Here is a 57,671-nt window from a genome sequence, read left to right as displayed (position 1 = left end):
AACATGCGTAAGCAGATCCCGAATCCGCCATTTGTCTGATGACGATCGGGTAAAGATGTGAACATCATATCCATCCACAATCAGCCGTCGTGCCAAACACGACCCGACAAAGCCGGTAGCTCCAGTCACCAGAATCCGCACTCCGAACATCCTCCTTCAAGCCATGTATGCCTCAATCTGCTTCAAGCAGGTACTGCGTGTATCCAACTGTTCCTGGTAGGCATGTACCCATTCTGTAATGCGATCTAGTGTCGTATCGAGTGACCATTTCGGACGCCAGTTCAAGGCACTAGCAGATTTGGAACAATCGAGCTTAAGTACGTTCGCTTCATGTGGATGTTTGACTTGATCAGATCCTCGTTCTATTTCATAGAAGTCATGAGTACCTAGCTTGCTACCCAGCCGTTGAACCACCCATTCCACATTCTGCACATCCGCATCATGAGGACCGAAGTTCCATCCATCCCCATATTTCCCCGTATCTAGCACCATGTGTTCAGCCAAAAGTAAATAGCCGCCAAGCGGTTCTAATACATGCTGCCAAGGTCTGATTGCCGCAGGATTGCGAATGTTCATCACAGTGTTCGACAGATAGGCGCGGATACTATCCGGAATTAATCGATCTTCCGCCCAATCCCCGCCGCCAATGACATTGCCCGCTCGTGCAGTTGCTATACTTATCCCATTATCGGGGTGAAAAAAAGAACTACGAAATGCCGAGGTGACGAGCTCTGAGCAAGCTTTACTGTTCGAATAAGGATCGAAGCCGCCTAGCCTGTCAATCTCTCGGTATCCCCACGACCATTCGCGGTTTTCGTAACATTTGTCCGTAGTCACATTAATGACTGCCCGAATAGAGCTCTTACCACTCGCTGCAGCAGATCGAACAGCTTCCAGCAGGTTTACGGTTCCCATCACATTGACCTCATAGGTGTCTACGGGGTTCTTGTAGGAATTCCTTACAATTGGTTGTGCGGCCATGTGAAAAATAATCGTCGGATCTGTGTCAGCCACCACTTGCCGTAATCGCTCACGATCACGAATATCCGCAAAGAACGATTGCATATCCTTATCCAATCCAGATAAATGAAATAAATTAGGCTCAGTCGGAGGTTGAAGCGCATACCCAATGACATCGGCGCCAAGAGATTGCAGCCACAGGCATAGCCAAGCTCCCTTAAACCCTGAATGTCCAGTAATTAAAACTCTCTTTCCATGCCAAAAAGCTGAATTGACCATACGCCTCCCCTTTCTCCCGTCGTTTATTTTTTCCAAGGGGCCTTGTTCGATTTCCATAAATCTTCCAAATAATTTTTGTCGCGCAAAGTATCCATCGGATGCCAAAATCCTTCATGCTTAAATGCCATTAATTGGCCATCCTCCGATAAATTTTCCAACGGTTCTTTTTCCAGTACCGTACTGTCGGCATCTATCTTGTCGAAAACCTCCGGCTCCATGACGAAAAATCCGGCATTAATCCAGCCGCCATCCCCCGCTGGTTTTTCCTGAAAACCGAGTACTTGATCATCCGTAGTCAAACGGAGGGAGCCAAAGCGACCAGAGGGCTGAACCGCAGTCACCGTAGCCAGTTTCCCATGCGCCTTGTGGTATTCAACGAGCTTTCCAATATCGATATCTGATAAGCCATCCCCATACGTCAGCAGGAACGTCTCATCGCCGACATAGTTCTGAATTCGTTTGACTCGACCACCAGTCATCGTATCCTTACCAGTATCCACCAAGGTGACTTTCCAAGGAGGGGCACTGTGTTGATGAACAACGGTTTCATTTTGATTACCGAAATCGAACGTAATATCCGCTTCATGTAAATAATAGTGAGCGAAATATTCTTTAATAAAGAATCCTTTGTAGCCCAAACAAATAATAAATTCGTTAAAGCCATGTGAAGAATAGGACTTCATGATGTGCCAAAGAATCGGCTTATCACCGATTTCGATCATCGGTTTCGGCTTAACATGCGTTTCTTCACTGATGCGAGTGCCGAATCCACCGGCAAGTATAACGACCTTCATTAGCTAACCCCTTTTCTTCAAGGTATCACTTAGCGTTTGCACGGTGAAATCAAGCATCTCACGCGTAAGTCCTGGGTGAACACCGATCCAGAAAGTCCGATTCATAATGACATCCGTATTCGTCAGGTCTCCGACAATTCGGTGCGTAATATGCTTATAAGCAGGTTGACGCAACAAATTCCCTGCGAACAGGAGTCTCGTACCAATGCGATTCCGCTCAAGGGCTGCTGTCAGCTGTTCACGCGATACAGGCGAATCATCCCGTACCGTTATCGGGAAACCGAACCAGCTTGGAACACTCTCCGGCGTCGGCTCTGGCAGAATTAGGATCTCTCCCAACGGCTGGAGTGCTTCCTTCAGTATGTTGAAATTGGCTTTTCGCTTCATGATAAAATCCGGTAACTTCTGCATCTGAGCTACGCCTACCGCCGCCTGCATATCCGTTACCTTCAGATTGTATCCGATATGGCTATACGTATATTTATGATCATAGCCAAACGGCAGATCACCAAGCTGCCAGCCGAACCTACGGCTGCACGTATTGTCTTTCCCTGGTTCACACCAGCAGTCCCGTCCCCAATCACGGAAAGACTCGACTACTTTTTTGAGCAAAGGAGAATTCATGAGAACAGCGCCGCCTTCGCCCATAGTAATATGGTGTGCAGGATAGAAACTGACGGTTGCTAGATCCCCGAAAGTCCCTGCTTTACGCCCCTTATATTCCGACCCGACCGCATCACAGCAATCCTCGATCAGCCACAGCCCATATTTGTCCGCCACTCGCTTGACTTCATCTAGATCAAACAAATTACCTAACGTATGGGCAATCATAATCGCTTTCGTACGTGTACTGACTGCTGCTTCTAATAACGTTGTATCGATATTGTACGTAGGAAGTTTTACGTCTAGAAAAACCGGTACAAGTCCGTTCTGAATAATAGGATTAACCGTTGTCGGAAAGCCTGCAGCGACGGTAATAACTTCGTCACCAGGCTGCAACCGTCGATCTTTCAACAGCGGAGAGGTCAAAGCAGATAAAGCGAGAAGATTCGCACTGGAACCTGAATTGGTTAGTAATGCGAAACGCGTTCCGATAAAGGAAGCGAACTTTTGCTCAAACTCACTTGCATATCGTCCAGTCGTCAGCCAGAAATCAAGCGATGCGTCGATTAAATGGCTCATCTCTTCACCGTCGAACGTTTTACCACTTACAGGAACAGGGGTAACTCCCGGCTCGAACACCGTTTTGGGCCAATTCGCTTCGTAATAGCTTTTCGTCAAAGCAAGAATTTGTTCGCGAAGCTCGCTGCTGGAATGTTGCATACGGAAATTGCCTCCGTTTCAATTAAAATTCAACCAATACTATCCTATGAACTTAAGGTTTGGTTGGTATGGGGCAATAGCTGATAGGGATTAACAATTCCTCCTAGATATATCCATTTTTATATATAAAATAGGCATGATTTCTTCGAACTAGAAGAGTAGTATCACGAAACCCTTGATCGTTAATTGAATATAGTGAGTAATGGTGGACAAAATGTTCGAAGCATTTGAAGGGAGAGTGAATAGCATGTCAGTACCCAATCTGCATCCGGATTTCACAGCAAGGTTTCACCATTTCGGAGAAAACTCTAATATCCAGGATGGCGGCCAAATCTATTGCCCTGAAGGCGTATATATAGGAAAAAACGTATCCATCCGCGCCCATTACTATTTCAACATTGTAACGGAAGATATTGAAACATACCCCAAAATTATTATTGGAGATGGCTGTACGTCTAATCCGGGTTTCATTATTTCGGCAACGAATTATGTTGAGCTTGGACCCCATGTCGAAATAGACTCTAACGTATTCATCTCCGATACCGGACACCATTTCCGTCCTGTAGACAATCTAGCATTATCCCAAGGAATAGGAGCGAATAGGAATCGTGTCTACATTGGTGAAGGAACCTCGATAGGTGAAGGCGCAGTCATCATCGGTAATCTTCGTATTGGTAAAGGAAGCATAGTCCGTCCTCACAGTTTCGTCGAGTGTGATATACCTGATTACTGTATCGTTGCTGGAACCCCAGCACGTATCATGCAAGTTTATGATCCAGAAAGCGGGAACTGGATCGATGTGAAGAATGAAGAAGAAGCGAACAAAAGAATATCCATTCGCCGACTACAACCTCTTATGTCGATCTGTCTTCCTACTTACAACCGTGCAGCAAATTTGGATCATTGCCTGCATGCTATCTTGACACAAGTCGGAAACAACGAATTGGTCGAGGTCATTGTGTCAGATAACGCTTCAACCGACGCGACCCCACAAGTTGTCGCTAAATATCGTGAACAGTACAGGAATTTGATGTATTTCCGAAATGAAGAGAATATTGGAGCCGATCGGAATATTTTTCAAGTCATGTTCAAGGGGGCAGGCAAATTCATCAAGCTCCAAGGGGACGATGATTATCAAATTGAAGGAACGTTGCTTCCTCTTCTTAACGTTCTCCAGAAGCATGGTGACTGCGGTGTGGTACACGTTAACGTGCATAACAATGATGGTCAGGTCTATCTGAACGAGGGTCTTCCTCACTTTTTAGCCGCAACGTCTATCATGTCAACATTTATTACTGGAACCATCTTACGCCGAGAAGATTTGCTTAGGGTCGATACCCCCGAACACTTCCTCGACTCTTCATTTAACCAAATGTATATTCAATACGCCATACTGCAACACAATCCCCGCTTCTGCATCATAAATCGAAGCATGTATCGATTCGCAGCCAATGATCCTAGTGGCTACAATTTCGGTAACGTGGTCTTCCGTAGTTATCAATCGATTTTGAACTATTTTCTAGGCAATGGGCTATCCGAACAAGATATTCGCATAGACAAGCACCTAGTGCTATATAACAAGATCATTCCTTGGTTTCATGACATTATCCAGAATAGAAAGAAAACGAACACCGACGGATTTGAAGACATATTTAGTCAATTCTACAAGGATGAGCCTTACTTCGAGCAAGCACTGCAATGGATTCGTTCGATTCGTGCAAGTGTAAGTGCAAGTTAGAGCAACTCATACTTGAGCACCTTATGGAAGACGCTGCCCTGATGGGGTGCGTCTTTTTCTATTTTAGCAATTCGAGATACAACAAAAGGCTCTTCTAACTTATTCACATTCAATCGAAATACGAATGAACGAGGATAAGTAAAGAAGAGCCAAAAAGTCCTAACCATTTAATCTGCGATTTTTATAACATGATTAGTTAATGGATAAACCAGCACTTGCATAACCAGCAACTACTGTTGCAAGGTCTAATCCAGATGAATCAGCAGTAAAGACGATTAATATCCGAGTTCCAGCAGTAACAGGAATATTTGGTAATGCTGTTATTACGGAGCTTATCGTTCCTAAGTTTATTAATCCTGTTAAAGTTGGAGCCAATGGCGCACTCGCTACTTGGTTGAAAATATTATTTGGTGTTGGAGACGTATAAATTCTAGCTGTGATTGTAACTGTGCCCAATAAAGTTACAGATGCCGTTGTACTAAAGTAAGCTGATAACGAAGTTAGAGTACCAGCCCTTGGCACTGAAAATGCTAAGTTTTGTAGCAACCCTGGTCCACCAGCGATATTGATTGGTCCTCCTAGAATTGTTGCAACTACTCCATTGTCCCCAAATCCAATTAGCCCTTGCGTTCCTGCTGCACCAAATAAAGCTGATGTTAAAGCTACCGGTAGGCCAGATGCAAATGGAATAATAGCTGATGCTCCTGGTATTCCTGTTGCTCCCGTTGCCCCGTCTAACCCGTTTGTTCCTTCTATTCCGGGTGCTCCTGTTGCTCCTGTTGCTCCCGTTGCTCCGGTTGCTCCTGTCGATCCAGTTGCTCCTGTGGATCCAGTTGCTCCTGTGGATCCAGTTGCTCCTGTTGCTCCTGCTCCTGTTGCTCCTGTTGCTCCTGTTACTCCCGTTGCTCCTGTCGATCCAGTTGCTCCGGTTGCTCCTGCTCCTGTTGCTCCTGTTGCCCCGGTTGCTCCAGTTGAACCTGTTACCCCTGTTGCACCCGTAGCTCCGGTTGCTCCTGCTCCAGTTGCTCCGGTTGCTCCAGTTGAACCCGTTGCTCCGGTTGCTCCGGTTGCTCCAGTTGCACCCGTATCACCTACACCTGGTCCTGGTATCCCCTGTGGACCAGTTACTCCTGTGGCCCCAGTTGCACCGGTTGCTCCTGTAGCTCCTGTGCTCCCAATTCCGTATGGTCCAGTTACTCCTGTCGCTCCTGTTGGTCCTGTGCGACCTCTTGGTCCCCGATCGCCTTCTTCTCCACGTCTCCCTCTAGCTCCTGTTGCTCCAGTTGCTCCGGTTGCACCTGCTGCACCTGCTGCTCCTGTTGCTCCGGCTACTCCTGTTGCTCCGGCTGCTCCGGTTGCTCCAGTTGCACCATTGGCACCTGCTGCTCCTGTTGCTCCCATCGCTCCTGCAGCTCCGTTAATACCTCTGAAACCGCGAGGACCACGATCTCCTTTTGGACCTTTTTTACAACATCTGCGCTTCACAATAACAATCTTGTGGCAATGTTTTTTCATTTTTTTCTTACGTTTGTGACATCCACATCCACATACATTGTGGAGCTTTGCCCCACTTTTTTTAATCATCAAACGTTTTTTCACTGTCATGGTACTTTTCTTTTTGCCAACTAAGAGACTCAATTACAACACCTCCTGTGATGCTTCATCATACGAGTAATCCCAAGGGTTTGTCTGTACTTTTTGGCAATAGATGGTTGTCCACTCCAAAATATGCATATGACTATACATAAGGAATTGTATAATTCTTCAAATATTGCTAGAGTCAATGCTTCTACGGCAACTGTCGACATGAAGACATAGCTACTAACCAGCACGAATTAATTATGACGAACAGCTCACCTATTAAAGTAGGCAAAAAAAACTCTATTTCCTCGAGTTTCATTCCCATCAAACATAATAGGGTAATGAAAACTGAGAAAATAGAGTCAATTTTTAACACAATCATTAACTGAAATCAACACCAGCACTCGCGTAGCCTGCAATTACGGTAGCAAGATCAATACCGGCTGTTACAGATGCAGAAAATACCATCAGAAGTCGCGTACCTGTGCTAACGGGTATTGATAAACCTGTGGTTACCCCACTACTGATCGCTCCAATTGAAAGTGGCCCTGTTAATGCTGGAGATAGCGTCACAGTCGCTCCTGGAACTGCAGTAAATGTATTATTAGGCGTTGTTGATTGGAACAAATGAGCTGTTATTGTGACTGTTGATCCTACAAGAGACAACGCTGCTGTAGTACTAAAGTACGCCGAGATTGAATCAATCGTTCTAGGCCGTGAGACGGAGAATGCCATATTAAGGAGTAAACCTGCTGACCCAGTGAGATCAATGACTCCGCCAGCGATAGTTACCCCAGTAGCCGAATTACCAAATCCGACAAGACTACTTGTATTCAATACGCCTCCTAAAACTGTAGTCAACGCAGCTGGAAGACCCGATGCAAATGGAATCATAGCGCCTAGCCCTGGTGTCCCAGTGGCTCCTGTTGCACCTGTTGCACCTGTTGCACCTGTAGCTCCTGTAACCCCTGTTGCTCCGGTTGCCCCTGTAGCTCCTGTTGCTCCTGTTTCACCAGTTACCCCTGTTGCTCCTGTTGCTCCTGTAACCCCTGTTGCACCTGTTACCCCTGTTGCCCCTGTAGCTCCTGTTGCTCCTGTTGCTCCTGTTTCACCAGTTACCCCAGTTGCTCCTACTAACCCAGTCGCTCCTGTTGCTCCGGTTGCTCCTGTTGCTCCTGTTGCTCCGGTTGCTCCGGTTGCACCTGTTACCCCTGTTGCCCCTGTAGCTCCTGTTGCTCCTGTTGCTCCTGTTTCACCAGTTACCCCTGTTGCTCCTACTAACCCAGTCGCTCCTGTTGCTCCTGTTGCCCCTGTTGCTCCTGTTTCACCTGTTACCCCTGTCGCTCCTGTAACCCCTGTTGCTCCTGTTGCTCCGGTTGCTCCTGTTGCTCCTGTTTCTCCTGTTGCTCCTGTTGCTCCTGCTACCCCAGTTGCTCCAGTTGCACCGGTTGCCCCTGTGGCTCCTGTTTCACCTGTTGCTCCTGCTACTCCTGCTACTCCTGTTGCTCCTGTTGCTCCTGTCGCTCCTACTACACCTGCTTCTCCTGCTACCCCTGTTGCACCTGTTGCTCCTGTTGCTCCTGCTACCCCTGTTGCACCGGTGGCTCCTGTTTCACCTGTTGCTCCTGCTACTCCTGTCGCTCCTGTTGCACCTGTTGCACCTGTTGCTCCTGTTGCTCCTGTTGCTCCTGTTGCTCCTGTCGCTCCTACTACACCTGCTTCTCCTGCTTCTCCTGCTTCTCCTGCTACCCCTGTTGCTCCGGTTGCTCCTGCTGAACCTGTTGCTCCGGTTACTCCGGTTGCTCCGGTTGCTCCGGTTGCTCCTGGTGCACCAGTTACTCCTGTTGATCCTCCAGCTGGACCTGTTTCACCCACTGGGCCTGTTGCACCTGTAACTCCCGTTGCTCCTGTGGCTCCTGTCGCTCCTGTTGCTCCTGTCACTCCTGTTGCTCCCGTAGCACCTGTTGCTCCTGTGACTCCTGTCGCTCCTGTTGCTCCTGTCGCTCCTGTCGCTCCTGTTGCTCCTGTGGCTCCCGTTGCTCCTGTTGCTCCTGTTGCGCCCCCAGCAGGACCTGTTGCTCCTGTCGCACCTGTCGCACCCGTTGCACCTGTTGCTCCTGTTGCTCCAGTTACCCCTGTTGCTCCTGTCACTCCTGTCGCACCCGTCGCACCTGTTACTCCTGTTGCCCCTGTTGCACCTGTTACTCCTGTCGCTCCTGTTGCTCCAGTTACACCTGTTACTCCTGTTGCTCCTGTTGCTCCTGTTGCTCCTGTTGCCCCTGTTGCCCCTGTTGCTCCAGTTGCACCTGTTGCTCCTGTTGCTCCAGTAGGACCACCTACATAAGGAAACTCGATCTTCATTTCTCCACCATTGTACATTTCAATTTCAATTTCCGCGACTTCATACCACTCTATGTCATCTAGAAAATCCTCAAGTTCGGACATTCTTTGAATGGGGCCATCGCCTTTCTCAAATTTCAATTTGAATTCAGTTTCATTGAAATACTCGATTTCAATTTTCTTGATATTCATAATTCCTACCATTGCAATTAAATCCATTAATTGAGCAAGTTTAGTCAAAACCTTACACCTCCTATTATTTTTGAAAACTATTTACTGAAAACCGAGATAGAATTACTTAAAATAGTCCCGCCTCCTTACTTAAAATGAAACTACTCTAGTTTCCTCGTATATTATATGTGTACAAACTTTCCGTGCATGGACGAATGAGAGAGGGCAAATGACGAAAAAAACATTTTTTGTAAATATTGATTGAATTCAGCCAGAAAGTTCGGGACTAGCGCCTACCATCCCGCTTATATCCATATTTTGGAATAGAAATGGTTGAGAGATTACAAGTCACTTAATAGGCAAAAAAAACAGCGGCTGCGCCCGAATTAATGGGGTACAGCCGTTGCTTTTTATAAACCTGAGGTATCCAAAATATATCGCATCACTGTATCTACTTGTTTGTCGCTAGGAACAAGAATTCCTAATCCATTATTGGTGCTGCAACGATGGAAGCTGAGGGTGAAGGCTGTTACCTTTAGGAAATCTTCAATAGCTGTCAGAACACCGTTTCCTTCTCCATATTCATGCATTGCATTGTGCTGAGTTTCATTGATACCCCCTTCAACTAGCTCACTCGAGCCAGCTTTCATCCCTTTCTGGGCATGAGGTTGTCTGTATTGGTCAGGAATCGTCTCTGGAGAATAGTAAGAATCACGTCTTCCATATGGCCATTCCGTATCATGAAGAATGACAATTGGAAATTTACCTGATCTTGTTGCAATTTGCTCAATGGCCATTAATTCATGATACACGGTGTACCAATTATGATCCCCGTCTACGAGAACCACATCAGCTGTTTCGATCTCCGATAATACCTCTAGGCTTTGCTTGTTATGAATGTCCAGTTCCGCTGAAAAAACTGCTTCATAAGCATAAGTATTAAATCTTGGTGCAGGATCAATGAGTGTAAGCTTGCTGTTCATCATTTTACAGTACTCAAGTAGTTTAATTGTTGTGCGACCTGTTAAGAAGAAGCCAATTTCTACAATGTGAGAGGCTTCATATTTGATAAGAATGGGTTTAATTATTTTTTCAAAAAACCGTTCCATACCACAACTCCTTTTTGATCACCATATTCTGCCAAAGGAATTTTGGTTCCCTATAACCTTCCTTCATATGCCGTGCCCGCTTATTAAATCTATGAATAGTTTAGAATGACCACGTTGGATTACATCCTTATATAAGAAAGTGAGTGAACACATTGATTACCATAAGTCTTTGTCTTATCGTTAAAAATGAGGAGAAAACACTTCAGCCATGTTTAGCTTCCGTTGCCAAAGCGGTCGATGAGATCATCATTGTAGATACCGGTTCAACCGACCTCACGAAATCGATTGCACAGACCTTCACGGACCGCATCTACGATTTTAAATGGATAGATGACTTCTCGGCTGCGCGTAACTTTGCATTCCGCCAAGCAACCAAGGAATACATTTTATGGTTGGATGCAGATGACATTCTGAAGGAAGAGGATTGCGACAAACTCTTAGCTTTAAAAGATGAACTGGAGCCTTCCGTCGACTCGGTAACGATGTTCTATAATTATGCGTTTGATGAATTTGGCAACCCGATTTCCAGATTCAAGCGCAATCGCTTGGTGAAACGAGAGAATCAGTTCAAATGGATTGGAGCGATTCACGAATATTTGGAGGTCAGAGGAAATATTATGGATGCTGACATTACTGTTACGCATTGCAGAATCCATACGAAGAGCGACAGGAATCTCAAGATATTCCAGAATAGACTAATGCGAGGGGAGCCATTCACGCCTAGGGATCTCTATTATTACGCAAATGAATTAAAAGATCATAACAAGTTTAGCAAAGCAATTATTTATTATAATAAATTTCTTGCGACTGGAAATGGCTGGATCGAAGACGAAATCTCCTCCTGCAGCAGGCTAGCCGATTGTTATCATGAGCTAGGCAACAGTGACATGGAATTACAGTCTGTATTCCGATCTTTTCAATATGACAGCCCCCGCGCTGAGTTCTGTTGTCGTCTTGGGTATTATTTTCTAACTCGCAAGCAATATGAAGCGGCTGTGTTTTGGTACAAATTAGCGACAGAATTACACGTACCTACTCACAATTGGGGATTTTCTAATCCTAAATTCTCAACATGGCTGCCACATTTACAACTCTGTGTCTGTTATGACCATCTAGGCCAACACGCAAACGCCTATAAGCACAATGAAATTGCCCGCAGTTACAGACCGAAAGACAAGAGTATAAGCCATAATAAAAAATATCTGGAGTCCGTCCTGCATATCTCGGAAAGCTCCGAATCCACTGAATAAACGACAAACAGCGGCTGCGCCTTATGATACGAGGCACAGCCGCTGTTTATCGTTCACATCAACTTTCTTCATCAATTATGGTACGGTAAATATCAAGATATTTATCGGTCATCCCACGTGTTGTAAAATGCTCGAGTACGTATTCGCGAAGCTCATAAGGGTCAGGAAGTGTCTCATGGATCAATTTATTCGTCATCTCTTCGACAGAGCGGCATATTAATTGTGGAAACCCGCTCATTACCTCAGGAACAGACCCATTTGGCAAGGCCAAGACAGGTGTTCCACAGGCCATAGCTTCCGTCATGACGAGCCCAAATGGCTCCTCAACCAGTGTCGGAAATAACATGCATCTGGCATGCTTCAATAAATCTTGTCGAGCTTGCCCTCCGACTTCACCAACATATTGAATAGAGGGGTTCGATATCGTCTTGGAGAGAATCTCTTTATGGAAATAGTCATGATCATAGACGGGTCCAGCTATAATTAACCTTTGGCCCGCTCGCTCTGCCGCTTCAATCGCATGATGAACGCCTTTATAAGGAATAATAGCTCCAATGAACAGCAGATAATCTCCTTTTTGATCAGAGAATTGAAATTCATCCAGGTTTAATCCGTTATAAACGACGTGATCATGAGGAGTGCCGAACAAGTCCCGATGTCTTTTGCTTAAATAGACGGCATGTTTAACCGGATTGGTTAATGGATTATGAATCGTACAAACCGTCGGTACCGCGAGTTTCTTTTGACCGACAACGGAAAGCTGCGTGTGGTCATGTATGATATCGACCCCTGGCGGCAATGTTAGCTTCACAAAACCAGGAATACGCCACATGTCATGTCCCTCATGTAAATAAGGCATAAGCTTTCCTCGAATCTGACTTCCAAAGGGAGCATATAGTATGACTTCATGCCCCCGTTCAACAAGCTCCTCTGCCAGCGTATAAACAACTCGCTCTATGCCGCCGTATTTGACGGGTGGGACAGGAAGATAATCGGGACTAATCAGTGCAATCCTCATTCCTTTTCCTCCTACAAGATACCCAATGAGATACTACTTCTTACTAATAGGTATATAATGCCGTTCTATTCGGAAAGGCTTCTCGCGCTCTACAAGCTCTGACGGATTGTATCCGAATTGATCCAGCTCTAAACCCGTTATGCCCAACGACCACTTTCTGGAAAAACGTTCAGCATTCGAGTAGGCGCTTGCTGAATAATTCGTTTTGTTCGATTGGAACGTACTTCCTCCATAGTGATGAATGTAAACGTCATTCGCTACCCACAGAATTTGACCGCTGACACGGGCTCGTAAACAGAAATCGTCATCTTCATAATTGCCTGGAAAAAACCTTTCGTCCAGCCCACCTATTGTGCGAATAAGATCTTTATGAAAAAGCATGCAATGCCCAATTAATTTATGTGGAAAGAAGCCTTGATCTTTATGCATCAGGGACCAATGGGCCGCAAAAACCTCCATCTCCGCAGAGGACTTATAAGGAACATTGTAAACGAGCTGCGACCAAGCGACATTATTAGAACGGGGCCCAACGATGGCGATGTTCGGATTTTTTTGAAGGCATCCCAGTAAACGAATCAACCAACCTTCGGTAACAACGGTATCGTTATTCAGCAAACAAATGTATTCACCGTCAGCTTCTGCGATCCCTTGGTTGTTTCCAGCCGCAAACCCTTTATTATCCTGATTACATATGAGCTTAGAGGAAGGAATTGTTTGTAAGTACTCCACAGTACCATCCGTCGATCCATTGTCTACAAACACGAGTTGAATCTTTATGTTGTCATCGGCATGTCGCAAAATACTTTCTACGCATTCTTTCGTAAATTTCAATCCATTCCATGTCAGCATGACTATTGAAATAAGTGAAGGCATCCCGTTTCCCCCTTTCAACTCACCCCTTATAAAATGACCATAATATAAGTATTCATTTGATTTTCATATGGTGCAGGCTCGTTGGAACATGCAAAAAAGCCCCCTTTCCTACTATCGGAAAGAGGACTCACTTATCCTAGCATTCAGCGCCGCTCATCTCATTGGTAAAAAATCGTTTATACTCTTTTGGTGTAAGTTTAATGGCTGATTCGCCTACATAATGGAACTGCAATGCGCGACGTTTCTTCGTAGACAGATTATAAGGCGTACCGTGCTTGAGTAACCCGTGGAACAATAGGATGCCTCCAGGTAATAAAGGCACAGCAACATCCCTCTCTACTTGTACATGGGCATCACATAGTTGCCAGTCACGAATGGCATAATGTGGTGTTGCCCCATCGGCATGCGAACCAGGGATAACATGCATACAACCATTATCAAGCGCTGCTTCATCTAGTGCGATCCACACACCAACCACAGGTTTCTCGTATGCCAAATTCCCATAGGCCATATCTTGATGCCACGGCTTCTCCCCTCCACCATGCGGAGGCTTAAGCAATGCCATATCCTGAACAAGCAGCGGTGTTTCACCTAGAATATCTTGCACGATGGCAAGAATCGCTGGATGCTCCGCAATCCCTCGGAAGCGTTCGTCCACCTTAACGAATTCGTGTACCTTCCTTACCGCTAGTTCCTTCTCTTCGTCCGTTTTCAATTCGCTTTTCGGCTTCGAGAATTGGATGATCGCCCCTTTGTTATCTTTAAAAATAAGATCATACAAAGCTTCTTTCGAATTCTGAATATCTTCTTCATCTAATACATGTTCGACTGCCGCGAAGCCATTTCTCCAATAATCGGAGAGATGTTTCTCATTCCAATTTGTAGCACCTTCAATTTTATCTGCAATACGGTCGTACCGGTAAAGCTTTGCCGAAATTTCTTCAGGAGATTGATCGGTTGGTTCAGTTCTAGGCATAACGGTAACCCCTCCGTTTAAATAATTTAACGATTCATAGCTTTATTATATGAATCGGACATAGTAAAATAAATGCATTCAAGCACCATACAATTTGCACTATTTTACATAGAGGGGCAGTGATCTTGCATGTCAGTTTTCTCATCCCAGGCGCTAGAGCTCAATCGCTATTTCGGTAAGACCATTTGTGAGGTGAATTGGAAATGGAGCAGCCGTGAGAATGACCCTTTTCAAGACTTCGATTTCTGGTATGTATGGGATGGTGAAGGTGAGGTCACCTTAAATAGCAAGCGTTACCACGTGAGTCGCGGCGATTGTTTCCTATTTAAGCCAGGGGACTTGTCCAGTGCGAAGCATAATCCCGAACGTCCTCTGACCGTTACGTATATCCATTTCTCTGCCGAAGGAGATCATTCGTACCCAATGACTCTGCCATCTTTCGTCCATTTCGATCCCGCCGAGTTCCACGAGAGCTATCTAGATCGTTTCGTACAAGTACGACATACCGAAGCGTACGGGCATGAAGAAGAAGCGAAATCACTGCTTAAGCTGATTCTTTTGCTTTTCGAACGTCAAGCACCTGACCATCAACCTCAGGGTGATCCCGCGTCGCGCTCAATGAATCGAGTCATGATGGATATCGCGGCTCACATTCGGCAAGATCCCGGGCGGCAGCATAGCATTCAAGATTTAGCCAAAGAAGCTCATCTATCTCCACGATATTTCTCCCTAAAATTCAAAGAAATCATGGGTCAGACGATTGAATCGTATCTCATTCAGTCGAGAATTGAACGTGCCTCCTATTTACTTAAGCTTGGGATGAATGTCAGTGAAGTCGCTGAGGCGCTTGGTTATCGAAGCATTTATTTCTTTAGCCGCCAATTCAAAAAAGTAACAGGAACGAACCCCTCTCAGCTTCGCTCCTGATAAATATTTTTTGCAACTTTAGCTGAGCGTGATAAAATGTACATTCACGACAGCATCGTGCTAGTACATCAAGGAAGGTTAGGTCATCATGCATTCATCCAATTTATTGCGCTCGTTTAACTTTATGTATTTCGCATTACTTGCCCTCTTCGTCTCTTTTCTACCCGTCTATTTGGACGCGCAGGGACTTTCCACATCACGAATTGGTCTCATCATCGGAACTGGTGGTTTCATCGCCATCTTTTCACAGCCTTTATGGGGCATGATCAGCGATCGTACGAAAACGATCAAAAAAATCATGTTACTTCTTCTCTTCTGTTCCACCATCATCGGGTACTTGCTGTACGATTCCAAGAGCTTTATCGTGCTGCTTCTATTTACGATGCTGCTTTACTTTTTCTTAATGCCGCTGGATCCATTGACAGAAAGCCTTAACTTCCAGACCGCGGAACGCCTTGGCACGAGTTATGGTTCCATCCGTACATTCGGTGCTGTCGGCTACGCTGTGATGTCGTTAATTGTAGGCTATGCGGCGCAATATTTCGGTATTCATAGCTTGGCCTACCTTTTTGGCGGCATTGGTATTTTGAGCTTGATCATATGCTTCGCGCTGCCTGATGCGCCTGTGACTGGGAAACCCATCTCACTGCGCAGTCTGCGAAATTTTCTAAGTAATAAAGAAACCATTTGGTTTATGGTTTTAATCTTCATTTGTGCAGTCCCGCAGCGGATTAACGATACGTTTCTTGGTGTCTATATCCGTGAATTAGGCGGCAGCAATCATTTGGTTGGCATTGCCTTCTTCTTAGCAGCTGGGAGTGAAATTCTAGTATTCGCTATAAGCTTCTGGTGGCTTCGAAAAGGCAAGGAATTAGCGCTTATCTCATTCGCTGCCTTCTTCTACTTCTTGCGCTTCTTCATCAGCGCTTGGGTAACGGATCCACATGTACTTGTTGCGATTCAGCTTCTCCAAACGTTCACATTCCCTATTTTTTACTCAGCTGCGATTCAGTACTTGTATCAGATCGTCCCTGAGGAGTGGCGTGCAACGGGACAAACCGTGCTGGCAATCATCTTCTTCGGGGTCTCGGGTATCGTCGCTTCTTATCTTGGTGGATGGTTCTATCAGACCTTTGGTGTACACACGTTATTTATCTGGGTGTCGGTCTTGTCATTCTCTGGATTCTTGTTAAGTCTGGTGCTGCGTGCGGTCTATCGTAAACAGAAGCTGGCAACCTAAGCTTTTTCTGCTAAAATGATAGGATAGGAAGAAACGGGGGCACATCATGGATTACATTATATTAGATATCGAATTTAACGGCCGCAAGTTTGCCAGTGATTTACCTATGGAAGTAATTGAGATCGGCGCAGTTCGTTTAGATGCTTCTCTTCAGCAAGTAGATGAATTCTCAGCCTTGATTAAGCCAGTATACTTCTCTAAATTGAATGCATTTATTAAGAAGAAAACCGGGATTCCCCAAGAAGATATTGACGAAGCGGCTGGTTTCCGCAAAGTGATTGCCGACTTCTTAGCTTGGCTCGGACGGAGTGAAGAATTGTTGCTTGTCACTTGGGGCGGCGAAGATCTCAAGCGAATCGTGTTTGACACGCGGATGCACAAATTAGATGATACGTATTGGATGGCAGCTCACTATTTCGACTTATTGAAAGGGTTCACCCGCTTCAAAAAAGTAACGAATGACGTCAGCGTCGAAGCCGCGCTGATCGATTTGAACATCGTCGCTGAGGGCACAGCTCACAGAGCGTTAGACGATGCGAAGATGACAGCGGAAGTATTCCGCTCGATCTTCACCGAGCTGGACTTCGATCGTAAGCAGCAGTACGTGGACATGTACACGAATGCCAAGGAACGTAGGCTGATCAAAACAGCCGTAAAAACCATCCACATGCAAAAGGTCGTTCCGACCTGGGAGCTTTTCGTGGAGAAATACTTCGCGGATAAAATAGAAGCAGCCGACGCTAAAAAAGTCGACGAAATGCAGACGCTATTCGCAGCCGAAGTTGCGAAAGGTGTGCCCGCCGCGAAGTCCGCGGTCAATACGGCCGCTAAGGAGAACACAGCTTCGCAGTAGTGCACTGTGTTGTCTCAAACCCATCCCTACTGGGAGGGAATGAGGGTTCACTATTTGTGAAAAAATCGGTTAAATTGTCATCGAAGGGGAACTACAGTGCCTTATTTCTCCGAAAAGCATTATTAATCTCAAAAATTAGCTAGATAGTGCATCTACGTTCCCCTTGGATCCCATATCGACCGATTTCCGTAAAATAGCACACCTACGTTCCCCTTCATCGGTTCATTTTCATGGTCACAAATAAGGAGCTAAGCGCAAATAGCAGCTTAGCTCCTTTCATTTACATATTGAGCTTTCTCCAACGATCACAGCTGATCCACACCTAAACGGTTCGCATAGAAACCGGTGATCACATTGTCTTGGGTCGTCTTGTATCCATTAGACTGTAAGGAAAGTAAAGTATCGGTTAGCTCCATAAACCACATCTCATCCTTGATGCCTAGAGCAATGTCAATCATGCTGCGTACGCCATCTTCTGAATCAAGTCCGCTTATTGGAAGTGTCTTCACACTGGAGAGTTTCACTTCAATTTGATGTCCAATAATGTCATCTTGATCCGAAGCAATGACATGAACGAAGGCGACACCATGCTGCCAAGCGATCGCTCCCACATACCCATGAACCATTTCATCTTCACTTGTTGTTGCGACTACCCAATCACCAATTGCAACATTCAACATACGCCTCGCCACCTTCACTCGAAATGTTAATTCATACTGTAATTATAATAATTACAGTATGAATTGTCAAGTGAAGGTTAACTAAATAAAAGGCATCCACATCACATGGATACCTCCCCTATTTATAACTTATTTCAAGCCAGTTGTTGCAATCCCATCAATAAATTTCTTCTGCGCGAAGAAGAATACAAGTAAGAGTGGAACGGTAGCCATTACAGATGCAGCCATTAATAAGTGCCAATCTGTACCTGCTGTATCGGTGAATAACTTCAAAGCAATCGGTAGTGTAAACAACTTCGACGAGGAGATGTAAATTAACGGATCGAGGAAATCCTCCCAGCTGTGCAAGAAGGTGAAAATCGATAAAGTCGCGAATGCTGGTGTTGCCATTGGCACCATGATGCGCCAGAATGTCTGCCAAGGCGTACTGCCATCCATTTCAGCTGCTTCATCCAAGTCCTTAGGAATCGTAATAAAAAATTGCCGAAGTAAGAACACTCCGAAGATACCGCCTGCCCCTAGCATAGGTGGGATAATTAGCGGGAAGTGATTATTCACGAGCCCTAGCTTAGAGAACCAGATAAAGTTCGGAATAATCGTAACCTCATTTGGGATCATCATTCCGCTTAGAAGAATAAGGAAGAAAACATTTTTGTATGGAAAATTAATCTTAGCAAAAGCAAATCCAGCTAACGCTCCAAAAATACACGTTCCTACCGTTACTACAACCGCGATGTACACACTATTCGAATAATGCGTTATAAATAAGGACTGTACCTTAAACACTTGCGAATAATTGGACCATACAATCGGACTCGGAATCCATTGGGGAGGAAACGAAAATATTTTCGTTTGATCCTTAAGTGATGTGGTCAGCATCCAGACAAACGGCATCAAAATTACGGCGGAGACAATTGTTAGAAACACATACGTTAAGGCATTACCCAACAATCGGATGGATTTATTGCTCATGATGCACCCACCTTTTTCTGAAGTTCCACTGCACCATGGTAAGTACGAGTACTAAGAAGAAGAGGATAAACGCAACAGCAGATGCGTAACCAAATTCATACGTTTTGAAGGCTAACTTGTAGATGTAGTATACAAGCACACTTGTACTACTCCCAGGACCGCCATCGGTCATAACACTGATCTGCGAGAATACTTTCAGTGAACCGATTAAGGTAATAATTAATGTTAGGAATAACGAAGGTGAAATCATCGGTAATGTAATTTTCGTGAACTGTTTCCATTTTGATGCACCATCAATCGTAGCAGCTTCATAGTACATTTTCGGTACATCCTGCAAGGCCGCGAGGAAGATAACCATGTTCATGCCCACTTTTTTCAAAACACTGACGAGAATAACAACTGGCATCACAAGCGTCGTATTGTACATCCAAGCAGGACCCGTAATGCCGAAGAAATGCAGTATCTGATTTACCAATCCAGCATCTGTAGCGAATACATATTTCCACACAATTGCCCAAACAATAATAGATGTGACGACAGGCGTGAAGATAGCAGTTCGGAAGATGCCAACACCGGGAAGTTTAGTCGACAACAATAAAGCAAGTCCTAAAGCGAGCGAGAGATTAAGCGGAATCAGTCCTGCCGAGAAATACAAGGTATGACCCACGGACGACCAGAACAACTCATCATTCGTTAATACGTTCACATAATTATCTACACCAACAATTTTCGTAGCATGCAGGAGCGAATAACTGGTGAAACTAAGTCCAAAGGCACTAATGATCGGTCCAGCCATAAAAATTAAGAACCCAAGCATCATCGGTGCAATAAATAAATAGCCATAGATCGCATTTCTGCGTTTAATTCGACTGAAGTCGTTTCGCTTTTTCGTAACTACTGTTGCAGCTTGCACCTCAGTAGGTGCTGTTCTATACGTATCCATGGTGTTCGCTCCACTCCTTTGTGAGACAATGGCCAAGCTGTTAGGGCTTGGCCACAGTTTCTAATCCAATCCGATTATTCCGCTAGAATAGCATTAACATCCGTTTCCAACTTTTTAAAGATTTCTGGAATTGTCCCTGCTTGCGAATAGATCGCATCGAAGTGCAGCTTCATTTTGTCATCAATTTTCTGGAAGTTGACGAATCCTTGACGTACACGACCACCAGCTATTTGATCTATAACCGCCATTTTCATACTCTCAGGAGAAGGTCCTTGCTTCAAAAAACCTTCTGAATTCAGAACGGTTTTACGGCTTGGCACGAAGTATTGGGACGCGATCGTCGTGTTTTCTTTATTACTTAAAAACTTAAGAAGTTCAATCGCTTCGGCTGTGTTGGCGTTTCCTTTGGGAACCATGTAAGCGGCGTAACCAAGCGTTGTTCCTTGACCGCCTGCTGCTTTCGGCATTGGCGCAATATCCCATTCGAAATCCTTGACTGCTTTAGCTTTACCCATATAGCTTAGCAAATCTTGTTGCATACCAATTTTACCGGATTCGAACCCTGTTTGGTCACCTGGCTTCGGATGAACCTTCGTTTTGAACATAGAATCACTGAAGAATTGAAGAGCTTGCTGGCCTTGTGGTGTATTCAAAGCAACTTTTTTGCCATCTCTGGTGAAGAAGTCAGAACCGTATGCCCATACCAACGTTTGTAGAGACTCAAGCCAGCTTCTTCCCCATCCACCTGGACGAATCAAGTTCATCCCGTAGATCCCTTTATCGGGTTGAGTAATCGCGATCGCCGCTTTGTTCATTTCATCATAAGTCCAGTTGCCTTCTTTGTAGAGTTCAGTAGGTGTTTTTAAGTTTTTCGCTTTGAATAAATTTTTGTTGTAATAAATCATGTTCGGAGGTGTTGAGAAAGCCACACCGTACAGTTTGTCATTTTTAGTCACTAATTCTAATGAGGATGGAATGATATCGCTCATATCAAATGCCGCATCTGATTTGATGGCAGAAATATCTTCCATCTGCCCTGCTTCAAGAAATTGTGGAATGCCTCTTTCCAGCATCCAGATCAAGTCTGGCGCTGTTTTGGAAGCGAACATAACGGACATTTTCTGTAAGTAATCTGCGGATGGAATAATCATAATTTCGACACTTACGTTTGGCTTTGTCTTCCTATAATTTGCGATCATGTCCTCATACATTTTCTTTTGCTCTTCAGTTCCCCAAATGCTCATTGTTAGCTTAACGTCTTTCGCTGGCGCTTTCGTTGTAGCTGCCGTGGAGCTTGATGGTGATTTGGATACTGTAGCAGCCGTATCTTTCGTTGAACTGCAGCCTGCAATGAAACTACTAACTAACATAACGGTTGTCGTTAAGAGTAGAGCTCTCTTCATTGTGTTTAGTCCCCTTTTCATTTATATGGTGTGAAGCGCTTTCATAAACTTATTATAAACCCAGCCCAATTGTAAGATAACGACACAAAATCTATAAAAGGTTCAAAATAGCAAGGCCTTTTGCTTCTTAGAACAAACCAACTACTGATCTCGGAACTCGGACGGTGTACACCCCGTATGCTGCTTAAACAGTGAAGCAAAATATTTATGATTGGCAATGCCACACATCATCGCGACCTCAGAGACCTTCAGTGTCGTTTCTTTCAACAGTTTTCTCGCCTTCTCCATACGGCGTTCTGTTACGAAATCAGACAAATTCTGCCCCGTTTCCCGTTTGAACATATTAGACAAATATTTCGGGTTGAGATAGACGCGCTCCGCAAGAAACTGTAAGGAAATATCCTGATTGAGATATTCATTCACGAGCTCTCTTACTCTTCGAATCAATAAGCGATCCGTATCATCAGGCACATCAGCCACTGTAGCTTTGGAATTGGGCTGCTTGGTTATATGAAGCTGTAAACTAATTTTCTGAAGAACCTGGGCTAACTCAACACGTTCGATGGGCTTCAATAAATAATCACTTACCCCATATCGCAAAGCTTCTCTTGCATATGTAAACTCATCATACCCACTAATGACAACGAAAAGGAGATTGGGATGCGACTCCTTCGCTCTTTTGATCAAATCGATCCCGTTCATTTCACTCATACGAATATCCGTAATGATCAAATCGACCTGATCCTGCGTTTTCAACCAATCCAACGCCTCACGGCCATTACTTGCTTCTGTAATTCGAAGTTTCGAGGTAATGACATCTTCAATGATTTTCTTAAGCCCTTGCCTGATTTTCAACTCATCTTCGACTAACAAAATATGCATGTAATCTATTCCTCCCACTGAAATGGTATACGAATGCAAAAGGAAGTGCCTTCGGGACCCGTGTGTGCAATGGACAAACCGTATGTCTCGCCATATAAAATCACTAGACGTTGATGAATGTTACGCAGGGCAAAGCCTTTTGACTTCTTATCTGATAGTAAACCTGATTGTTGACGTTCTGGCTCAATTAAGCGTTGCTCAACGAGTTTCCTGCGCTCTGGATTAATGCCCTTGCCGTTATCTGTGACATATACATAGAGATCCTGACCCTCGGCTTTGGAGGTAATCTGTATCGTAATCGGCTCCTTGCCAAGACCGTGTTCGATCGCATTTTCCACTAAAGGCTGAAGAATAAGCTTCGGTACCATCGCATACTCGTGTGAGAAATCCACAAGGATTTCTGCGCTCAGCCGATCTTCTAGTCGGAAGCTTTGGATATTCAAATAGTTTTGGACAAACGCCAACTCATCCTTCAAATACACGAATCTTTCTTGTTTATCCACCGTATACCGTAGCAGCTTTCCTAAACTCGTGATAACTTGAGATAACTCATTATTCTGTTCTTTCACCGCGACCATATTGATGGATTCCAATGTATTATACAGAAAATGTGGATTGATCTGACTTTGAAGCGCATTCAATTCCGAGTCCTTCTCCCGTAACCTGAGCTCATACATCTCTTTAATCATGATATCTAGCTGAGTAACCATGCTGTTAAAGCCTTCTGTCAAGGAACCAATCTCATCATTCGAGTAAACCGTAGCTCGTTCTTGAAAATCACCACCTTGAACACGCCGCATTTTGCGTTGTAAATGATGGACTGGCTTAACCAATCTATCCGAAGTAAACAGTGCGGCCGCAAAAGCAAATATGAGCGAAACGACTGAAATCCATAAGGTGAAGCTGGTCAGCTTGCGCGCATCCGTCAGGAGATCCTCCTTTGGAATCGTACCGATAATCTGCAGGCCACCGTACCCCGTGGTACGCAAGGATGTGATGATATCTGAAGAATTAGTACCGATAATATCATCAAAGGAAGGAAGCGTACCTGCTTGTGTAAATGGGTAAATCGGCTGCAAGCTTTCATTGAATACATACAATTTACTGTGTGTTGACACTTTAACCGTGGACAAAATTTTCTCAAAGCCTTTACTCGTCAAATCAACTTTCACATAGCCTAGCTCGCGATTCGTAAGCGGATCCTTAATCAATCGTGCAAAAGACAATGCTTCCTTCGGTTTATTCCGATAGTAATTCCACTCCACAGGAGGAAGAATGACTAATCCACCGTCCTTCTGCTTGACTTGCTCCATCCAATTCGAGGAATTAGGCTCCCAGTTTCCATTGATCGTTTCCGTCAGATTGCTGAACAACGTCCCATCCAAGGCAAAAATGAATACACCTTCTAACTCCGTCCGATCAATAATAATCGAAGCAATAAGTTTACTCATTTTGACCTCCTCTTCAATGCTTTTGTAACTGCCACTAGCTGTAGTGATTTTATGTTTTTCCAAAATTTCCAATAAATTCGTATCATAATACATCGCAATCGTGATTCGCTCGATATCCTTCACATAGCGTTCTAAATTAATCGACAACTGCTCTACAATTTGATCCGAGTATGTTTTAGCCTCTCGCTCGACATTGGCCGAATACTTCTGATAGGTTAAATAACCACTAAATAAGAATGGTAGCGTTATCATAAAGCAAAATAAGACCAGAAATTTCGTCCGTAAGGACACGAACGGCGATTTATTTATCTTCACAAGCTTCCCCCGCTTCAAATGTGTGCTAGTATTGTAGGAAAGTATAAATTGTCCCTGTTAAATTTACAAGACAGTTCTGACATTTTAGCGTCATAGGAATTAGAACGAAAAGCTATCCAACTGTAGACTCTTCTACGTTTGGATAGCTTTATTTACATCTTTTAGAACTTAACTTACTCAAACCTATACGGTAAACAGCTTTTTTTCCGATACTGGTCTTTTTAAAGTAGGCAGGTGTAGAGATTCCAGTGAAAGAACCTCATCCATTTCAGAGATTTGCATTAGAGCCGCAATAAGCTTTTCCTGCTTATGAATTTTCAGTTTGAACAGCATTTGCACGGCTAGCTCCAAACCATTCTCCTCTTCCGTCCCCGATGCTCTCCTATCCGTATGAGGTATCATGTGTAAATTAACAATTTGTAGCTCATATTTGCCTAATATCGTTGCTACCCTGCCCAGAGCTCCGGGAAAATCGATAATTTCAATAACCACTTCATCGTATCGTCGATTTCTAAGTAAATGCTTCTCCCATTTATTCAGTACAAATAAGCTGATTAATACAAGAAATGTGCAGAGCAAGGCACCCATGTAGAAGCCGGCACCTACGCTCAAGCCAATGGCAGCTACAACCCAGACTGAGGCCGCTGTTGTTAAGCCTTTAATCAGATTGCCGTTGCGCAGGATGGCACCCGCTCCAAGAAAGCCAATACCGCTGATGACCTGTGCTGCTAAACGTGCAGGATCCATGCGGACATTGGCTTCATTAACAAATTGCGAGAAGCCATAGATGGACAGCAGCATGATCATAGCTGAACCGAGGCATACCAGAATATGAGTACGGAAGCCTGCCGCATGATTGCTCCATTCCCGTTCAATTCCGATGATGCCTCCAAGCACAACTGCCAGTATCATTCGAATGGCCAGTTCCAAATGCGTGATTTCCCATACGCTTACCGTAGTAAACGCCATGCAGGCCGCCTCCATTTTGTTGAAATATCTCCTGCATCGCAGACAGCGAGTTTAAACGAACGTTAAGTGCTTAACGTGGGCCCAAAATTCACCAATGTCCACCATATCGCATAGGACCTCTCCAGGCGAATGGATTGGCGACAGTGAGCTCCGTCTCTATATAGCTCGATTCTGTCCGTTTTAGCTGGCATAGACCTTCAATACCTTCTTCCCTCAATTCAGGAAACCGTCCTGCCAGAGCTTCCCTCATTTCCAAAAGCTGAGTCCTGCAATACTCAGCGCTGCTGGAAAGATCCTGCTGCTCATAGGGATCTATTTCCAGATGGAACAATTGTTCTCGTCCGTCGCATACATAATATAAATATTTCCAGTCTTTATTAACTACCATGTACAATCCGTCTCGATCATTCATGTAACCGAATATCCAATTACGCTCCGTACGAATGCTTTCTATATCCAACAAGGAACGGCCATCACGATTTCGATCCTCATCCTTCAGGCAGCCTGCATACTCAAGCACCGTCGGATATAAATCTGCAAGCGTTATCGGAGTATCAACTACTTCCGATGGGCTTAACTGACCACCATAACCTTTAGGTGGCTTAAGCAAAAAAGGTACCCGCGTTGATGGTTCATAGAAACAGGTTTTGTGAAACAACCCATGATCCCCAAGCATCTCTCCATGATCCGAGGTGAAAATAACAAGAGTATTATCCCAAAGGTTCTGGCCTTTCATTTCACCGAACAGGCGTCCCAATTCATAGTCAATATGCGTAATCTGGGCATAGTAATGCTTTCTTGCCATGCTAATAATGTGTGGCGGAAGCACGTCCAACTTATGGCTTCTTTTCCTTGCCCGAACCCATTCAGGGGATGCTTCCCCTTCACTCCAGTCGGATTGAACAGGCACCGAAATGGGGATGCCGTCATAAAGACGAACGAAGGACTCCGCAGGATCAAAGGGTGGATGCGGATCTTCAAAGCTGGTCCACATAAAGAAAGGGGTATCCTCGTCCCGCTGCCGCAGGAAGTCAATAGATTCTTCAACGGTCCAATGTGTGGACGTATACGGGATGGGTACCGAGTTGAATACGGGGTATACCTCGTTTCCACCTATGCCATGCCCTCGGTACGTACCTCGAAATTCCGTAGTTTCCAGGAAGTTAACATAATCTTCAGGCACTAACCGCATCCGTTCAAAGCCATTACGGTTACGTGGAGGGGTAAATTGCATTTTACCCGCTGCATGGGTCTGATATCCTGACGCCAGCAATCTCCCGGGCAACGTATCCTCAGGTCTCTCGGGAATACGGTGGTGACCATTAGAGGCCACTCCATGGCTGTATGCCGACCTGCCTGTCATGATCGTCGTTCTCGATGGTATACATAGTGGACAATCCACATAAGTCCGGCTGAACTGGATACCCTCATTGGCCAACTGATCCAGATGAGGGGTCATAACCGGATGAGAGGATTGGGCAATACCTAGACAATCGGCGCGTTGCTGGTCTGTTGTTATTAGCAGAATGTTCGGCCGTGGTTTCATATGTGATGTCTCCTTTCTCAATTAAAAATCCGTGATGGTTGATCCAACTTATCTCATCGATACCCAGCGCAATGCTGCTTTACCCCTCTCGATTTGTATTAAGCGCTTACAAGTCAATTATATAGCTTTCAACTACTCCGCTGTAATGACACGATTTCCATAATTGGTTCAAAATCGCAAGATGTTTATTGCTCCCTATACACTGTGGACGTACAACCGTCGTCTTTAAGTTCAAATCTCAATATAGTAAAAGTACCTCAATAGTTTTTGGTTACTTACTGACGTCATTTCTGACATTTCCGTTTAAAAAGCTACGTACATTGTCCACAGCCGTTTCTATGAGCCTTGCTCGCGCTTCTCTGGTGGCCCACGCGATGTGCGGGGTAATGATACAATTTCTAGCCTGCAACAGCGGATTGTCAGATTTCGGCGGCTCAACGGCCAATACATCCAGTGCGGCGCCCGCAATGAGACCTTCATTGAGCGCATCGGCCAAATCTGCTTCCTGAATGAGGCCGCCACGCGACGTGTTGATGAGCAGCGCCGTCCGCTTCATATACTGCAGCCACTCTCTCCGGATGAGTCCGTCGGTCTGAGGTGTCAGTGGACAGTGCAAGCTAATGACGTCCGCTTCTGTAAACAACGTGGACATATCCACCCATTGGACGCCATCCATAGGATCTGGTTGCTTTTTACCACTGCCCACAGCGATGACGTTCATGCCGAACGCCATCGCAATTCGGGCTGTCTGCTGACCGATACGTCCGACGCCAATGAGACCTAGCGTTTTACCCGACAGTTCCATGAGCGGATGCCGAACGAAGCAAAAGTCAGGACTGGACACCCAATCCCCGGAGTGGACTGCATCGCTGTGCACCTGAACTCGGTGGCACATCTCCAGCAGAAGTGCGAAAACGTATTGTGCCACCGAGGGGGTGCCATATGTTGGCACATTGGTCACATGAATGCCCCGCTCGCGGGCAGCCGTTGTGTCGACGATGTTGTAGCCAGTTGCGAGCACGCCGATATAAGCCAGATTATCCAGCTTGCGGATTGTATCCGCGCTGATCAGTGTTTTGTTCGTAAGCACGATGTCGGCTTCCTCTATGCGTTCTACAATGTCTTCAGGAGCCGTGCGGTCGTATACCGTAACATTCCCTAATTGATGTAATGCTGCCCAGGAGAGATCGCCGGGATTCAGGGTGTAACCATCTAAGACAATGATGCGCTTCATAGAAATTGGCCTCCTTTGTAAAGGTCATTGGTTGTAACGGAGGGAATAGGTTTGGTGCGACGGATGAGCCTCATGACACTCCGTGTGACGCAGCTTAAATTCCGCGTCGCATCGCGTATGCATACTTCCAGACTTGCCGGTGCTTGCAGCGTCGCAAAACAGCCCGTAAAATGCTCGTGGAGAGCCTCGCTCCCCGGCCCCAGGCTGCCCGAAATAAGCACAACCGGCTTCCCTGCCGCCGCAGCTTGCTGCGACACATACATAGGCAGCTTGCCCAGTAGTGTCTGTCCATCACTTTGCCCCTCGCCCGTCAGCACCCAGTCGGCTGCTGCAATCTTGGCCGGGAGTCCGGCGAGCTGCCCGATCACCCTCGCGCCGGAGCACAGTCTGCCGCCGAGCATAATCAGCGCGAAACCGAGACCGCCTGCTGCGCCTGCTCCAGGGGCGTTTGAAGCCGAAGGTGCATCTTGCTCTCCGCTTCCTCTGTACCGCAGTGAGGCTTCTACGATCTGTGCATAGCTTCGCAGGCTGCTGTCGAGCTGCGACACCTGCTCAGGCGTGGCTCCCTTCTGCGGTCCGAATACGTGCGAAGCGCCATGCGGCCCTAGCAAGGGATTGGTAACATCACTTGCGATCGTGATATCGCAGTCTGCCAATCTGGCGTCAAGCCCAGTAAAATCAACCGAGACAACTCGCGGCAAGTCACGCCCGAAACCCTCCAGCCGCTGCCCATCAGAATCATAAAATGCTCCCCCTAAAGCAGTTAGCATCCCCATCCCGCCGTCGTTCGTCGCACTGCCGCCAAGGCCGATGACGAAGCGGCGGTAGCCCAGATCTAACGCCGCCAGCACAGCTTCCCCCAAGCCGCGGGTTGTCGTCAGGAGCGGGTTGCGATCTGTGACAGGGATCAAGGTCAACCCGCACATAGCAGCCGTTTCTAGAACAGCCACAACCTCGTCTCCTTGTGGGACAACTCCTATCATCGCTTCTATTCTATTGCCTAGCGGACCAGATACATTTACTTGAATCAGTCGCCCACCGGCAGCGGCAACAATGGCGTCTACCGTTCCTTCGCCACCGTCCGCCATCGGTACGTTTACAATGGTAACACCTTCCATTTCTCCTTCGATTGACTGCTGCATAATACGGCATACCTCGAACGAAGTCAGACTTCCCTTAAAGGAGTCCGGTGCAATCACAATGTTCATGGATTACACCCTCGTCATGTCATAACTTAATTCTTCCTGCGGCAAATAGGCGTCATTATCTCTCAGCGTACAGATTAGTGTCTCTGTATTTAGCTCGCAAGCGGCTTGACCTGTTTTAATTGCTTGTACCGCAGCCGTTCCTGCCGCTTGCCCCATCATTGAGGCAGCAGGTTGCACCCGTATCGAACCATGCACTTGCACATCGCTGGAAACGCAGCGGCCTGCTACCCATAAGTTGCGCCAACCCTTTGGCACAAGGATGCCATATGGAATTCCGAAGCACTCCCCGACGCCTAGACGCCCCATTTTTTCAAACTCTTCATAGTATCGATTATATTCCTCTTCTGAGTTGTTATAAGGATGAATATCTATGGATTTGTTGAACATACCGATCTGATCCGGGAATTGTCTTCGGGCAAAATAGTCATGCACATTCAATTCGTATTCGCCAACAATTCGGCGTGATTCGCGTATTCCAAGCAGAGATGCAGTCGTTACGTGCTCGATGTTTTCAAATCCAGGTACATATTTTCGGTAAAAATCCATGTACTCCCTCGCCAACTTCCGACCGAAGATGATACCTTCAGTTAAATCTTTGCAGCGAAGGGCGTTTAAATTGAATAAATGACCACCATTTAAATAACCAACCGTATGATTAACTTTGGCCATACCCGGCAAGTGCCGATCTGGTTGTGAGAAATGACCGTCGGCAAGCGCTTTTTCCAGCATTTCCTGCTGGATTTCATAGGAGCGGCCCTTTGTCTGATCCCAATTAATCCCGGTAAAAAGCGATGCCAGTGTCGCAGGCATAATTCCGGGCGTATCACGCCCCGCCTCCCGGCACTCCACGCCGCACAGATGAGAGAGAATAGCATCGCCTGTTGCATCGACGAATGTTTTTGCCTTCACATAGGTAAATCCTTCGATGTTATGCAGAACAACACCGTTCACGGTTCCTTTAATAACGTCTGCATCTGCATCGACGACTTTAGTGAAGAAGCACAGCTCGACACCTGCATCTACACATAATTCATCGAGAACAAGCTTGTAACCCTCAACCTGGAAAGCTGTCCATTTATGATACGACTTGCGCCAAGCATCAGGGTCGATGTCTGGACGCAGTAACTGACGCGCATACAACGTCTCGACGATTTCGTTCATCAAGCCACCGACAAGCCTCCGCTCACCGTTCGCCATGGGGTCGAATGCTGTCACTAGACCTGATGTCCCCATCCCTCCCAGACATCCCGTGCCTTCCACCAGCAGTACTTTTGCCCCAAGCCTGGCTGCGCAGATGGCAGCTGCCGCTCCAGCAGGACCGCCTCCGGCAACAATGAGATCATAACAATCTTCTAATACAGGAATGCTCCTTTGAAATGTGTACGTTGTCATATAGACCTCCTATTTAAACAAAAATTCAACCGGTTTAAATTAAATTTAATATAATTAACAATACGTTGTCAATGCTTAGCGTATTAATAAATTGTATTTTTTAAGCAATTGGTTTAAGCTTTTTAAAAAGATGTATACAGGAGAGTTGCATGCCGACGATTACAGATATTGCTAAGCTTGCTAAAGTGTCAAAATCAACCGTTTCTTTAGCACTCTCGGACGATCCAAGAGTAGCCGTCAAGACCAAACAGCTCGTTCTTCAAATTGCGGAGCAGCTGGGATACGTACCGAATCGAATGGCTGTAGGTCTTAGCAAATCTCGAAGCCGACTGATAGGTGTTGTTTTTTTTAACCCACTGGAGGAAAGTGTAGAGAATTTATTCAGTGATACGGTTATGGGAATTAGCGTCAATGCTATGCGTTTCGACTACAATGTTGTTCTGTTCGGATTCTCTGATCAAGACTACGCAGATGTTGCGAAAAAAGTACTTCTCGCCAATGTGGATGGTCTTATTGTTATCTCCACTGTTCCACAGTTGGATGGCTTTGCCGATCTTACCAAGCTTAATCTTCCAATCGTTTTTATTGGTAAGCGTAAAGTTACCGACGTTAATCCTCAGGATATGCTGGTTGTAGCAACTGACAATTGGGGTGGCGGCCGCTTGGCAGCCGAACATCTCCAAGGGCTTGGACATGAGAAGGTAACGGTCCTATTACCCGATGCTCCCACACCATGGGAGGAGGAACGCGCCCACGGGTTCCTGTCGGTGTCATTTCGAGAAGCGCACAAGTTACACATTCATACATCTTCTTCCCTATCCGAATTGCATGAAAGCGGAAGTATCGAAGATTTATCTGGAAGCGCGGTTTTCGCTGTTTCGCCGATTGTTGGGCTAAACATCTTGAGACAAGCACGCGCTGCCAATATAAGGGTACCTCACGATCTGTCGGTCATGGTATTCGACGATTTCTCCTCTGCACCGTTCGAAACACCATCACTTACCGTCATCAAGCAAGATATGAAATCACTTGGCAAGTTGGCGCTCCAGTTGGCAATCGATCGAATCGAACGTACAATGGCGCTGCCAGCCCAACTTCTTGTTGCAACAAAGTTAGTGGAGCGAGAGTCGTGCTTGCCGCGCACTTGAACTGCGCATCAACTATGAAAAATAATCTACTTAGCTGCGAATAGGAACCTGCTTCTGCTAGGTTCCTTTTTGCCATTATGAGATTATGGAACTCTTCCTCGTGACCCATGCAATTCGCAGGTAGGACCTGGTAATTTTATAGGAAATAGGCGGGGTAGCAAAAGGAAGCCCTAAGGCTTCCTTTTACATAGCTCCTCTTATGGTACCGGCTCAAACTTCACAGCATCCGCGACGACGACGCCATTCACACCGTCTGTTCGAATTTTGACATAACCGGTTGAACCTGCCGCGAAAGAGTAGGAACCAACAAAGTTCCATTGACCACCAAGCGATGTCTGATCGATGGAGGCTGGCGCTGTTCCACCAGCATGCACAATATCTACCGGAATGTTCGTTGCACGATTGAAATGGGCTGGCCACCAGATATAGACGTTATACATGCCTGATCCTGTTAGAGGTGGTGTGAAGGTAACGCTTTTCGTACCTCCATCTGTGTTAGTGCTAGTAACATAATTATAATTGGTTAAATATTTATCCGTTGCTGAGTTATTAGAATCCCAAGTGCCTACCTTAATCACGCCTGTTCCTGCGTTATCTACAACAACCGTGGTAGGTGCCTGCGTCAGCGTGAAGTAATCCAACTGCAGTCGGTATCCTGTAGCGCTAGCGTTCTTGCCCGTTGTCGTAACACGGAACAAGTAGCTGCCTGGATAGCTGAAGTTGTATGAACCGAACTGAAAATCCTTATATTTCTCTGTTGTTGACCAAAACGTATCAATCGGCGTACCGATATTCACACCATCGATTGATAGCTGGATGATACTATTGTTAGTCGCCTTCATAACACGGCCGATGACGTTATACGTACCGGCTTGTGTCACATCCAAGCTGAATTCTGTATAGTCATTTACACCCGCATGGTTGAAGCCAAGCTTCTTGCCACCGCTGGCGTTCGTATCGTTATAGACGACGGTGGAATGCGTCTTAGCATTAACAGGCAGAGTTTCTGCCTCATATGGAACCGGCAACGGAATTGGAGACGGATTGGCCGTCTGCGTACCCGTCAAGCCGAATTTCACCTTGTAAGCTTTGCCTGCCGAGTCTTTTACGTTCACCTTGAATTTAAGCGTAGGAGTATACTGCAAAACCGTTACCGCATCATCCTTCGAAATGAGGTTTTTCGCAGACTTTGCGACTTCGATATAGATGTGACCCGTGTTATCTTGTGTCGGGTCTGATACCGAAACCTCGTAATCGCTCGACGTTTCCCGCGTCATGACCGATGATTTAGAATCAGACGTTACTTCGCCAACCGTCTTCCGCGCGTCCTTCCAGAAGTTATAACCGGTAATTTTGAGTCCTGTTTCCTTGACCGCTTGCGCATCGCTGGAATTCTCCAGAATAGTAATATTCGGCGATGTCGCGTAACTTGCCACTTGTGTGCTCGTTTTATTCGGAAGCAGGACGTAAGAATACGTGCCATTCGTTGGATTTACACCATGATCGAACCAAAGTGCCATGTAATTGCGCGTGTAATCGGTGTTCGGAGGATCATTCCCATTGATGTCATCCCAACTACCTACTCTCGCTTCGCGAAGTCCCTTGACCGTCGAGCCTCCTGGGAAGTAGTAGCCGATGTCCGAACCGGATACGTTGCCGCCTAGATGAATATAGTTCGTGCCCGTCATCGTCTCCGCCCACCCGAGCGTAGTTGGTTTAGCGACGCCATTTACGGTAAGGGCATTATCGCCTGACGTTTTGATCTTCCGATTTTCGACAATCGTCTCCGTAGCAACGCCGTCTGTACTGTTAATATCGGTACCAAGCGCCACGATTTCATCATCGAACATGAACCACGATTTTTTGGCTTTCAATGTTAAATCTACGGTAGATTCATTAGACTCGCGAAGCGTTGATTGATACTGCATGCCTGTAACGCCGTAAAGCCCAAGTATGTCTGTTCCACCAGCAAATGAGTGTATGCCTATTTGGTTGGCCTTTTGGCCGACGCCGCTAAGCACGGTCGTTCCCGGCATCCGGTAGTTGTTCACAGTCGGCCAGAAATTGTCGTTGAATTGGGTCACATCGTTATTATAAAGCGTAGTCATCCCATCAGTGACGTGCCAAATGTTGTTAGGTTCGCTGTTGAGGGCCTCATAATTCATCATGCGATCCGAGTACATACCGACATTGAACCCGTAACCTGGTCTCAACTGTACGACACGATCCATGCTCGCGAATTGCTTGTATTTAATCTGCTCAGCCCGTGGTGTAATGGCTGAATCATTCAAAATACTTTTGGCTTCTGTGAGCAGCCACATGGATGCATCTTTATAAAAATGTTTGGCTGGATCTACCTGCAGCCAGCTTTTGACTATGCTCTTGTAGACGGCGGCATCCGTACTTGTAGCTGTGTAAGCAAGCTGGATAAGCGCGCTGACAACTTCACCACTCGCGAGGTTATCCTCCGAATAGTATCTGGATATTTCCCTGCCGCGAACCGTATCCATGAAATTTCCTTTGTAGATCAATGGCTCAAAGGAGTCGTAGATCCACTTATATACGTTCGCGAAGTTAGGATCCGTCACTGCCCAAGTTGAGCCGTCGAGCAAATACGTGATTTCGGCAAGACTTTTAATCAAGCTTGAACCGTACCCACCCGCATAAGCGATATTTGTATGCTGAATAAACGAACCGTCTATATAGAATCCATCGCCTGACGTGACATAAGGAAGAAACGCGCTCATGCCATCACGAGCAGATGCGAGCGAAACAGCGGCTGGTACATTATTTTTCGCAAGAATGGCTGAGATCGTACACACTTGGACTTCCCACATCAGATTAGCACCGGACATGGCGATATCTTTCTGGAAAAAATTCACTGCTGCTACATTCTCGTCAATTTGTGTCTGTGTTAAATCATCGTACATAAGGGCTAAGAGGTCATTCAACGCTAGGGGATCGCCTACTTCCCTGTACCACCAGTTCGATCCGGTTGTCGTTGAGCCAGCATAATAGACGCGGCCATGCAACCAATCCAAGCCATCGATAATCGCAGCCTTTAAGCCAGTATCTCCCATGAGTGGCGAGCCGTACGTACGGTATGCCAAGGCCATATCGACGAGAAACTGATAGGAATACATCGTGTTCTCTGGGTAATTTTTGCCTATCGAATAATGATTCCAAAGCTTATCCCGATTGACTACAGCTGATGTATACATCGTATCCCAAAGCCCCTGCGCTTTAGATGTGATCTGGGCGATTCGTGCCGCATTATCAGTGTCGGTTAGTGAATACGTCGTCGGACTCGTCAACATTTTCACGTACTTTTCCCTTAATACATCGAACTCGTCGGATGCATGTGCTTTCTTCGTATCAACTGGGACCAATAGTGATCCGCAAGCAATCAGCAGGGCTAAGCTAACCATCACTACTCTTTTAATTATTACAATCCGCATTCCTTATACCTCCGATAGGTTAATGTGGTATTGATGTCATCTCATGTTGTTCAGAACTCAATGCCTCCTTCCGTTGTGGCGTTACTAGAAAAGAGAAGCTGCATTTCCAAAATCAAACAACCTTTGGAAGCGCTTTATTCTTTTCTAAAACTCATTTTATAGATTGTAAGCGCACCAAACAATCCTCCTCATGCTAGATTTGGTTCAATCTATCCATATCTACATCAGTACCTGCCAACACTGTCTACCAAATCACAGATCCCCCTGCAAGCAGCGTCCAAAGAATTATTTTCTCTATAATCACATTTCCAACTCCGCCATCTGCCTTTGACAACCAGGTAAACCGGACACACATATGCCTGCTCGCCATACAAATATCGAAATGTGATCCCTAGTTTATCATTTTACAAGTTACTCTCAACATTTTATAATAGAATCATGTGTTCTTATCGTTGGTATCTAAAGGAGTTTACTCATGTCTTCTAACCCCGTATTGAATGATGACCAATGGTCGAAATTGCTTGAATATGTGGCCGAAACGTACAACGAAGTTACGTTAAGTCGGGGCTTTCATTTTTATAAACAGCAAATGGTAACGTCATTGAATATCACTACAGAGCTGAGGAAGGTTAATGCTGTCGTGGAGGAGTTTGGCGAGAAATGTCAGGTTGCGCTTGACCTGAATCAATTGAAAGCCAGCTCTTGCACCTGCCCTGTTAAGACATCCTGCAAACATGTGGCGGCAACCTTAATGGAGCTGGCAGATCGCCAAGGCTATCCAGCCTCCCAAATCATGAATGCCAAGATGGCCTTGAAACGCGTAGCTGCGCAATCCTCCAACGCATCAAATTTGGAGCAACTTCCAGGGATGACTGTTGATGGTTGGCACAAGTTCATGGAGCACTACACCTTTCACCTCAAGCCCTCCTATGATCAATGGAACTATGTAGAATTGCTGAGGGGGCAATTCGTAAATCTCAAGCGGAAACCGGTTGCCTTCTCTGAAACGGACCTGTTTTATTTCGAATTCCATCAGCGATTGTTCATTTTACGCAAAATCGTAGAGCAGAACGCCCAAGCTGGTGTCACCTTTTTCACGGCTGCAACCGTCTATCATTTGAGTGATGAGCTGGATGAGTGGTTGAAAGAAACGGCCAAGACGTTGAATTTTGGGCAGCATGAGCAGAGATTAACGCAGACTTCCGCTTATCTTCGCGCGCAAATGGCGATCGAATCGCCGAAGAAGCTGCATCACTTTAGGGTGTTTTCGACGTTCTGGGCTTATCATGTTGCGGCTGAGGAAAGCCGGATCGCTTCGGAGTTAACGGCTTTTGAAGAAATGGAAGCGGCAGACCTGTCCTTTTCGCTATGTGCAGGACGAGCGTATCTGTATCTTCGTCAAGGGAACTCACACCAGGCCTGGGATACATTAATCTCACACGCAACATTCAAGGAAGCGCCAACGCTTCTGTTCGTACCGTTCCTTGACTACATGAAGCACGCTCAGGATTGGCAAGAGATGGTTCATTGGTTGCGTAGATTGAGTTCTTTCTATCAAGGAAAAAGACATCTCGAAGTTGACGTCTACGTCTCCTATTGGAAGCTGGTGGTCGCTGAACTACCTGAAGCCGAAGCTGACATGTGGCAGTCGTTAGGAGAGCTTTTGCCAACCACGTACCGCATAATTGAAGACCTCTACTATGAGAAGCGCCAATGGAAGCCGTGGATTGAGATGCAAATTGCACAGGGCTACGACCCTTTTACACATCGCGTTCATGTGCTGCAACCCATTGAGAAGGAGTCTCCTGAGCTACTACTACCTTATTATCATCAAGCGGTGGAGCACTATATTCGACTCAAAAACCGACATGACTACAAATCGGCCGTACGGCTCCTGAAACGATTGGAAAAGGTTTATAAAAAAATGAAGCAACCCGAACGCTGGGAAGCATTCTTCACCCGATTCGTCAGTCGGTTTAGCAGGCTGCGCGCATTGCAGGAAGAATTGAAGAAAGGGAAGCTGCTAGAATGAGCACCAAACTGCACGAAATGTCGCTATGTATGTCCCTAACAGATAGTGGAGATGCCTTGCTCTGGGGTTTCAAAGATGGCCGAGATGTCTCTGGTGACCACTTCCGCAAGCTCTTATTCACATGGCATGAACCTTCGCTCTATGGCACTTTATTAGAAACGCAGCAAGCAGGCGAACTAGTCGTGACGATTCTCCCTGCAGAGCAGGTTCTTGCCTTCTTTGCCGAGCCGAATTTCATGGATATTGTCCGTTGGGAAATGGGTACAGAGTCTTCAAAGACGATGTTCCGTCTTGCTCCACTTCTCTATCAAGCTGCTCAGAAAGGGCACTATATACCAAGCTATGAGGATTTCCGCAATGGTCAGTTAGTATGGACTTGGGATCGGAATGCGGATGAACTTGCGGATGTGGATTCGCGAATGCTCGAGTCCATCGATGACCTTGGCGAAACTGGTTTACGCGCTGCCTTTTCGGCTGCAGTCGTAGAAGCTCATTATGCGGATGCGACGGCAATGGCCGATTTACGTCGCGATTATCCGGCTTTATTTTCGGCGAATCGGAAGACGAACACAGCCGACGATTCTCCCGCCGCTTTTACGGAAAATGAATGGCTCTCAACCATGGGTTGGCGACCCGATTTAGCGCCTTTCCGCCCTGCGCTGCAACTGCTTGAGCCTGATGAGCTTGAAGAAGACTGGCGGTTGCGACTCGTCCTGCAGGACAAGCACGACAGCACCCTGCTCACTCCGATTCGACTGCATGTGGATGGAACAGCTTCAGGCCAATGGGCGTCGGAGTGGACGCCGCATGTGGTGGAGCGTGCACCCGGCTGGGTAACGCGCTTATTGGAAGCACTGCCCCGCATGGCCGATGACGGGGAATTACTCGCTCATCCGATGAGCGATGATTCGGCTTGGACGTTCCTGACCAAGGATAGCCGCATTCTACTGGAGGACGGCTGGAACGTCATGTTGCCGGCTTGGTGGGAAGCCGCAGCGAAACGGAAGCCTCGCCTAAGTGCCAAAGTCGCTGCAGAAGCAGGCAGCGGTGCTGGCGGCGGTGGCAAAACTGAGTCCTTATTCGGTATGAACTCACTCGTCAATTTCGATTGGCGTATCGCCATCGGAGACTCCGAATTGAGCGAAGCGGAATTCAACAGCCTGCTAACTCGGAATGAACGGTTAGTTCGTTTCCGAGGGCAGTGGATTTATTTGGACCCTGCCTTCTTAGATCAAATTCGCAGACTCATGGACAGCATCGATCCGGCTGAGGGCTTGTCGCTGCAAGATATTTTCCAGCTCCACTTATTGAGTGAGTTGGAGCGAGATAAGGTGAAATCCTCCTCATGGGATGGCGATCATCTCGATGAGGTTGATCCTGAAGAAGAAGCTCGTTTACAACTTGAAGTGGAGTTGAACGGACATCTACTTAAGTTAGTTCGGCAGCTAGGACAGCCATCCGATCTCGAGCTTATCCCCGTACCGCAAGGGCTTCGCGCCGAGTTGCGCGGTTATCAGCACCAAGGGTTTACATGGTTAACCTATCTACGAAAGTTCGGCCTCGGTGCGTGCTTGGCAGATGATATGGGACTCGGTAAAACCGTCCAATTCATCACCTATTTGCTGCATCACAAGCCGGTTTCTGAGCAGCCTGCGTTACTCATTTGCCCTACTTCTGTACTCGGGAACTGGCAGAAGGAACTTGCCCGCTTCGCACCTGAATTGAATGTGATGCTGCATTACGGGAAAGGTCGTTTGGGCGGAGCCGCGCTGGATGATGCTTTGCAAGGAGTCGATATTGTCCTGACTTCCTACACGACAGCACTTATGGATCAAGAAACACTTCAGCCATATATGTGGAGCTCCCTCTGTTTGGATGAAGCGCAAAATATTAAAAATGCCCAAAACAAGCAATCCGCTGCCATTCGTTCATTAAATGCTGTTCATCGCATCGCTCTCACGGGTACGCCAATTGAGAATCGATTATCAGAGCTATGGTCCATCTATGATTTCCTGAATCCAGGTTATCTCGGGAATCAGCGCGGTTTTCAAGTTCGCTTCGCGAATCCAATCGAGAAACATCAGGATACTGAACGGACTGCGCAGCTTCAACAGTTGGTGAAACCTTTTATGCTGCGCCGCAAAAAGAAAGATCCTGCCATCCAACTCGATTTGCCGGATAAGCTGGAAATGAAGGTCTACATCAACTTGACGGCCGAGCAAGGCGCGATGTATGAGCAGACCGTCAAGGATCTGATGGAGCGCATGAAGAAGCTCGAGGGTATGGAGCGCAAAGGCGCGATCCTTGGCGCTTTGACACAGCTGAAGCAGCTGTGTGATCATCCAATGCTGCTCACGAAGGAAGCGGAGCTGGCTGAGGAAATGGCTGCCAGCGAGGAAAGCCGCGCTGAGTTGGTGCTGCGCTCTGCGAAGCTGGAGCGGCTCGTTGCGATGGTCGATGAGCTCCGCGACGAAGGCGATTCCTGTTTGATCTTCACGCAGTATGTGGGCATGGGCCGCATGCTGGCGAGTGTGCTCTCCGCGCAGCGCGGAGAGCCGGTGTTCTACCTCAACGGGAGCACGCCGAAGCAAGAGCGCGACCGCATGATTGAGCGGTTCCAAGCCGCTGACGGCGAGGGACCGAATATTTTCGTGCTGTCGCTGAAAGCCGGCGGCGTCGGGTTGAACTTGACCGCGGCGAATCACGTGTTCCACTTCGACCGCTGGTGGAATCCCGCGGTCGAGAACCAAGCGACCGACCGCGCGTATCGCATGGGCCAAACGCGGAACGTGCAGGTCCACAAGTTCATCTCGCTCGGCACTCTGGAAGAGCGGATCGACGAGATGCTCGAGAGCAAAATGAGCCTCAGCGACAACGTCATCTCCTCCTCCGAAGGCTGGATTACCGAGCTTTCAAATGATGAGTTGCAGGATTTGTTTACGCTGCGTAAATCTTGGTGAGTAGCAGCGGTCGCGAAGGTAGCGATGGACGCTTTAAGGCCCGAAAAGGGCCTTATTCGCACCCGCGGCCGCTCGCGAACGGACAATAGCGCCCAAAAAGGGCGCTATTGTCTTTGGTTCGCTGCTCTTGTGCCGGCTTCGCCAACCGCTCACCTCACTCCTCCCTCGCCAACTACATTTATTCTCAAAACTAGCTACTCAACTACCTATATCTCCTCCACATGTTCACTCACCGACACCATTTCTGCGGAGCACGCTACCGAATCTCTATCTACCACTAGCTAGATGCGCTTCTATCTTACAATCCACCTGCGTCTTAAACACCATTACTCCTCCGAATGTTATACTAGTCATATATATTTCATCATAATTCGACATTCACATTCATTAAAAGGAGACCCAACCTTATGTTTCATATGAAACTTGCCATACCAGCAACTGCCTTACTCCTAACCGCAGCACTTCTCACTGGTGGAGCGTCATCCGCATCCGCTGCCTACTCCCCGTCTGTTAACGCGTCAACGAAACTCGTTTATGCTGCCGGCAAAAACTTCACGGTCAAAACGGTAACGGTTGACCTCACTGATCCGACGCTTGAACTTGTTCCCGCCTTAGCCGATGGTGGTATCGGACACGACGACGCCATGCAATCTATTGTGGAGCGAGAGAACGGAGTCGCAGCGATTAACGGGTCATTTTTCAATGCCTACGAGTCTGATCCTTATATCCGCTACCCCAACGGGACGCTACTGAAGTCTGGTGAGCCGATGCATTCCGGGGAAAATCAGACACTTTTTCTAAACAAAGATAAGGTTCCTGACATTCAATTTGTCAATCTCGATATTGCCATTCGCACCAGCGAAGGCGGCGGTACCTATACCATTAATCCTTGGGGTATTAACAAATATTACGGAGACACGAGCACGGACCAGATTGTCTGGTATACACCGGATTTTGGCCGCTGGATCGGCTTCCCTAATAGCACCAAAGTGGTGATCAGCGATGGACTGGTCACACGGATTACGCAGGATTCCGTATCGGTTCCAGACGGTGGTTATGTGTTATTCGTCGGCAACAGCGCCAACAATAAGCAGAACGTACTGACCAAACTGGACGTAGGTGACAGAATCACGAAGGATATTATTGCCAAAGGTGAAGGCGGGAGCAATCTCGACGCCAAAACCTGGCTATCCGCCATCGGCGTTGGTCCGAAGCTTGTAACGAATGGTGCCTCAGATATCAATGTAAGTAGAGATGGCTTTACGGATCCAAAAGTCACACAATCTTCTGCGGCTAGAAGCTTTGTCGGGATCGATGGCTCTAATCAACTCATCATGGGCACGGTACCTAGCGCTACCTTATCCGAGCTTGCTGCAATTTCGATTGCGCTTGGATTAAAAGAAGCGATGAATATGGATGGCGGTTCCAGCTCCGGGCTATATGCGAACGGTACTATGATGACTTATCCTGGACGGAAGCTTAGCAATGCACTCCTCGTCCGCAAGTTGGATAAGCCTAAAGTACAAATCGATATTAACGGTCAATATATCTCGGATTTTACCGGTTTCATCGATAAAGAAACGACGGTCGTCCCGATTCGTCCCTTCATTACGGCTATGAACGCCAAGTTTACTTGGGATGCATCTACACGAACAGCAACGATCACAAATGCTGGTGTTACTTTGAAACTGCAGGATGGGAGTTCTGTCGCTACAGTAAATGGCAAATCCGTTTCTGTCCCTGTTCCCTTGCAAATCATGAGCGATAGCCGGATGTATGTCCCGCTTCGTCTCGTTGCCGAGTCGCTCAAAAGCACGGTCACATGGAACAGCAAGCTGTACCGCGCATCAGTGAAACTACCCTAAACACCAAAAAGGCAGCCCCGAGTAAATCTCGAGAGCTGCCTTCTTTATGTTAGTGCAATCCTTCTAACGCAACGTCTGTTCTTGTTTCTTGATGTGCTTCTGTTTTGCCGCGGCGCAGGAAGAGTCCAAGAACAACTCCACACATTGCAATAATCATCATACATGTGAACGTATAGCCGAATGCATCAGGAGCTACGGATAGCATCGACTTTTGCATATCTGCAGGGGAACTCACTGGAAGCTTCTGCTCAGTAATCAACGTTGTCACACGTGAAGTCAGAATGGTCACGACGATGGCAACACCGAAAGAGCTAATAACTTGCTGCATCGCACTTGTCAACGAAGTAACGCGGCTGACGAGGTCTTGCGGAGCTTTTTTGATCAAATGGGAGTTGATTGGCATCATCATGAGTCCCATACCAGCCCCAGCCATCGCAAGTGGTAGAATGAGATCTGTTCTTTGTGTGCTCAGATCCAAATGAGAATATTGGAAAATCGCCCCAGACACCAGGGTAAGACCGATGACAACTAACCAACGAATACCGATTCTATCAAATAAATAACCACCAATTGGCATCATAAGTCCAGACGCGATCGCTTGCGGGAACAGGGTCAAACCGGTATCGAATGCACCGTAACCACGGGCTTGCTGCAGGAATTGCGGGAGAAGGAAAATCGCGCCAAACATACAGAATTGGATCACCCATTGAATGAATATACTAAAGGAAAAATCAAATGATTTGAAAATGCGAAGCTCAAGCAATGGAATTTTCGTTCTGAGCTCAACGATGACGAAAGCAATCAATGCAACGGCACCAACGATGATACCGCCAAGCGCTTTATCGGATGTCCACCCTGAGGCACCTTGTGAAATACCATAAGATAACGAAGCGAAAGCAATCGGACCCAGGATCATCCCTGGCAGGTCGAAACCGGCAACTTTTTTACGCGCCACAACAGGTAATTTCCATAATCCGAAAATTAAGCTGAAAATACCGACAGGCAAATTAATGAGGAAAATCCAGTGCCAAGAATGGTATTCAACTAACCAACCTGATAAGATTGGCCCAATAGCTGGTGCTAATAAAATAGGTACGCCAAGCATACCCATCACTTGCCCAATCTTGTTAGGCGGACTAAGTCTGTATACATACGCCATAGCGACTGGCATCACGAAGCCTCCGCCTAAGCCTTGCAGAATGCGGAAAAAGATCAACATTTCAGCTGTGTTTGGCGTCGCACATAAAAGTGATGCAATCGTAAATAAAAATACGGATGTAAGGAAAACATTTTTCGCTCCAAAACGGTCAGATAACCACCCCGCTAATGGAATTACTGCAGCGGATGCCAGCATATAACCTGTTACCGCCCATTGAATTGTAGGTAGATCAGTTTTGAAGTCAACCACTAACTTCGACAATGCAACGTTCATTGCTGTCGTGTCGAGGATAACCATGAATATGCCTGAGATAATGGCGATTAACGGCACCAGAATGCTCGTAATCTTAAATTCCGGCTCACTTCCACCGGATACAGCCGTTTGACTCATCCTAACTCCTCCTTAGACAATCTCTCTCTTCACGTGTTACAATATAGGGGACAATTGTCCGCTACCTCATATTACGGACAATTGTCCGCAAAGTCAAATAAATTTTTTATGGACGATCTCTCTACCAGGAGGAACGAAAATATGACACATCCAGAAGATCATCAAGGAATCTGTGAACTTATAAAAGAAGCCATTCCACCAAGCAGCCGCCGTGGAGAACGTGATACGGAATATCGCCGACGCATCCTATCTGCTGCGCGCACGCTTTTAGAAACGAATGAAATAGAATCCGTCACGATGCATCAAATTGCGAAGGAATCTGGTGTGGGCCAAGGAACCTTATACCGCCGCTATACCCATATAGGCGATGTGTGCAGCGATTTGATCAAATCTACGACGAATCGGTTTATTGATACGATGGAGGAGAAGTACCGCATTGCTGGACCTGTAGAATCAGGACTAGCGCAGCTATCCGCTTGTATCCATGATGTCATTGATTTCGTTGACGAGCATGTCAGCCTGTTGTCTGTCATTTCTTCCATGCATGCCGACAAGCGCAACTACAGCATTCACAAAAAGCCTTTTTTTGTAAGACTCCACAATATCCTAGCTCCACTCATCCAATATGCCATTCAAAATGGCGAGATCGAGGACATTGACGTCACATTAACGATCAATACGCTGCTCATTTCCCTTTTTCCAGAACAGTACACGTACCATAGAGATGTACTTGGCTATACGAAACAGCAATTTACTGAAGGCATATGTCGACTATTTGTAAAAGGAATTTAAAGCGATGAAATCAGATATGAATGCGAGCCAACGTACCTTTTGGAAGAAATATATGGCGAAAGCCAGAATAGATGTCGGCTATGCAGCGTACACAAAAGTATCGCGAAGCTGGAATGATGAGAACCCGGCATGCCCAGTCAATCGGCTGTATTTTATTATGGAAGGTGAAGGTTTTGTTAAAATAGGCAATCAAACCTACTATCCTCGTCCTGGCGAGCTCTACCTTCTTCCTGCTGGCAGCGACCAAGCCTATGGCACGATTAGTGAGGATACCTTCGGCAAGTATTGGTGCCATTTCACTGCGAAAATCGGTGATTTGGATCTCTTTCAAATTTTGCACACGAGCCCTTCGATTGTCGTTAAGGACCCGTTAGCACTTAGGCAAAAGTTCGAAAAGTTGATTGCTTATCGTCACAGCGATACTTTATCCGCCGAATTCCGGGTGACAGGCATCCTTCATGAACTAATCGCGGATTTCATAGATGGCAATGCTACCGTGAAACTGAATTTGGCTACTACCCCAACCCACGAGAAAATGAGTGTAGTTCTGAGTTACATGGAGCAGCATATAGCTGATCAAGTTTCGATTGAAACTTTGGCCCAGCTCGCTCATTATCATCCGAATTATTTCATCAATGCGTTCAAACAATTTACGGGGTATTCCCCGATCCAATATATGAACCATCTGCGCTCGGAAAAAGCGAAAGATTTGCTCCTGACAACGGAGCTGAATGTCTCCCAAATTGCCGATTCCTTCGGCATGGAATTATCGTATTTCTCCCGCATGTTCAAGGAACAAACGGGATTTAAGCCAACGGCGTTCCGCGATTTGCGGCCGCGGTGAGTTTTGGATGCGGTTGGCGAGCGTTGGGAGCAAGAGCAAGAACAAGAACAAGTGCAACGAAAACCAAGAACATGTCCAACGCCAATACCAAGAACACGACAAACATCCAAATCCACCGCAACACTCACACCTGCTCCTGCATCCTAACTCCGCCGCGCCAAATTTAACTGTAAATTAGGTAGTTAATTTCTTGTAAAACTAGCTAAAAAGCGAAATAGATGGATAACCTCCATCTATCTTCGGGAGATTTGCCCTTTTCAGCTTGAAATGGCAGGATTAGATGTACTTTTTCCATTTATTTCATTTTAAAAGATGATTTCGAGAAAATTAGATGTAGGTTTTCCATCTATTGGTGGTTGGCGTGTTTGGGAGTGTTTAGCGTGCTGGACGTGGTGGTGTGTTTAGCGTGGTTGGCGTGGTTGGCGTGGTTAGCCTGGTTGGCGTGGTTGGCATGGAGGGCGTGGCTGGTTTGCAGGGGGTTAGTTACTTGGGAGTTGCTTGCTTAGGTTAGCGAGTGAGAATTACTTGGAAATATGCGCTACTTGTAAGAACAGATTGCTATGAAAAGCAGAATAGTGGCGGTTAGCCTGCATATTCGTTCATTATGGGAGCTTTCAGTGGTAATCGTTACCGATCCAACGGTGAGGTACCTTCCCCATAAAACAACAACCCCCATCATATCGATGGGGGTTGTTGTTGCTAGCATCTTACGGATAAAAAGCATTCTTCGCCGTCGTCGTTGGACACCAACGCGCGTTAAGCAGGAACTTAATGAGCGTGTCTTTCGCACGCTCCGTGCCAACATAGCGTAAGGATTCCGCCGCATGCGCACGCACGTAGCGATTCTCATCGTCCAGAGCGATTTCCAATTGTGGAATCGCTGCTTCGGCACTTTGCCCTAAACGGGACAGCGCCAAGCTGGACATAAATCGCACCTGTGCACTTTCATCCTGCAGCGCATCCCCTAAGCACGCCACTATTTGATCGTGACCAGCTTCCATAAGACCCAGGGCATCAACGACAGCACAGCGGATCGTCTCCGACGGATGCTGCATCAAGTTAACAAGTGCAGGTACTGCCTCACTTGTGAAGCCTCTCAATTCACCCAGCGCGAACACGGCATTCGCGATGATTTCCTCAGAACTCGCTTCCGCTGCATTCTCCCCTGCCGCCAATGCTGCAACCAATCCGCTAACAGCTTCACTTCCTGCAACAGATAAGCCATACGCAGCGAGTCGCGACACATTTTTATCCTCACTATGAAGGGCTTGAAGCAATGCGTCTACGCCACTTTGACCACTTGCCGCAAGTTCGTAAGCTGCATTAATGGCACTAGGCTCATAACTGCTCAACCCCGCGCTCAATTCCGCGATTCGCTGCGGATCAGAAGTAATCGTGTTAGCGATGCTGCCAACTTGTCCCGACAGCCAATTCCACGTCTCTTCCCACATCAAATCGTGCTCACCGATCGGCAGTTGTAACCCCTCTGGTTTACGCCAGCCGCTTTCTTGATTATCCCAGCTTGGCGATTGTGGCAGCTCAGTCCGCATAAATTCAAACTTCAACATATAGCGAGGTTGACCCAACACATTTGGAGTGGAGCGGTGCCAAATATCATAATGAATCAGCGCAAAAGTCCCCGCTTCCCCACTCGCCAAAACCTCACCCTCGGGTTCATTCCCTTCAAAAGTACGAGATTCATAGTTTTGCGTACCTGGCAGTACGCCAGTCGGCCCTAATTCCACAGGTGTATCCTGTGGGAAATACATAATCATCGCCCATTGCGGGTGATGGTTGCGCATCCTTTTGTAACCCCAATAGCTATCTTTATGCCAACCACCAGCTACGCTAGATGCATTGAAATGTCCATGCCGATGCGCATGCATCATATAATTAGCTCCTAGCACACTCGTTAACGCACCTGTTACAACGGGATGATCGAAAACTTTGCGCAGCTCGCGGATTCGAGGTAATAGATTGTTGCCAGGATTGCCTTCTTCGGTGTAAACCGTGTTCAATTGCTCTACTAAACTTTCATGGAATTCACGCGGAAAATCAGTTTTGAGAATCAGGCAGCCATTCGTAATAAACGTTCTCATTTGCTCATCAGTCAATAATAAAGGTGTGTTGCTTTGCATTGTCTCTGCCTCCCTGGCATGTAGGATTGAGTGAACCATGCTTTTATTATATGAATGATGAACCGGACATTAAATAAACAATCTTAATCCGTGCTAGCACAAAATTAAGGTATTATTATCCGCCTTACACTTCGCGACAATGATTTTATTGGTCCAAGCTTATAGAAGAGCAGGCATAACGTAGCTATAAACGGCAATAAAGTGGCAGGTACTTCCCGCTAGCACAAACAGGTGCCAGATCGTGTGATGATAGCGTAATTTGTGCCAGAGGAAAAAAGGAACACCCCCAAGATAGCTCGCCAAACCGAGCCCCAGCCATGCAAATGCCATATGTGGAAGTCGCACATAAAGTGGGATAATGAAAAGCATCATGAAAGCTCCCATGCCTAGATACATGAGTAGCCCCCAGGGCATAAAACGTTGAATGATATAGTGCACATACTTTACGCCGCCGAAGGCTAGCGCCCAAATGACAACGAGCAGCTCAATAGCAACGCGGCTATGCCAGGTAATGAGCAGGAAAGGCGTATAGGAACCCGCCATGGCGATGAATATCGCTGCGTGGTCCAGTTTCTCAAAGCGCTTCCCCCACTTGGGTGAACGCACAGCATGCAGGAGCGTCGAAGACACATAGAGTAGGCAAAAGGAAACTCCGAACACCACGTTGCTCGCCGTGTACAGCCAATCTTCAAAAACCACAGACCGCTGCAAAAGCAGAATGAGCCCATAGACACTTAAACACACGCCAATCCCATGGCTAACCGTGTTTAAGCGTTCTTCTTTGCGTGCAAGTTGTTCCTCCATGGGCCAAGACACTCCTCTCGCTTGTTTGTCCTAGTTTTTCCCATGGAGGTGGCGCGTATGTATGGAATGTGGCAGTTGCCGCTGCCTGATTCTCCCGAGTTAGTCGGTTTCACCGACCGTTTGCCTCAGTTTTTACCATGCAAGAGGGCTACCGCCTTTTCAGTAAACATGAACTTATGGCTTCTGGTTAACCCGCCTCCAACGGTTTGAACTAGTCCTCTACCTTCTAACCTTCGTAAAATTTTTCCACATGCTTCTCTTTTAAGCTGCAACCATTGGCTCACTTCCGTCACTTGAAAAGGTTTATTACATAGCATAGCAAACCTCAATGCCTCCCGCTCATACACCGGCAACTCGAGCAACCCAGCCGCCTTCACATTGCCGAATCTGCCTATCCATTCGTACAGATTTCTTTGGCAGAAACTCGCTTTTTTCTCGAGCTCATCTCGGCTATATGGGAAATACGTGTACCCGAGCATCGCAACGCTTCGAGCACGAGCCCTTTCGAATGAGAAGCGATCTCTTGTAATTTTCTCAGCGTGTGTGACAAAACTGTCTTCTTCGAACACGATTCGCAGCTTGGGATGACACACGTCCCCATATATTTTCACTCCTGACAAACTTATCATTTCAAATTCAAGTTCCAAACCCTCAAACGTCCCCAATACTGGCAACACAACCTCTTCCAAAAGCTTCTTCGTTCCCGTCAAATCCCTTCGCAGCATTTCCAGTCTCTGACCTTGTGCATTTCGAACTTGCTCACTCCAAAAGATCTCATACTTCTTCTCAAACAACTCAATCGCCTCCTAGAAAAATAAAAACGCCGCCAACTCCAACAAACAGGAGCTAGCGGCGTGTGCTTCACGCTTATATGATTGCTTCTTCACAATACCAAACTCTAAAGACACTTCGCAAAACAAACTTGATTCTCTTCCATAAGGACCACGTCTAAATGTCGTACTTTTCAAAGTTGAGAACCTTCTTGTTCCTTCTTCTTTTTAAGCAGCAAGGCAGCCAACTCTTTATGATGCTTGAACATGATAAGTAGCGTATTTCCCACCCAGATCCACAGCAGCATCGCCGCCGCATCCCGCACATACAGATAAACGCCTAACAGAAGCATCCCGATCACAACCTGTTGACCATCTGCCTCCGAAGATATCGGCTTCCATTTGTTAATCACCTTCATGCCACCAAGCATGACAGCCAAAATAACCGCCAACGCAAGTGACACTTCAAACTGTGTCAATCCACTCCAGACGCCGAAGGTGACAGCGATGGCTTTGCCCCCTTTTCCACGCAAAAATGGCGAAAATGCATGCCCAAATATCGGTGCCAACGCGATTGGGATCAATCCATACCCTGACACCCCTCCAACTTCCACCGCCAATCGAATAATCAGATACCCTTTAATAAAATCGAGCAAAACCCCGGCAATGCCCAGCCGATATCCCGCCGCTTTCCACAAATTAAGGGCCCCTGGGTTGCCGTCCCCGACGGTTTTTAGGTTTTTGCGAGCTAACCGACCTAACCAGTAACTATACATGAGCGCACCGGATACAAAAGCACAAATCGTCCAAACGATGATCATTGCTCTCGCCTGCTTCCTACTTTGACGTGCCGCCCTTTCCAGGCTACATGCCCTAGAAATACGACCTGATACATCGAGTACAGCATGACCATAATGAAAAATAACGTCGACACAATGTGCAGCACGGGCGTAACAATGCCGAAAATTCCAACGTATTTTACAAAATAAAAGAGCTGCGCCATGTACAAGAGATAGCCGATGAATAGCGGAACGCCCCATGATGTCGTTAGGAAAAAAGGGAATGCTGCTGAGAGAACCAGCCCAATCACCCAAATAGCAGTTAGCGTAAGGGTACCTGCTTTGAGTTTAGACGTGCCTAGGACAGCGCCTTTGCCGAAGCCTTGGATCTGGCTTTTTAGACCCTGAGGATACATTCGAAAAGAGACCTGTCCATAGCCGATAAAATTATTGACCGGAATACCTGCTTTTGCATACGTAGCGCCGAGATTCAGGTCGTCCAACATTTCCGATTTGATGCCTTCGTGGCCTTTGATCGATTCGTAATCTTCCCTAGTCGTCAAAATACAAGACCCATAGAGGCCTTTCTGTTTATTATTTTTCTCAAAAGGAGACGTAAACGCAAATACACCGAGCACATTGAAAATGAGCGCTAGTCTCTCTCTTAGATTCTCTGTGTAATGGTAGGGAACAATCGACAGGACTCCACCTAATTTATTCCGTGTTTTTACCAAACATTCTAATGCTCGAGGTGCAAATCGAATATCGGCATCCAGGAATGCAATAAGATCACCGGTGGCGTGGGAATAGCCGTTCCAAACTGCCCAGTTTTTGCCCGTCCACCCGTCAGGCAGCTTGGGATTGGAAATCACGGTAACACCGTAACCTTCAGCGATTTCCTTTGTGTGATCCTCCGAAAAATCATCCACCACGATGACTTCATAGGGTTCAAGAGTTTGGATTTTCAAAGCATGAAGAAGGTGAGGGAGATTGTCCGCTTCATTCCTAGCCGGAATAATAACAGACAATTTAACTTCATTCAGAGCTTGATCGGTGCTGTGCGGTATCACTTGTCTTCTGAAGATCAAGAAACCAGACAGACACCCTAGGACACATATGACTAGTAACGCCATCCTTGGAACTCCTCCTTCACATCTCACTGTTAACGGATCCTGAGCGAGACATTATTTCGATCCGGGAATACAGGCTATATAGATGTATATGAAAGTTCAATCGCTTCTCATGCGAACAATTCACTCGGTATGTTATAATATTGCTTATCACCTTATTGGAGGCATCCTTATTTATGAAAATTTATGTCATCCTCTCTTTTGATGGGGAAACACTTGAGAATGTTTATGTCGGTCCCGACGAGGAAAAAGCGTTTGCATTTAAACCGGCTGATTTTGAAAATTGCGATGCACTCTTTGTGGAAATTTGGGAAGACGGGGAAAAGACCGATGATTTCCGATTAGAAGAAGGGGAAGAATTGGAAGAAGATGATGTACAATATGAGGACGTAGATCTGGTTAACGAAGAAGACAATGAGGAAGAAGTGAAATAAGTTTTCCCTCTATATCGTATAGAAAGGACGATTACATATGGATTATGCGTTCGCTATTGAACCAGCTGCGTTTACTCGTTTTGATGAAGAGTCCGAGCTGATCGAACAATGTAAAGAATGGGGTTTAGTTTCTGAAAAAGCGGTAAAAGCAAAAGCCTTTTTCTATAAAGGGAATAGCCTTAATGTGGCATGTAACATCGTCGGTCTTGTAGATCCGATGACAGCCGTAATTGAATTGGATACGAAGCAGCTGCACTGCATTCATCCCTCCTATTTGAAGGAAATGCAAGCTGCGAATTATAGCCAGCGTGGTGCGGCTCTAGCTGAAGATGCCGCTGTTGCGGATGAATTGGAGACTGCTGAGCCGGAAGAAAAGCCAGCCAAAGCAGCAAAAACGGCGAAAGCTGAAGTTATTTCTGAAGATGGACAAGCTGCTCCTGCTGAGAAAGCGCCTGCTAAGGAAAAAACGAAAAAAGAGAAAGCCCCTAAACTGGAACTTCCTGAAGAAAAAGTTAAAATGAAGGCAACAGTTACGGAGTTTACAACCGTGCCGAACAACTTCTCAGACACCGATGATGAAGTCATCATTTATGAAGCTGTATCCATTCTGGATCCAGCCCTAGACATCGGTACTGCGTGGTCGAGCCACAGCGCAACGCTCAAGAAGCTCGAGCTCGCCGTCGGCGACATCGTCACTTTCGAGTGTAAAATCGTCGCGAAGAAGTTGAGCAAGCACCCGGTGCCGTATAAGATCAACAATCCGGGGAAGATGCAGAAGGTAACGGAATAGGGAAATGGTAGAGCTTCAGCCCCTTTTTGGGGGCTGGAGTTTTTTGATTAGCGGGGGGATTGCGCGGCTAGCAAGCGGGCACTGTGGGTGATTCGGGCGGTTGAGGCGAAATAAGGCCCCAAATGGGCCTTATTTCTTCTCGCACCGGCCGGCAAACTCACAATAGCGCCCCAAAAGGGCGCTATTGTCTTCACCGCGCTCGCATTCCGGACGCTCCGGGCGAAATAAGGCCCCAAAAGGGCCTTATTTCTTCTCGCGCCGGCCGGCGAACTCACAATAGCGCCCCAAAAGGGCGCTATTGCCTTCACCGCGCTCGCATTCCGAGCGCTCCCACCTATCCAAACCAAACAGCCCTCAACAAAGCTCTCGTATACTCCGATTTCGGCTCCGCAAGAATCGTTTCGGTCTCGCCCATCTCCTGAATAACCCCATCTTTCATCACAGCGACACGATCGGCGAATCCCGAAATGGTGTCTAATCGATGGGTGATATATAGGATGGACATTCCCTCAGACTGCTTTAAGGATAAAAGGAGCTGCAGCAGCTCATCCTCAATGGTCGGATCCAACGCTGAGGTGATTTCATCAGCAACTAACAACGTCGGAGACATGGACAATGCTCTTGCTATCGCAATCCTCTGCTTCTGGCCACCCGAGCATTCCGATGGGTAACGATCCATAAAATCAGCGTTCAGCTTCACCTTTGCAAGCAGTTCTTCCGCCAAGCTGTAAGCTTTCTGCTTAGGATATTTACTCAAGCGCAGCGGCTCGGCAATAATGTCCTTCACACGCCAATAGGGATTCATGGAGCGGTCAGGATTTTGAAAAACAAGCTGAATGCGTGAAGACGGCTTATCTCTCTTGTCCTTGTCGTCCTTGTTATCCTTGTTATCCTTGCTATCCTCATTATCCTTCTTATCCTTCTTGCTTTCTCGCCATTCTTCCGTCCACGTAATGGTCCCACTTGTTGGCTGCTGTAAGCCTGCAATTAACTCGGCAAGTGTTGACTTGCCTGAACCGCTCTCTCCAATCAACGCAAATATTTCATTGGGCTGTAACGTAAGAGAAATTTCATCAACAGCTTTCGTGATTTGCCCTTTTTTGCCACTTGTAAAATGTTTGGACACTTGATCAACACGTAACAATGTATTCACTCCCAGCCCAGCTTCTCATTATACGAATTGATGATATAGCTGCTTGCCTTTCCTTAAATAATGCTGCTTCTGCTCACCTTCCACCTGCTTGCCATCCTGAAGCACGATGATCTCATCGGAAATATGCAGCGCAGCTGGCATATCATGTGTGATTAATAGAAGTGTCATCCGATACTCCTTCACTTTCTTGACAAGGAGGTCGAATACTTCTCTTTTGACGATCGGATCCAAAGCCCCCGTAGGTTCATCCGCAATCAGCACTTTGGGTTTGTTCACAAGCGCTAACGCGATTAATGCTCTACTTAGCATGCCTCCACTTAATTGATGCGGGTATAAGATCATGACATCGGCACCAAGTTGCACCTCTGCAAGTGCGGCGATTGCAGCCTCATGTTTCTGCTCCAGGTTTGTTTGGAGCTTCATCGTTTCATAAAATTGCTTGCCAATTGTCATAATGGGATTGAAGCTATTCCTAGGATCTTGGAAAATATAAGCCGCATCCACCCATCTCTGCATCGCGTCCGACTCACCATCTCTGTATATGGAGTGACCGGCTATCTGAATGGTTCCCTCTACCGCTTCATGCGGCACTAACCCATAAAGGGTACGAGCCATCGTTGTTTTACCTGATCCAGATTCACCAACTAAGGAGGTTATACTCCCCTGCTTCACAACGAAGGAAATAGGATGAATGATAGGTTTATCTCCATAGACAACCGTTAAATCCCGAACGACAATGGCTTCAAGGTGGTCATCTGCATCTTCAAGTAACTGCGCTTGTCTTTCCACTTCAGTAACACGGCTCTCTCTTCGATTCAACTTCGCCGCAAATTGATTTCCTACAATCTTGCTCTCTCCAATAAGTGCTAGAGCAATGGTGACGAAAAGGATTGCAACTGAAGGCGGAACGATCATCCATTGCCAAGCATCTGTCATAAACGTTTGTGTTCGACCAAACGCATCCTGCAGCATTTTGCCCCATGATACGGTGCTAGGATTGCCTATGCCTAGAAAAGACAAGCTGGCTTCCATCGCTATGGCAGAACGAAACGTGAGTATAAACTTTGTTCGTACAAGCGGCCAAATAAAAGGAAGAAGATGTCGAAACAAAATGTATCCCGTTTTCCCCTTATACAGCTGTGCAGCTCTGACGAATTCTCTTTCTTTCAAAGATAGGACGGAAGCACGAATCAGTTTCATATAACCCGGCCAAGTTAGGAAGCCCAACGTTAGAATGAGCTGCCAAGTACCACCTCCCGTAAAAGAAGCAACGATCAGAATAAGCAGCAACGATGGTAGAACTAGCATCATATTAGCCAATCCATTAAGCAGTGGATCTAATCTTTTGGAATAGCCGGCAAGCAACCCTAAGCTCGCGCTTAACAGTGTACTGATGACTGCAACCATCATCCCAATAGAGAGATTCGTTCTAGCGCCATGCACAAGCTGACTATATATGTCCTGACCAATGGTGTTCGTTCCTAACCAATATTGCCCGGATGGAGGTAATAACCGTTCGCCATCTATCGAAAAAGGTGAGGTCTTAGTAAGCATTGGCCCGAATAAAGCCACTACCACATAGATGCCGAAAAGCAGCAAACCTACTCGCTGAGACCAAGTTAGCTTCATGCTTGCTCACCTCTTTTCACTGTTTTCCGAATCCGCGGATCCAAGAATGGATATAGGAAGTCTGCGATAAAATTTAGCAACAGCACAAAAAGGGTCATCATCAAAAATAGACCGTGCAATAAGGGATAATCTCTTCCTAGAATGGCCTCTTGGAGTAACTTCCCAACACCAGGGTATGCAAAGACGGTCTCGACAAGAATGGAACCCGCCAACAACGCACCTATACGAATAATAATCAACGTTACTAGCGGTAGTGCTGCATTACGGGCAATATGACGCAGAATGATTCCTCGTGAGCCAATGCCTTTGGCCGAAGCAAACTCTATATACGGTTCGTTACGAACGCGGATAGCTTCATTTCGCAAAAGTAAATAGATCCCTGCAATACTTCCAATTGTAAGGGTTAGGGCAGGCATTACCGCATGGCGAGCGATATCCACAGCATGATCCATCCACAAATCTGAGCGTAAAAATGCCGTTTGAGCACCGCTCAGTGGGAGCCATTTTAACTTAACCGCCATTAGGATGAGAAGGACCATCCCAATGACAAACTCAGGGATCGTACTCAAGCTAAGCATGGATAAGAACATACCGCGGTCTGATTTACCTGGATAACGCCAGGCTGAGAATAGTCCAGCTAGTAAACCGATGATAATGGAAAAAAGGCTGGAAATCCCCACAATTCCGATCGTCCAAGGCAAGCGCTCCAAAATGATCGTATACACAGGCGCTTTATAATTGATCGATAAGCCGAAATCAAATGTAAAAATTCCTTGTACATATTTGATAAACTGTACGCCTACCGAGTCATTCAAATGGTAATACTCCAGCATGGCCGCCTTCTGTGCTTCAGTCAGAAATACAACGCCCTCTTCGCCGCCGCCTGTAATATACTCAACGGGCCCCCCCGGCAAAAGCCGAGGAAGCCAGAAATTGAGCATTAATACGAATACCAACACAAGTAGGTAAGATACGTATTTATTATTTTTTAACATTGACTAAGAACACCTTGTTTTCCCATAACGGCATACCATCCGCGATGCCACCGTACGTATTCTTCCAACGGTCGAAAGTAGCCGCTTTATGAATTTCATAAAAAGGACGGTGATATAGGACTAGCGTAGGCAGCTCTTCAGCTAGAATATCTTGCATTTGATTGACGATTTCGTGACGCTTCGCATCATTTACTTCTTTCATTTGTTGGTCAGCAAGCTTATGGAACTCATCCAATTTCAAGCTTTTGCCCCGTGAAGAGTACGTATTTGCTGCTTTCCCTGAAAACCACAAACGTAAATAATCCGGATCGCCACTCGCCCCAATATGGCCAGTCAAGGCAATATCGTACTTATTTTCACCGAGTGCAACAGCAAAAGCTGCGGAATCCAACTGTACTAAATTGAGCTCAATGCCCACCTTCTTCAGCATTTCTTTCATCATCGTTGCATCTGGCATCGCAGAAGATGTCATCAAGTTTAATTTCAAATCCTCACGAACACCGCTCGCATTTTTCTTATAGCCTAGTTCATCTAGTATTTTTTCAGCTTGCGCGGTATCATAACCGTATTGTTTCACATTTTTGTTATACCAAGGCGAATCGGTCGGCACGACACCAGCGTTACCTACCATCGGTGTGCCACCTGTTACTTTAGCTGAAATCTCTTCACGATTTAGAGCGTAAGCAATGGCTTGACGCAATCTTTTGTCCCCTAACTTCGGATGATCCATATTGAATGAAATGCGCACTACGCTGCCCGTCGGTTCGCTTTTAATGGTTTTGAAGCCTGCTTTTTCAGCCGACTGTACATCTGCATAGCTTGTTGTATACGCTTGATCGATTTCACCATTTTGCAATGCAAGCAATTTATTGGCTGCTGTAATATAGGCAATTTCTTTTGCCAGTACTTGGCCTTTAAAAAAGTTCTCGTTCGCTTCATACAAATATTGTCCTGTTGCGGAATCATATTTCTTCAATTTATAAGGTCCCGTTCCAACCAAAGCGGCACTATCACGGAACTCGACTGGTTTCGTTACATTTTCCCATACATGCTTTGGAATAATCGGTACAATGCCAACTAAGTCACTTAGGAATGGGGCATACACATTATTCAGTTGAAAAGCTACTGTTAGATCGTTCACTTTCTCAACGCTTTTAATTTGACTGATATCTCCGTTCCAATTATACGGATACGTTTTGTAATAATTGAAGCTGAATACGACATCGTCTGCTGTAAAAGGTTTGCCATCATGCCACTTTACATTCTCTTCCAGCTTGAACGTGTATGTAAGACCGTTATTGGAAACGTCCCATGATTTAGCAAGCCACGGAATAACACCTTTATCATCTTTCCAAGTCAACGTGTCAAAAATAAACGAATTTCTCAGATAACCAAATGGGCCTGATGAGCTAAAAGCAAATGGAGACGGATAGCCGCTATTGCCACCGGAAATTTTCAACATATCTAGCGTTGGAACCGTTGTTGCTGGCGCAGCTGATGCCGTAACTTCTGCTGTTTTGGCCTGGGAATCCGTTGATTTAGTGCTGCTTGTCTTATCCCCTACACTACACCCTGTTACGATTAAAGTAAGACCTAACATCATCAAAACAATGGGTTTCATCATTTTTATTCGCATTTCTTTTTACCCTCTTTTATGATTATGATTATCATTATCAATTAAATTTTGACAACTATATGCGCCCATTTGCCAACCATGGCAGGAATCCATCTAAGAACCGTTCTGTCGCAGGCATAAAATACGAACCATAATGATACTCTGGATCGAGTGTCGTTAATATTAAAGTCCCCTGCGTCGTTTTCTTGTCTACATAGAAAATCGAACCGTCATTCTCAATCTCGATCAAGGACTCCACTTCATTTTCCGGGAAAAATACACCATGATAATGCCAGGTTGCATCTTCAAGCTTAATATATTGAAATAAATCATGTTCAGGCATGGTTAGTTTCAAACCG

The 57,671-nt window shown here is 46.3% G+C and carries 46 protein-coding genes (2 of these 46 cut by a window edge); 13 read left to right on the top strand and 33 right to left on the bottom strand.

Annotated features, from left to right (window positions below; genetic code table 11):
* The 4 genes in view from GC096_RS28520 to rfbH are tightly spaced (at most 23 nt apart) and all read right to left on the bottom strand, a layout consistent with a single transcriptional unit that may run on beyond the window.
* Nucleotides 1-141 carry the start of an NAD-dependent epimerase/dehydratase family protein gene (locus tag GC096_RS28520; RefSeq protein WP_171635032.1) on the bottom strand. Its footprint begins 798 nt before the window's first position, so the window shows 141 of its 939 coding nt (coding positions 1-141); it begins with the start codon at nucleotides 139-141; its stop codon lies beyond the left edge, outside the window.
* A gap of 15 nt (nucleotides 142-156) precedes the next feature.
* Complete coding sequence (rfbG, locus tag GC096_RS28515) at nucleotides 157-1,239, bottom strand: CDP-glucose 4,6-dehydratase (RefSeq protein WP_171635030.1); 1,083 nt, start codon at nucleotides 1,237-1,239, stop codon at nucleotides 157-159.
* Between the two features lie 23 nt (nucleotides 1,240-1,262).
* Entirely contained in the window at nucleotides 1,263-2,033 is a 771-nt protein-coding gene (gene rfbF / locus GC096_RS28510; protein WP_171635028.1) for a glucose-1-phosphate cytidylyltransferase, read from the bottom strand.
* 3 nt (nucleotides 2,034-2,036) lie between these two features.
* Nucleotides 2,037-3,356, bottom strand: coding sequence for a lipopolysaccharide biosynthesis protein RfbH (gene rfbH / locus GC096_RS28505; RefSeq protein ID WP_171635027.1), 1,320 nt, complete (start codon nucleotides 3,354-3,356; stop codon nucleotides 2,037-2,039).
* A 247-nt stretch (nucleotides 3,357-3,603) separates the two neighbouring features.
* Between rfbH and GC096_RS28500 the strand changes: the two genes are divergently transcribed.
* The gene (locus GC096_RS28500) at nucleotides 3,604-5,094 is read left to right on the top strand and encodes a glycosyltransferase (protein ID WP_171635025.1); all 1,491 of its coding nucleotides are present in this window, start codon (nucleotides 3,604-3,606) and stop codon (nucleotides 5,092-5,094) included.
* Between the two features lie 192 nt (nucleotides 5,095-5,286).
* Here GC096_RS28500 and GC096_RS28495 read toward each other — a convergent pair whose 3' ends face one another.
* The 3 genes from GC096_RS28495 to GC096_RS28485 form a co-directional block, all read right to left on the bottom strand.
* Nucleotides 5,287-6,732 (bottom strand): exosporium glycoprotein BclB-related protein, encoded by a 1,446-nt coding sequence (locus GC096_RS28495; protein WP_312886363.1) that lies wholly within the window; start codon nucleotides 6,730-6,732, stop codon nucleotides 5,287-5,289.
* A 324-nt stretch (nucleotides 6,733-7,056) separates the two neighbouring features.
* Nucleotides 7,057-9,255 (bottom strand): exosporium glycoprotein BclB-related protein, encoded by a 2,199-nt coding sequence (locus GC096_RS28490; protein ID WP_376769530.1) that lies wholly within the window; start codon nucleotides 9,253-9,255, stop codon nucleotides 7,057-7,059.
* A 341-nt stretch (nucleotides 9,256-9,596) separates the two neighbouring features.
* Nucleotides 9,597-10,295: a class I SAM-dependent methyltransferase gene (locus GC096_RS28485; RefSeq protein WP_171635023.1), complete on the bottom strand. Its 699-nt coding sequence runs from the start codon at nucleotides 10,293-10,295 to the stop codon at nucleotides 9,597-9,599.
* 152 nt (nucleotides 10,296-10,447) lie between these two features.
* On the opposite strand from GC096_RS28485, the gene GC096_RS28480 reads away from it, so the two are divergent.
* A complete protein-coding gene (locus tag GC096_RS28480; protein ID WP_171635022.1) occupies nucleotides 10,448-11,545 on the top strand; it encodes a tetratricopeptide repeat-containing glycosyltransferase family 2 protein in 1,098 nt (365 codons plus the stop codon).
* 58 nt (nucleotides 11,546-11,603) lie between these two features.
* Here the strand turns inward: GC096_RS28480 and GC096_RS28475 are convergent, their stop codons facing one another.
* The 3 genes from GC096_RS28475 to GC096_RS28465 all read right to left on the bottom strand — a co-directional run bounded on the left by GC096_RS28475 (nucleotide 11,604) and on the right by GC096_RS28465 (nucleotide 14,412).
* On the bottom strand, nucleotides 11,604-12,563 hold the full coding sequence (locus GC096_RS28475; protein WP_171635020.1) for a glycosyltransferase family 4 protein: 960 nt from the start codon (nucleotides 12,561-12,563) through the stop codon (nucleotides 11,604-11,606).
* A gap of 33 nt (nucleotides 12,564-12,596) precedes the next feature.
* Nucleotides 12,597-13,436 (bottom strand): glycosyltransferase family 2 protein, encoded by an 840-nt coding sequence (locus tag GC096_RS28470; RefSeq protein WP_171635018.1) that lies wholly within the window; start codon nucleotides 13,434-13,436, stop codon nucleotides 12,597-12,599.
* A gap of 136 nt (nucleotides 13,437-13,572) precedes the next feature.
* The gene (locus GC096_RS28465; protein ID WP_171635017.1) at nucleotides 13,573-14,412 is read right to left on the bottom strand and encodes a phytanoyl-CoA dioxygenase family protein; all 840 of its coding nucleotides are present in this window, start codon (nucleotides 14,410-14,412) and stop codon (nucleotides 13,573-13,575) included.
* Nucleotides 14,413-14,541: 129 nt separating this feature from the next.
* Between GC096_RS28465 and GC096_RS28460 the strand changes: the two genes are divergently transcribed.
* The 3 genes from GC096_RS28460 to GC096_RS28450 all read left to right on the top strand — a co-directional run bounded on the left by GC096_RS28460 (nucleotide 14,542) and on the right by GC096_RS28450 (nucleotide 17,432).
* Nucleotides 14,542-15,339: a helix-turn-helix domain-containing protein gene (locus GC096_RS28460; RefSeq protein ID WP_171635015.1), complete on the top strand. Its 798-nt coding sequence runs from the start codon at nucleotides 14,542-14,544 to the stop codon at nucleotides 15,337-15,339.
* An 88-nt stretch (nucleotides 15,340-15,427) separates the two neighbouring features.
* On the top strand, nucleotides 15,428-16,579 hold the full coding sequence (locus tag GC096_RS28455; protein ID WP_171635013.1) for an MFS transporter: 1,152 nt from the start codon (nucleotides 15,428-15,430) through the stop codon (nucleotides 16,577-16,579).
* Nucleotides 16,580-16,625: 46 nt separating this feature from the next.
* Nucleotides 16,626-17,432, top strand: a complete 807-nt coding sequence (locus tag GC096_RS28450; protein ID WP_171635011.1) for a 3'-5' exonuclease — start codon at nucleotides 16,626-16,628, stop codon at nucleotides 17,430-17,432.
* Nucleotides 17,433-17,737: 305 nt separating this feature from the next.
* On the opposite strand, the gene GC096_RS28445 is transcribed toward GC096_RS28450, so the two are convergent.
* From GC096_RS28445 to GC096_RS28395, 11 genes are all read right to left on the bottom strand, one after another.
* Nucleotides 17,738-18,112, bottom strand: coding sequence for a hypothetical protein (locus GC096_RS28445; protein WP_171635009.1), 375 nt, complete (start codon nucleotides 18,110-18,112; stop codon nucleotides 17,738-17,740).
* A 129-nt stretch (nucleotides 18,113-18,241) separates the two neighbouring features.
* Complete coding sequence (locus GC096_RS28440) at nucleotides 18,242-19,084, bottom strand: carbohydrate ABC transporter permease (RefSeq protein ID WP_171635007.1); 843 nt, start codon at nucleotides 19,082-19,084, stop codon at nucleotides 18,242-18,244.
* The gene (locus tag GC096_RS28435; RefSeq protein WP_171635006.1) at nucleotides 19,074-20,027 is read right to left on the bottom strand and encodes a carbohydrate ABC transporter permease; all 954 of its coding nucleotides are present in this window, start codon (nucleotides 20,025-20,027) and stop codon (nucleotides 19,074-19,076) included. The genes GC096_RS28440 and GC096_RS28435 overlap by 11 nt, the downstream gene beginning before the upstream one ends.
* Nucleotides 20,028-20,101: 74 nt before the next feature.
* Nucleotides 20,102-21,430 (bottom strand): ABC transporter substrate-binding protein, encoded by a 1,329-nt coding sequence (locus GC096_RS28430; protein ID WP_171635004.1) that lies wholly within the window; start codon nucleotides 21,428-21,430, stop codon nucleotides 20,102-20,104.
* 141 nt (nucleotides 21,431-21,571) lie between these two features.
* Nucleotides 21,572-22,312 carry a response regulator transcription factor gene (locus tag GC096_RS28425; protein WP_171635003.1) on the bottom strand — a complete coding sequence of 247 codons (741 nt, stop codon included), beginning with the start codon at nucleotides 22,310-22,312 and terminating at the stop codon, nucleotides 21,572-21,574.
* Nucleotides 22,313-22,317: 5 nt separating this feature from the next.
* A complete protein-coding gene (locus GC096_RS39170) occupies nucleotides 22,318-24,078 on the bottom strand; it encodes a sensor histidine kinase (protein ID WP_171635001.1) in 1,761 nt (586 codons plus the stop codon).
* A gap of 183 nt (nucleotides 24,079-24,261) precedes the next feature.
* Nucleotides 24,262-25,047 (bottom strand): MgtC/SapB family protein, encoded by a 786-nt coding sequence (locus GC096_RS28415; protein ID WP_171634999.1) that lies wholly within the window; start codon nucleotides 25,045-25,047, stop codon nucleotides 24,262-24,264.
* 88 nt (nucleotides 25,048-25,135) lie between these two features.
* The gene (locus GC096_RS28410; RefSeq protein ID WP_171634998.1) at nucleotides 25,136-26,593 is read right to left on the bottom strand and encodes a sulfatase-like hydrolase/transferase; all 1,458 of its coding nucleotides are present in this window, start codon (nucleotides 26,591-26,593) and stop codon (nucleotides 25,136-25,138) included.
* 271 nt (nucleotides 26,594-26,864) lie between these two features.
* The gene (locus GC096_RS28405; RefSeq protein WP_171634996.1) at nucleotides 26,865-27,827 is read right to left on the bottom strand and encodes a D-2-hydroxyacid dehydrogenase; all 963 of its coding nucleotides are present in this window, start codon (nucleotides 27,825-27,827) and stop codon (nucleotides 26,865-26,867) included.
* Nucleotides 27,824-29,035, bottom strand: coding sequence for a glycerate kinase (locus GC096_RS28400; protein ID WP_171634994.1), 1,212 nt, complete (start codon nucleotides 29,033-29,035; stop codon nucleotides 27,824-27,826). The genes GC096_RS28405 and GC096_RS28400 overlap by 4 nt, the downstream gene beginning before the upstream one ends.
* 3 nt (nucleotides 29,036-29,038) lie before the next feature.
* Nucleotides 29,039-30,427, bottom strand: a complete 1,389-nt coding sequence (locus tag GC096_RS28395; RefSeq protein ID WP_171634992.1) for an FAD-dependent oxidoreductase — start codon at nucleotides 30,425-30,427, stop codon at nucleotides 29,039-29,041.
* A 149-nt stretch (nucleotides 30,428-30,576) separates the two neighbouring features.
* On the opposite strand from GC096_RS28395, the gene GC096_RS28390 reads away from it, so the two are divergent.
* The gene (locus GC096_RS28390) at nucleotides 30,577-31,575 is read left to right on the top strand and encodes a LacI family DNA-binding transcriptional regulator (protein WP_171634990.1); all 999 of its coding nucleotides are present in this window, start codon (nucleotides 30,577-30,579) and stop codon (nucleotides 31,573-31,575) included.
* 197 nt (nucleotides 31,576-31,772) lie between these two features.
* Here the strand turns inward: GC096_RS28390 and GC096_RS28385 are convergent, their stop codons facing one another.
* The gene (locus tag GC096_RS28385; RefSeq protein ID WP_171634988.1) at nucleotides 31,773-35,033 is read right to left on the bottom strand and encodes a polysaccharide lyase family 8 super-sandwich domain-containing protein; all 3,261 of its coding nucleotides are present in this window, start codon (nucleotides 35,031-35,033) and stop codon (nucleotides 31,773-31,775) included.
* 475 nt (nucleotides 35,034-35,508) lie between these two features.
* Between GC096_RS28385 and GC096_RS28380 the strand changes: the two genes are divergently transcribed.
* The 3 genes from GC096_RS28380 to GC096_RS28370 all read left to right on the top strand — a co-directional run bounded on the left by GC096_RS28380 (nucleotide 35,509) and on the right by GC096_RS28370 (nucleotide 41,890).
* Nucleotides 35,509-37,065 carry a hypothetical protein gene (locus GC096_RS28380; protein WP_171634987.1) on the top strand — a complete coding sequence of 519 codons (1,557 nt, stop codon included), beginning with the start codon at nucleotides 35,509-35,511 and terminating at the stop codon, nucleotides 37,063-37,065.
* Nucleotides 37,062-40,025 (top strand): DEAD/DEAH box helicase, encoded by a 2,964-nt coding sequence (locus GC096_RS28375; protein ID WP_171634985.1) that lies wholly within the window; start codon nucleotides 37,062-37,064, stop codon nucleotides 40,023-40,025. Before GC096_RS28380 ends, GC096_RS28375 begins: the two co-directional genes overlap by 4 nt.
* Nucleotides 40,026-40,432: 407 nt before the next feature.
* Nucleotides 40,433-41,890, top strand: coding sequence for a stalk domain-containing protein (locus tag GC096_RS28370; protein WP_171634983.1), 1,458 nt, complete (start codon nucleotides 40,433-40,435; stop codon nucleotides 41,888-41,890).
* 49 nt (nucleotides 41,891-41,939) lie between these two features.
* On the opposite strand, the gene GC096_RS28365 is transcribed toward GC096_RS28370, so the two are convergent.
* Complete coding sequence (locus GC096_RS28365) at nucleotides 41,940-43,439, bottom strand: DHA2 family efflux MFS transporter permease subunit (protein ID WP_171634981.1); 1,500 nt, start codon at nucleotides 43,437-43,439, stop codon at nucleotides 41,940-41,942.
* A gap of 141 nt (nucleotides 43,440-43,580) precedes the next feature.
* On the opposite strand from GC096_RS28365, the gene GC096_RS28360 reads away from it, so the two are divergent.
* Nucleotides 43,581-44,231 (top strand): TetR/AcrR family transcriptional regulator, encoded by a 651-nt coding sequence (locus GC096_RS28360; RefSeq protein ID WP_171634979.1) that lies wholly within the window; start codon nucleotides 43,581-43,583, stop codon nucleotides 44,229-44,231.
* A gap of 4 nt (nucleotides 44,232-44,235) precedes the next feature.
* On the top strand, nucleotides 44,236-45,075 hold the full coding sequence (locus GC096_RS28355) for an AraC family transcriptional regulator (RefSeq protein WP_171634977.1): 840 nt from the start codon (nucleotides 44,236-44,238) through the stop codon (nucleotides 45,073-45,075).
* Between the two features lie 707 nt (nucleotides 45,076-45,782).
* On the opposite strand, the gene GC096_RS28350 is transcribed toward GC096_RS28355, so the two are convergent.
* The 5 genes from GC096_RS28350 to GC096_RS28330 form a co-directional block, all read right to left on the bottom strand.
* Nucleotides 45,783-47,213, bottom strand: coding sequence for a HEAT repeat domain-containing protein (locus GC096_RS28350; RefSeq protein ID WP_171634975.1), 1,431 nt, complete (start codon nucleotides 47,211-47,213; stop codon nucleotides 45,783-45,785).
* Between the two features lie 159 nt (nucleotides 47,214-47,372).
* Nucleotides 47,373-48,017, bottom strand: a complete 645-nt coding sequence (gene trhA / locus GC096_RS28345; RefSeq protein WP_171634973.1) for a PAQR family membrane homeostasis protein TrhA — start codon at nucleotides 48,015-48,017, stop codon at nucleotides 47,373-47,375.
* 125 nt (nucleotides 48,018-48,142) lie between these two features.
* Nucleotides 48,143-48,811, bottom strand: coding sequence for a helix-turn-helix domain-containing protein (locus GC096_RS28340; protein ID WP_171634967.1), 669 nt, complete (start codon nucleotides 48,809-48,811; stop codon nucleotides 48,143-48,145).
* A gap of 170 nt (nucleotides 48,812-48,981) precedes the next feature.
* Nucleotides 48,982-49,608 (bottom strand): glycerol-3-phosphate acyltransferase, encoded by a 627-nt coding sequence (locus GC096_RS28335; RefSeq protein ID WP_171634965.1) that lies wholly within the window; start codon nucleotides 49,606-49,608, stop codon nucleotides 48,982-48,984.
* Nucleotides 49,605-50,699: a glycosyltransferase family 2 protein gene (locus GC096_RS28330; RefSeq protein ID WP_171634963.1), complete on the bottom strand. Its 1,095-nt coding sequence runs from the start codon at nucleotides 50,697-50,699 to the stop codon at nucleotides 49,605-49,607. The genes GC096_RS28335 and GC096_RS28330 overlap by 4 nt, the downstream gene beginning before the upstream one ends.
* A 173-nt stretch (nucleotides 50,700-50,872) precedes the next feature.
* Here GC096_RS28330 and GC096_RS28325 point away from each other — a divergent pair, with 173 nt between their 5' ends.
* A complete protein-coding gene (locus tag GC096_RS28325) occupies nucleotides 50,873-51,130 on the top strand; it encodes a hypothetical protein (RefSeq protein WP_171634962.1) in 258 nt (85 codons plus the stop codon).
* 37 nt (nucleotides 51,131-51,167) lie between these two features.
* A complete protein-coding gene (locus tag GC096_RS28320; protein WP_171634960.1) occupies nucleotides 51,168-51,920 on the top strand; it encodes a hypothetical protein in 753 nt (250 codons plus the stop codon).
* Between the two features lie 334 nt (nucleotides 51,921-52,254).
* On the opposite strand, the gene GC096_RS28315 is transcribed toward GC096_RS28320, so the two are convergent.
* The 5 genes in view from GC096_RS28315 to GC096_RS28295 are tightly spaced (at most 55 nt apart) and all read right to left on the bottom strand, a layout consistent with a single transcriptional unit that may run on beyond the window.
* Nucleotides 52,255-53,073 carry an ABC transporter ATP-binding protein gene (locus GC096_RS28315; protein WP_446686387.1) on the bottom strand — a complete coding sequence of 273 codons (819 nt, stop codon included), beginning with the start codon at nucleotides 53,071-53,073 and terminating at the stop codon, nucleotides 52,255-52,257.
* 18 nt (nucleotides 53,074-53,091) lie between these two features.
* A complete protein-coding gene (locus tag GC096_RS28310; RefSeq protein WP_171634957.1) occupies nucleotides 53,092-54,702 on the bottom strand; it encodes an ATP-binding cassette domain-containing protein in 1,611 nt (536 codons plus the stop codon).
* Nucleotides 54,699-55,697 carry an ABC transporter permease gene (locus GC096_RS28305; protein WP_171634951.1) on the bottom strand — a complete coding sequence of 333 codons (999 nt, stop codon included), beginning with the start codon at nucleotides 55,695-55,697 and terminating at the stop codon, nucleotides 54,699-54,701. Before GC096_RS28305 ends, GC096_RS28310 begins: the two co-directional genes overlap by 4 nt.
* Nucleotides 55,684-57,333, bottom strand: coding sequence for an ABC transporter substrate-binding protein (locus tag GC096_RS28300; RefSeq protein WP_171634949.1), 1,650 nt, complete (start codon nucleotides 57,331-57,333; stop codon nucleotides 55,684-55,686). Before GC096_RS28300 ends, GC096_RS28305 begins: the two co-directional genes overlap by 14 nt.
* 55 nt (nucleotides 57,334-57,388) lie before the next feature.
* Nucleotides 57,389-57,671, bottom strand: the final stretch of a protein-coding gene (locus GC096_RS28295) for a hypothetical protein (protein ID WP_171634947.1). 323 nt of this gene lie beyond the right edge of the window; only the last 283 of its 606 coding nucleotides appear in the window; the start codon falls outside the window, past its right edge — the gene reads right to left on this strand; it ends in the stop codon at nucleotides 57,389-57,391.

Source organism: Paenibacillus plantarum, assembly GCF_013141695.1.
In the GTDB taxonomy this organism is placed as follows: Bacteria; Bacillota; Bacilli; order Paenibacillales; family NBRC-103111; genus Paenibacillus_E; species Paenibacillus_E plantarum.
The sequence above is the reverse complement of the archived record's forward strand: the minus strand, read 5'-3'. Positions and strand labels throughout refer to the sequence as shown.

Bases quoted from the DNA above. Each gene is read 5' to 3' on its own strand.
- rfbG (WP_171635030.1), bottom strand. From the start codon at position 1,239: ATGGTCAATTCAGCTTTTTGGCATGGAAAGAGAGTTTTAATTACTGGA.
- rfbF (WP_171635028.1), bottom strand. From the start codon at position 2,033: ATGAAGGTCGTTATACTTGCCGGTGGATTCGGCACTCGCATCAGTGAA.
- rfbH (WP_171635027.1), bottom strand. From the start codon at position 3,356: ATGCAACATTCCAGCAGCGAGCTTCGCGAACAAATTCTTGCTTTGACG.
- GC096_RS28500 (WP_171635025.1), top strand. From the start codon at position 3,604: ATGTCAGTACCCAATCTGCATCCGGATTTCACAGCAAGGTTTCACCAT.
- GC096_RS28485 (WP_171635023.1), bottom strand. From the start codon at position 10,295: ATGGAACGGTTTTTTGAAAAAATAATTAAACCCATTCTTATCAAATAT.
- GC096_RS28475 (WP_171635020.1), bottom strand. From the start codon at position 12,563: ATGAGGATTGCACTGATTAGTCCCGATTATCTTCCTGTCCCACCCGTC.
- GC096_RS28470 (WP_171635018.1), bottom strand. From the start codon at position 13,436: ATGCCTTCACTTATTTCAATAGTCATGCTGACATGGAATGGATTGAAA.
- GC096_RS28465 (WP_171635017.1), bottom strand. From the start codon at position 14,412: ATGCCTAGAACTGAACCAACCGATCAATCTCCTGAAGAAATTTCGGCA.
- GC096_RS28460 (WP_171635015.1), top strand. From the start codon at position 14,542: ATGTCAGTTTTCTCATCCCAGGCGCTAGAGCTCAATCGCTATTTCGGT.
- GC096_RS28455 (WP_171635013.1), top strand. From the start codon at position 15,428: ATGCATTCATCCAATTTATTGCGCTCGTTTAACTTTATGTATTTCGCA.
- GC096_RS28450 (WP_171635011.1), top strand. From the start codon at position 16,626: ATGGATTACATTATATTAGATATCGAATTTAACGGCCGCAAGTTTGCC.
- GC096_RS28445 (WP_171635009.1), bottom strand. From the start codon at position 18,112: ATGTTGAATGTTGCAATTGGTGATTGGGTAGTCGCAACAACAAGTGAA.
- GC096_RS28440 (WP_171635007.1), bottom strand. From the start codon at position 19,084: ATGAGCAATAAATCCATCCGATTGTTGGGTAATGCCTTAACGTATGTG.
- GC096_RS28435 (WP_171635006.1), bottom strand. From the start codon at position 20,027: ATGGATACGTATAGAACAGCACCTACTGAGGTGCAAGCTGCAACAGTA.
- GC096_RS28430 (WP_171635004.1), bottom strand. From the start codon at position 21,430: ATGAAGAGAGCTCTACTCTTAACGACAACCGTTATGTTAGTTAGTAGT.
- GC096_RS28425 (WP_171635003.1), bottom strand. From the start codon at position 22,312: ATGCATATTTTGTTAGTCGAAGATGAGTTGAAAATCAGGCAAGGGCTT.
- GC096_RS28415 (WP_171634999.1), bottom strand. From the start codon at position 25,047: ATGGCGTTTACTACGGTAAGCGTATGGGAAATCACGCATTTGGAACTG.
- GC096_RS28410 (WP_171634998.1), bottom strand. From the start codon at position 26,593: ATGAAACCACGGCCGAACATTCTGCTAATAACAACAGACCAGCAACGC.
- GC096_RS28405 (WP_171634996.1), bottom strand. From the start codon at position 27,827: ATGAAGCGCATCATTGTCTTAGATGGTTACACCCTGAATCCCGGCGAT.
- GC096_RS28400 (WP_171634994.1), bottom strand. From the start codon at position 29,035: ATGAACATTGTGATTGCACCGGACTCCTTTAAGGGAAGTCTGACTTCG.
- GC096_RS28395 (WP_171634992.1), bottom strand. From the start codon at position 30,427: ATGACAACGTACACATTTCAAAGGAGCATTCCTGTATTAGAAGATTGT.
- GC096_RS28390 (WP_171634990.1), top strand. From the start codon at position 30,577: ATGCCGACGATTACAGATATTGCTAAGCTTGCTAAAGTGTCAAAATCA.
- GC096_RS28385 (WP_171634988.1), bottom strand. From the start codon at position 35,033: ATGCGGATTGTAATAATTAAAAGAGTAGTGATGGTTAGCTTAGCCCTG.
- GC096_RS28380 (WP_171634987.1), top strand. From the start codon at position 35,509: ATGTCTTCTAACCCCGTATTGAATGATGACCAATGGTCGAAATTGCTT.
- GC096_RS28375 (WP_171634985.1), top strand. From the start codon at position 37,062: ATGAGCACCAAACTGCACGAAATGTCGCTATGTATGTCCCTAACAGAT.
- GC096_RS28370 (WP_171634983.1), top strand. From the start codon at position 40,433: ATGTTTCATATGAAACTTGCCATACCAGCAACTGCCTTACTCCTAACC.
- GC096_RS28365 (WP_171634981.1), bottom strand. From the start codon at position 43,439: ATGAGTCAAACGGCTGTATCCGGTGGAAGTGAGCCGGAATTTAAGATT.
- GC096_RS28360 (WP_171634979.1), top strand. From the start codon at position 43,581: ATGACACATCCAGAAGATCATCAAGGAATCTGTGAACTTATAAAAGAA.
- GC096_RS28355 (WP_171634977.1), top strand. From the start codon at position 44,236: ATGAAATCAGATATGAATGCGAGCCAACGTACCTTTTGGAAGAAATAT.
- GC096_RS28350 (WP_171634975.1), bottom strand. From the start codon at position 47,213: ATGCAAAGCAACACACCTTTATTATTGACTGATGAGCAAATGAGAACG.
- trhA (WP_171634973.1), bottom strand. From the start codon at position 48,017: ATGGAGGAACAACTTGCACGCAAAGAAGAACGCTTAAACACGGTTAGC.
- GC096_RS28335 (WP_171634965.1), bottom strand. From the start codon at position 49,608: ATGATCATCGTTTGGACGATTTGTGCTTTTGTATCCGGTGCGCTCATG.
- GC096_RS28330 (WP_171634963.1), bottom strand. From the start codon at position 50,699: ATGGCGTTACTAGTCATATGTGTCCTAGGGTGTCTGTCTGGTTTCTTG.
- GC096_RS28325 (WP_171634962.1), top strand. From the start codon at position 50,873: ATGAAAATTTATGTCATCCTCTCTTTTGATGGGGAAACACTTGAGAAT.
- GC096_RS28320 (WP_171634960.1), top strand. From the start codon at position 51,168: ATGGATTATGCGTTCGCTATTGAACCAGCTGCGTTTACTCGTTTTGAT.
- GC096_RS28310 (WP_171634957.1), bottom strand. From the start codon at position 54,702: ATGAAGCTAACTTGGTCTCAGCGAGTAGGTTTGCTGCTTTTCGGCATC.
- GC096_RS28305 (WP_171634951.1), bottom strand. From the start codon at position 55,697: ATGTTAAAAAATAATAAATACGTATCTTACCTACTTGTGTTGGTATTC.
- GC096_RS28300 (WP_171634949.1), bottom strand. From the start codon at position 57,333: ATGCGAATAAAAATGATGAAACCCATTGTTTTGATGATGTTAGGTCTT.